53 protein-coding genes (2 of these 53 running past the window's edge) are annotated in these 57,671 nt (G+C 44.2%); 19 read left to right on the top strand and 34 right to left on the bottom strand.

Annotated features, from left to right (window positions below; translation table 11 throughout):
* The 3 genes from KIT51_07060 to fahA all read right to left on the bottom strand — a co-directional run.
* On the bottom strand, window positions 1-374 hold the beginning of the coding sequence (locus KIT51_07060; GenBank protein UYN88005.1) for a hypothetical protein. 1,366 nt of this gene lie to the left of the window's left edge; only the first 374 of its 1,740 coding nucleotides appear in the window; its start codon is at window positions 372-374; its stop codon lies beyond the left edge, outside the window.
* Between the two features lie 252 nt (window positions 375-626).
* Complete coding sequence (locus tag KIT51_07055; GenBank protein UYN88004.1) at window positions 627-1,481, bottom strand: flavin reductase family protein; 855 nt, start codon at window positions 1,479-1,481, stop codon at window positions 627-629.
* 64 nt (window positions 1,482-1,545) lie between these two features.
* Entirely contained in the window at window positions 1,546-2,814 is a 1,269-nt protein-coding gene (gene fahA / locus KIT51_07050; protein UYN88003.1) for a fumarylacetoacetase, read from the bottom strand.
* A gap of 59 nt (window positions 2,815-2,873) precedes the next feature.
* Between fahA and KIT51_07045 the strand changes: the two genes are divergently transcribed.
* Complete coding sequence (locus KIT51_07045) at window positions 2,874-4,244, top strand: rRNA methyltransferase (GenBank protein UYN88002.1); 1,371 nt, start codon at window positions 2,874-2,876, stop codon at window positions 4,242-4,244.
* Between the two features lie 96 nt (window positions 4,245-4,340).
* Complete coding sequence (locus KIT51_07040) at window positions 4,341-6,974, top strand: valine--tRNA ligase (GenBank protein ID UYN88001.1); 2,634 nt, start codon at window positions 4,341-4,343, stop codon at window positions 6,972-6,974.
* A gap of 230 nt (window positions 6,975-7,204) precedes the next feature.
* On the opposite strand, the gene KIT51_07035 is transcribed toward KIT51_07040, so the two are convergent.
* The 3 genes from KIT51_07035 to KIT51_07025 are packed head-to-tail and all read right to left on the bottom strand — an operon-like array spanning window position 7,205 to window position 10,422.
* A complete protein-coding gene (locus tag KIT51_07035) occupies window positions 7,205-8,428 on the bottom strand; it encodes an alanine dehydrogenase (GenBank protein UYN88000.1) in 1,224 nt (407 codons plus the stop codon).
* Window positions 8,421-8,870, bottom strand: coding sequence for a tRNA (adenosine(37)-N6)-threonylcarbamoyltransferase complex ATPase subunit type 1 TsaE (tsaE, locus tag KIT51_07030; protein ID UYN87999.1), 450 nt, complete (start codon window positions 8,868-8,870; stop codon window positions 8,421-8,423). The genes KIT51_07035 and tsaE overlap by 8 nt, the downstream gene beginning before the upstream one ends.
* A complete protein-coding gene (locus KIT51_07025; GenBank protein ID UYN87998.1) occupies window positions 8,860-10,422 on the bottom strand; it encodes a PglZ domain-containing protein in 1,563 nt (520 codons plus the stop codon). The genes tsaE and KIT51_07025 overlap by 11 nt, the downstream gene beginning before the upstream one ends.
* Before the next feature lie 40 nt (window positions 10,423-10,462).
* Between KIT51_07025 and KIT51_07020 the strand changes: the two genes are divergently transcribed.
* From KIT51_07020 to KIT51_06995, 6 genes are all read left to right on the top strand, one after another.
* Window positions 10,463-11,689, top strand: coding sequence for an HD domain-containing protein (locus tag KIT51_07020; GenBank protein UYN87997.1), 1,227 nt, complete (start codon window positions 10,463-10,465; stop codon window positions 11,687-11,689).
* 46 nt (window positions 11,690-11,735) lie between these two features.
* Window positions 11,736-12,812 carry a UDP-3-O-(3-hydroxymyristoyl)glucosamine N-acyltransferase gene (lpxD, locus tag KIT51_07015; GenBank protein ID UYN87996.1) on the top strand — a complete coding sequence of 359 codons (1,077 nt, stop codon included), beginning with the start codon at window positions 11,736-11,738 and terminating at the stop codon, window positions 12,810-12,812.
* Between the two features lie 105 nt (window positions 12,813-12,917).
* On the top strand, window positions 12,918-14,315 hold the full coding sequence (locus KIT51_07010) for a bifunctional UDP-3-O-[3-hydroxymyristoyl] N-acetylglucosamine deacetylase/3-hydroxyacyl-ACP dehydratase (GenBank protein UYN87995.1): 1,398 nt from the start codon (window positions 12,918-12,920) through the stop codon (window positions 14,313-14,315).
* Window positions 14,312-15,100, top strand: a complete 789-nt coding sequence (gene lpxA / locus KIT51_07005) for an acyl-ACP--UDP-N-acetylglucosamine O-acyltransferase (protein UYN87994.1) — start codon at window positions 14,312-14,314, stop codon at window positions 15,098-15,100. The genes KIT51_07010 and lpxA overlap by 4 nt, the downstream gene beginning before the upstream one ends.
* Window positions 15,101-15,111: 11 nt before the next feature.
* Entirely contained in the window at window positions 15,112-15,750 is a 639-nt protein-coding gene (locus tag KIT51_07000) for an ATP-binding cassette domain-containing protein (GenBank protein ID UYN88519.1), read from the top strand.
* Window positions 15,751-15,874: 124 nt separating this feature from the next.
* Window positions 15,875-16,375, top strand: coding sequence for a hypothetical protein (locus KIT51_06995; protein UYN87993.1), 501 nt, complete (start codon window positions 15,875-15,877; stop codon window positions 16,373-16,375).
* Between the two features lie 178 nt (window positions 16,376-16,553).
* Here KIT51_06995 and KIT51_06990 read toward each other — a convergent pair whose 3' ends face one another.
* Entirely contained in the window at window positions 16,554-18,920 is a 2,367-nt protein-coding gene (locus tag KIT51_06990) for a Smr/MutS family protein (protein UYN87992.1), read from the bottom strand.
* The gene (locus KIT51_06985; GenBank protein ID UYN87991.1) at window positions 18,904-19,317 is read right to left on the bottom strand and encodes a DUF4296 domain-containing protein; all 414 of its coding nucleotides are present in this window, start codon (window positions 19,315-19,317) and stop codon (window positions 18,904-18,906) included. The genes KIT51_06990 and KIT51_06985 overlap by 17 nt, the downstream gene beginning before the upstream one ends.
* A gap of 57 nt (window positions 19,318-19,374) precedes the next feature.
* Here KIT51_06985 and KIT51_06980 point away from each other — a divergent pair, with 57 nt between their 5' ends.
* From KIT51_06980 to KIT51_06970, 3 genes are read left to right on the top strand one after another with little or no spacing between them, the layout of a single operon-like run.
* Window positions 19,375-20,253 carry a DUF58 domain-containing protein gene (locus tag KIT51_06980; GenBank protein ID UYN87990.1) on the top strand — a complete coding sequence of 293 codons (879 nt, stop codon included), beginning with the start codon at window positions 19,375-19,377 and terminating at the stop codon, window positions 20,251-20,253.
* Between the two features lie 14 nt (window positions 20,254-20,267).
* Window positions 20,268-21,179, top strand: coding sequence for a hypothetical protein (locus KIT51_06975; protein UYN87989.1), 912 nt, complete (start codon window positions 20,268-20,270; stop codon window positions 21,177-21,179).
* Window positions 21,172-22,224 carry a VWA domain-containing protein gene (locus KIT51_06970; protein UYN87988.1) on the top strand — a complete coding sequence of 351 codons (1,053 nt, stop codon included), beginning with the start codon at window positions 21,172-21,174 and terminating at the stop codon, window positions 22,222-22,224. Before KIT51_06975 ends, KIT51_06970 begins: the two co-directional genes overlap by 8 nt.
* A gap of 10 nt (window positions 22,225-22,234) precedes the next feature.
* Here KIT51_06970 and KIT51_06965 read toward each other — a convergent pair whose 3' ends face one another.
* Window positions 22,235-22,870: a LysE family transporter gene (locus tag KIT51_06965; protein UYN87987.1), complete on the bottom strand. Its 636-nt coding sequence runs from the start codon at window positions 22,868-22,870 to the stop codon at window positions 22,235-22,237.
* Window positions 22,854-24,410 carry a GH3 auxin-responsive promoter family protein gene (locus KIT51_06960; GenBank protein UYN87986.1) on the bottom strand — a complete coding sequence of 519 codons (1,557 nt, stop codon included), beginning with the start codon at window positions 24,408-24,410 and terminating at the stop codon, window positions 22,854-22,856. Before KIT51_06960 ends, KIT51_06965 begins: the two co-directional genes overlap by 17 nt.
* Window positions 24,411-24,462: 52 nt before the next feature.
* Between KIT51_06960 and KIT51_06955 the strand changes: the two genes are divergently transcribed.
* Window positions 24,463-25,140 carry a YggS family pyridoxal phosphate-dependent enzyme gene (locus tag KIT51_06955; GenBank protein UYN87985.1) on the top strand — a complete coding sequence of 226 codons (678 nt, stop codon included), beginning with the start codon at window positions 24,463-24,465 and terminating at the stop codon, window positions 25,138-25,140.
* Between the two features lie 47 nt (window positions 25,141-25,187).
* Here the strand turns inward: KIT51_06955 and KIT51_06950 are convergent, their stop codons facing one another.
* Complete coding sequence (locus KIT51_06950) at window positions 25,188-26,042, bottom strand: universal stress protein (protein UYN87984.1); 855 nt, start codon at window positions 26,040-26,042, stop codon at window positions 25,188-25,190.
* 101 nt (window positions 26,043-26,143) lie between these two features.
* A complete protein-coding gene (locus KIT51_06945; protein UYN87983.1) occupies window positions 26,144-26,572 on the bottom strand; it encodes a universal stress protein in 429 nt (142 codons plus the stop codon).
* 131 nt (window positions 26,573-26,703) lie between these two features.
* Here KIT51_06945 and KIT51_06940 point away from each other — a divergent pair, with 131 nt between their 5' ends.
* Both KIT51_06940 and KIT51_06935 read left to right on the top strand, forming a co-directional pair.
* Entirely contained in the window at window positions 26,704-27,978 is a 1,275-nt protein-coding gene (locus tag KIT51_06940; GenBank protein ID UYN87982.1) for a PAS domain-containing sensor histidine kinase, read from the top strand.
* Window positions 27,975-29,036 carry a response regulator gene (locus tag KIT51_06935; protein ID UYN87981.1) on the top strand — a complete coding sequence of 354 codons (1,062 nt, stop codon included), beginning with the start codon at window positions 27,975-27,977 and terminating at the stop codon, window positions 29,034-29,036. The genes KIT51_06940 and KIT51_06935 overlap by 4 nt, the downstream gene beginning before the upstream one ends.
* A 46-nt stretch (window positions 29,037-29,082) precedes the next feature.
* Here KIT51_06935 and KIT51_06930 read toward each other — a convergent pair whose 3' ends face one another.
* On the bottom strand, window positions 29,083-30,501 hold the full coding sequence (locus KIT51_06930; GenBank protein ID UYN87980.1) for an HmuY family protein: 1,419 nt from the start codon (window positions 30,499-30,501) through the stop codon (window positions 29,083-29,085).
* A gap of 28 nt (window positions 30,502-30,529) precedes the next feature.
* The gene (locus KIT51_06925) at window positions 30,530-32,761 is read right to left on the bottom strand and encodes a TonB-dependent receptor (protein UYN87979.1); all 2,232 of its coding nucleotides are present in this window, start codon (window positions 32,759-32,761) and stop codon (window positions 30,530-30,532) included.
* 193 nt (window positions 32,762-32,954) lie between these two features.
* Between KIT51_06925 and KIT51_06920 the strand changes: the two genes are divergently transcribed.
* Window positions 32,955-33,839, top strand: a complete 885-nt coding sequence (locus tag KIT51_06920) for a helix-turn-helix transcriptional regulator (GenBank protein UYN87978.1) — start codon at window positions 32,955-32,957, stop codon at window positions 33,837-33,839.
* A gap of 3 nt (window positions 33,840-33,842) precedes the next feature.
* On the opposite strand, the gene KIT51_06915 is transcribed toward KIT51_06920, so the two are convergent.
* The 6 genes from KIT51_06915 to ccoN all read right to left on the bottom strand — a co-directional run bounded on the left by KIT51_06915 (window position 33,843) and on the right by ccoN (window position 39,856).
* A complete protein-coding gene (locus KIT51_06915) occupies window positions 33,843-34,514 on the bottom strand; it encodes a sulfite exporter TauE/SafE family protein (protein ID UYN87977.1) in 672 nt (223 codons plus the stop codon).
* 102 nt (window positions 34,515-34,616) lie between these two features.
* On the bottom strand, window positions 34,617-35,048 hold the full coding sequence (locus KIT51_06910; GenBank protein UYN87976.1) for a FixH family protein: 432 nt from the start codon (window positions 35,046-35,048) through the stop codon (window positions 34,617-34,619).
* A gap of 52 nt (window positions 35,049-35,100) precedes the next feature.
* Window positions 35,101-36,531, bottom strand: a complete 1,431-nt coding sequence (ccoG, locus tag KIT51_06905) for a cytochrome c oxidase accessory protein CcoG (protein ID UYN87975.1) — start codon at window positions 36,529-36,531, stop codon at window positions 35,101-35,103.
* A 79-nt stretch (window positions 36,532-36,610) separates the two neighbouring features.
* On the bottom strand, window positions 36,611-37,525 hold the full coding sequence (locus tag KIT51_06900; GenBank protein ID UYN87974.1) for a c-type cytochrome: 915 nt from the start codon (window positions 37,523-37,525) through the stop codon (window positions 36,611-36,613).
* Window positions 37,522-37,716, bottom strand: a complete 195-nt coding sequence (locus KIT51_06895) for a cbb3-type cytochrome c oxidase subunit 3 (GenBank protein ID UYN87973.1) — start codon at window positions 37,714-37,716, stop codon at window positions 37,522-37,524. The genes KIT51_06900 and KIT51_06895 overlap by 4 nt, the downstream gene beginning before the upstream one ends.
* Before the next feature lie 4 nt (window positions 37,717-37,720).
* A complete protein-coding gene (ccoN, locus tag KIT51_06890; protein UYN87972.1) occupies window positions 37,721-39,856 on the bottom strand; it encodes a cytochrome-c oxidase, cbb3-type subunit I in 2,136 nt (711 codons plus the stop codon).
* 213 nt (window positions 39,857-40,069) lie between these two features.
* Here ccoN and KIT51_06885 point away from each other — a divergent pair, with 213 nt between their 5' ends.
* Window positions 40,070-40,312: a hypothetical protein gene (locus KIT51_06885; protein ID UYN87971.1), complete on the top strand. Its 243-nt coding sequence runs from the start codon at window positions 40,070-40,072 to the stop codon at window positions 40,310-40,312.
* Between the two features lie 75 nt (window positions 40,313-40,387).
* Window positions 40,388-40,741, top strand: a complete 354-nt coding sequence (locus KIT51_06880; GenBank protein ID UYN87970.1) for a hypothetical protein — start codon at window positions 40,388-40,390, stop codon at window positions 40,739-40,741.
* Between the two features lie 825 nt (window positions 40,742-41,566).
* On the opposite strand, the gene KIT51_06875 is transcribed toward KIT51_06880, so the two are convergent.
* On the bottom strand, window positions 41,567-42,652 hold the full coding sequence (locus KIT51_06875) for a ketoacyl-ACP synthase III (GenBank protein UYN87969.1): 1,086 nt from the start codon (window positions 42,650-42,652) through the stop codon (window positions 41,567-41,569).
* Window positions 42,653-43,177: 525 nt separating this feature from the next.
* Between KIT51_06875 and KIT51_06870 the strand changes: the two genes are divergently transcribed.
* Window positions 43,178-46,126: a S9 family peptidase gene (locus KIT51_06870; GenBank protein UYN87968.1), complete on the top strand. Its 2,949-nt coding sequence runs from the start codon at window positions 43,178-43,180 to the stop codon at window positions 46,124-46,126.
* Between the two features lie 48 nt (window positions 46,127-46,174).
* Here KIT51_06870 and KIT51_06865 read toward each other — a convergent pair whose 3' ends face one another.
* From KIT51_06865 to KIT51_06855, 3 genes are all read right to left on the bottom strand, one after another.
* Window positions 46,175-47,275, bottom strand: coding sequence for a hypothetical protein (locus tag KIT51_06865; protein UYN87967.1), 1,101 nt, complete (start codon window positions 47,273-47,275; stop codon window positions 46,175-46,177).
* Between the two features lie 11 nt (window positions 47,276-47,286).
* Window positions 47,287-47,769 (bottom strand): nuclear transport factor 2 family protein, encoded by a 483-nt coding sequence (locus KIT51_06860; GenBank protein ID UYN87966.1) that lies wholly within the window; start codon window positions 47,767-47,769, stop codon window positions 47,287-47,289.
* A gap of 238 nt (window positions 47,770-48,007) precedes the next feature.
* Window positions 48,008-48,478, bottom strand: a complete 471-nt coding sequence (locus tag KIT51_06855; GenBank protein ID UYN87965.1) for a DUF456 domain-containing protein — start codon at window positions 48,476-48,478, stop codon at window positions 48,008-48,010.
* Window positions 48,479-48,584: 106 nt separating this feature from the next.
* On the opposite strand from KIT51_06855, the gene KIT51_06850 reads away from it, so the two are divergent.
* Window positions 48,585-50,435, top strand: coding sequence for a hypothetical protein (locus KIT51_06850; protein ID UYN87964.1), 1,851 nt, complete (start codon window positions 48,585-48,587; stop codon window positions 50,433-50,435).
* Between the two features lie 5 nt (window positions 50,436-50,440).
* Here the strand turns inward: KIT51_06850 and rsxA are convergent, their stop codons facing one another.
* The 10 genes from rsxA to KIT51_06800 form a co-directional block, all read right to left on the bottom strand.
* Window positions 50,441-51,013: an electron transport complex subunit RsxA gene (gene rsxA, locus KIT51_06845; protein ID UYN87963.1), complete on the bottom strand. Its 573-nt coding sequence runs from the start codon at window positions 51,011-51,013 to the stop codon at window positions 50,441-50,443.
* Window positions 51,014-51,022: 9 nt separating this feature from the next.
* Window positions 51,023-51,631, bottom strand: a complete 609-nt coding sequence (locus KIT51_06840) for an electron transport complex subunit E (GenBank protein ID UYN87962.1) — start codon at window positions 51,629-51,631, stop codon at window positions 51,023-51,025.
* Window positions 51,621-52,202, bottom strand: a complete 582-nt coding sequence (locus tag KIT51_06835; GenBank protein UYN87961.1) for an RnfABCDGE type electron transport complex subunit G — start codon at window positions 52,200-52,202, stop codon at window positions 51,621-51,623. The genes KIT51_06840 and KIT51_06835 overlap by 11 nt, the downstream gene beginning before the upstream one ends.
* Window positions 52,203-52,204: 2 nt before the next feature.
* Entirely contained in the window at window positions 52,205-53,248 is a 1,044-nt protein-coding gene (locus KIT51_06830; GenBank protein UYN87960.1) for an RnfABCDGE type electron transport complex subunit D, read from the bottom strand.
* Window positions 53,245-54,585: an electron transport complex subunit RsxC gene (gene rsxC / locus KIT51_06825; GenBank protein UYN87959.1), complete on the bottom strand. Its 1,341-nt coding sequence runs from the start codon at window positions 54,583-54,585 to the stop codon at window positions 53,245-53,247. Before rsxC ends, KIT51_06830 begins: the two co-directional genes overlap by 4 nt.
* On the bottom strand, window positions 54,560-55,507 hold the full coding sequence (locus tag KIT51_06820) for an RnfABCDGE type electron transport complex subunit B (GenBank protein UYN87958.1): 948 nt from the start codon (window positions 55,505-55,507) through the stop codon (window positions 54,560-54,562). The genes rsxC and KIT51_06820 overlap by 26 nt, the downstream gene beginning before the upstream one ends.
* Window positions 55,504-55,914 (bottom strand): SoxR reducing system RseC family protein, encoded by a 411-nt coding sequence (locus tag KIT51_06815; protein UYN87957.1) that lies wholly within the window; start codon window positions 55,912-55,914, stop codon window positions 55,504-55,506. The genes KIT51_06820 and KIT51_06815 overlap by 4 nt, the downstream gene beginning before the upstream one ends.
* 4 nt (window positions 55,915-55,918) lie before the next feature.
* Window positions 55,919-56,980, bottom strand: coding sequence for a hypothetical protein (locus KIT51_06810; protein UYN87956.1), 1,062 nt, complete (start codon window positions 56,978-56,980; stop codon window positions 55,919-55,921).
* 6 nt (window positions 56,981-56,986) lie between these two features.
* Window positions 56,987-57,496 (bottom strand): flavodoxin, encoded by a 510-nt coding sequence (locus KIT51_06805; protein ID UYN87955.1) that lies wholly within the window; start codon window positions 57,494-57,496, stop codon window positions 56,987-56,989.
* Between the two features lie 115 nt (window positions 57,497-57,611).
* Window positions 57,612-57,671, bottom strand: partial view of a dihydroorotate dehydrogenase-like protein gene (locus KIT51_06800; protein UYN87954.1) — the end only. 987 nt of this gene lie beyond the right edge of the window; the window shows 60 of its 1,047 coding nt (coding positions 988-1,047); its start codon lies off the right edge, out of view; it ends in the stop codon at window positions 57,612-57,614.

Raw genomic sequence — 57,671 nt, 5'->3', positions numbered from 1 at the left:
AAGGCCTGGCCCCAATAGGCCATCGCACAATCGGGATCTAAACGAGCCACCTCCTTGAAACTGCGGAACGCCTCAAAATGATTGAAGCCATAGTACAGGTTCATACCTTGGTTAAAAAACTTTTGTGCGCGTTCATTTGCGGTGCTCACTCTCATTCCATACTTGCCAAGGTTTTCCAATAAAGGAGCCATCTGTCTTGTGGTGTCCATAAGTGCAAGAATTGTTCTGGCGCCCGGGGTACCACAAAGTGATATGAGAGGTACAATTCCAGCCTTCATTTGCTGCTTTGGTGTAAAAAGAGACGGGTAATGATGTGTAGCGGCTAATACCAAAAGTAATAAAGCCACTCCCAGAACAAACAGGATTTTTTTCATACTAGAGGGATTTGGTTTAACTAGAGAAAGTGATACAAGATCTCATAAGGGCTAAGCCCGCAGATTACCTGCCCACGGCAGATGACGAAAGTAAAATCAATTTAAAGAAAAATATTACTTCGCCAAAACTGATCTTAAGACAACTAAAGACAGTGTTGTATTATGGTTAATTCTGATGGATAATCTTTCGTGAAATTTAGGGTTGAGAAAAATTTTCGCTTTTCATACGTGCAATCACCATCGTTGAAACGGTTAACTTAACAAAACCCTCCATGCATCTGTCACTCTACCAGCCTTCAGATATTGGTGAGCCAGTTGCTCTATAGCTTCCCTTCCTTGTTTGTGAACTTCACGCTCATGCTGGGTGAGGTTGTGAATATCCGGTTCAGGAATCTGTTCCGTATTGGCCAGCATAGCCAAGTCATTACCTGTTAAAATTTTGCTCATGCGAATATTTTCAGGTAGTTGATCAATACCTATTCCAATTTTATTCCCCGGCTGAGGTAAGCGAAATAAGCTATCACCAGTGGCGCGACAATACCAGTCACTTCCCATCCGTGCAACAGCATCTAATTTGAAAGGGTCAATTTTTCCATCTCCATCCAACACCTCGTCTTTGATGTGCATGAGTATTACTTCACATATTACCAGTATACCCGCTGCACCTTGCTCACCAGTAGGAATTACTTGAAGTACCTTACATTCAAACGATACAGGTGATTCCCCTACCCGGGGTGGTTTTACTTTAACCGATGGCACCTGTGTAAATCCGGCTTTAACAAATTCATTAACGCCTTTCGGATATTCTGTACTGGCCAACGAAGTTTGCTGTACCATGGAATAATTGACCATGTTGATAACCACTTCGGGTACGTCTAAAACATTTTCGTAGGTATGCTTGGTAGTGTTATCTCGGCCTCTTCGCGCAGGTGAAAAAACCAATATAGGTGGGTTGGCCCCGAAGCAATTGAAAAAACTAAAAGGGCTGAGGTTTATGTTTCCCGCCTGATCAATAGTACTGGCAAAAGCAATTGGTCGTGGCGCAACAGCACCAAGTAAGTAACCATGCACTTTGGGTACAGAAATTTCTTTAGGATCAATAATCATTGAACTGAGTTTTATGTAAACATCAACTAAATATTAACCATCATTTGACATAACCTATGAATTTTCAAACAGCAGGCAAAATTTTCCCCTTGCATTCCCCAAAGCCAATGCGCACGCCATTTCTTTCGCAATAGCCTTTCAGGATAATGGTATCACCGTCTTCAACAAACCTGCGCTCGGCCCCATCGGCAAGTTTCAATGGCTTTGTGCCGTTCCATGTTAATTCCAACATCGAACCGAATGAACCTGGCGAAGGGCCGCTAATGGTTCCCGAGGCATACATATCGCCTACCTGTAAATTGCATCCGTTAACGGTATGATGTGCCAGTTGCTGGTTCACATTCCAATACATGTATTTAAGGTTCGACTCGCTTATGGTTACCGGCTCTCCTGCTTCGGAATGTAACAATACATCCAACTTTAAGTCGAAATTTTTTGGCCCGTTAAACCTCAGGTAAGGTAGTACCTCCGGAGCTTGTACCGGCCCATCGATTCGAAATGGTTCCAATGCATCAAGGGTAACAATCCACGGAGAAATCGTGGAACCAAAATTCTTACCCAGAAACGGGCCAAGCGGAACATACTCCCACTGCTGAATGTCGCGGGCTGACCAATCATTAAATAAAACAAAACCAAAAATATGATTTTCGGCATCGGTGGTACTAACCGACTGCCCCAGTTTGGTTTCGGAACAGGTTATAAAAGCAACCTCTAATTCAAAATCCATTTTTCTGGATGGGCCAAAAACCGGTTGCTCAACATCGGGAAGTTTTAATTGCCCTTTCGGACGATGGAGAGGTGTACCGGACACTACAATGGAAGAAGCGCGACCGTGATACCCCACCGGTAAATGTTTCCAATTTGGTAACAAGGCATTTTTTGGATCGCGAAACATAGAACCCACATTGGTGGCATGCTCCTCACTGCTGTAAAAATCGGTGTAGTTGGGAACGCGCACCGGCATTTGCATCTGTACTTCGCGCATGGGTATCAAAGCAATTTCGCGTGCCGGGTTTCCTTTGAGTTCATCGTTATCTGCACGCAATAATTCTGAAAGCCTTTCCCGGACTTCCCTTGCCTTTTTCCTACCCATCGCCAGGAAATCATTAAGGTATTTCTGATTAAATATTCCAGGGGGTAGGCCTATCCCATCGAGGTAACCATTTTCGTGAAGATACACCAGGTCTAAAACATACTCGCCAATGGCTACACCGGCTACGGGCGATAAATAACGTGTCTTGAATATTCCGAAGGGAAGGTTTTGGATCGGGAAGTCGGAACCAACCGGTACTTCCACCCACGATTTCAACGAAGGATCATTTGCTTTAATCATCTATAAATCAATCAAAAAGGTTAACAATCATTTACCGTGTAAAGAAAGCTTAATTTAGCATGATGGTCGGCTCGGAAATGAAATTACCGGAAGATTTTTTGAAGCAAATAAAGGGTGTGTTGGGCGATTCGTTTCCGGATTTCCTGAACAGTATTGGCCAAGCCGCACCCACCAGTATAAGGCTAAATCATCACAAGCCCATAAGCAGCATAGCTGGCAAACCGGTGCCGTGGTGCAGTACCGGTTTGTACCTGGGTGATCGCCCCGTGTTCACCTTAGATCCACTCTTTCACGCTGGTGCCTATTACGTTCAGGAAGCGAGCTCAATGTTCCTGGAGCAGGTTTTCCTTCACCTCGGGCTCGCCTCAAAACCTATACGCATTTTAGACGTGAGTGCGGCACCCGGTGGCAAATCAACCCACCTGGCAAGCTTAATGCACCAAGATTCCTTACTGGTAGCCAATGAAGTGATCCGGTCGCGCGCCACCATACTGGAAGAAAATTTAATCAAATGGGGCGTGGGAAATGTTGTTATTACCAACAACGATCCGGAAAGCTTTCAAAAACTTCCTGGCTTTTTCGATGTGATGGTGGTGGACGCGCCTTGTTCAGGTGAAGGATTATTCCGGAAAGATCCGGAATCTAGGAATGAATGGTCTGAAGAGAATGTTCATCTATGCTCGAAGCGACAACGCAGGATACTAAGTGATGTATGGCCTTCATTAAAATCCAATGGCATACTTATATACTGCACATGCACGTACAACCCTCAGGAAAATGAAGAAAACATGCAATGGTTAAGCGAACAGCATGACGCGGAATCGCTATCCATACCGCTACAAAACCATTGGGGCATTGAAAAAATCAGTTATAAAACCATTACAGGCTACAGGTTTTATCCTCACAAAGTAAAGGGTGAGGGTTTTTTTATTTCTGTTATTAAAAAAAACAGTTTTCAGGATGAGGTTCCCATCAGAACCAAACGAAAACCTGTTTTACCCCCTGCTACAATCTTAGATGAACTCAGTCGATGGCTTAACCATTCCGAAAATTTTACTTTTGAACTGATCGATAATTATGTTATTGCATATGCTAACGCGTTAACTGGCGAGATTGACAAACTGAACAATACACTTCGGGTTATACGTTCAGGAACAACACTGGCAAATTTAAAAGGGCACAAACTCATTCCTGAGCATGCACTTGCCTTATCAACTACAATCAACAAACAACATTTTCCTTCCCTCGATCTTTCGTTAAACCAGGCGCTTGCCTTTTTAAGAAAAGAAAGCATCATACTCACCGAATATGTTAAAGGATATACGCTGGTCACCTACCAATCACAACCGATTGGGTGGATGAACATATTGGATAACCGGGTGAACAACCTGTACCCGAAGACCTGGCGCATACGAATGCAAATTGATTGATTTAACAGGGCTAATACACAAGGCTTGGAACCTGCACCCCATAGCCTTATTTTTGCGCCTGCCTTTCGGCATCAAAGTCTTGAATCAAACGTAAGCATGTCTCTGTCAACGAAATACAACCCCAGCGAAGTAGAAGAAAAATGGTATAAGCATTGGATGGCCAATGGTTTTTTCCATGCCGAGCCTAACCCCGGTAAAGAGCCTTTTACGATTGTAATACCACCACCAAACGTAACGGGTGTATTACACATGGGCCACATGCTCAATAATACCATTCAGGATGTACTCATACGCAAGGCACGCATGGAGGGAAAAGAAGCCTGCTGGGTTCCCGGCACCGACCATGCATCCATTGCTACAGAAGCCAAGGTGGTGGCCATGCTCCGGGAGAAGGGAATCAAAAAATCGGACCTTACACGCGATGAGTTTTTGAAGTATGCCTGGGAATGGAAAGAGAAGTATGGCGGCATAATCCTTGAGCAGCTCAAAAAATTGGGAGCTTCCTGCGATTGGGACCGCACAACGTTCACTATGGACCCGGCCTATTACGATGCCGTTATTGATGTATTTGTTGATCTTTTCAGGAAAGGATACATCTACCGTGGAATGCGCATGGTGAACTGGGACCCTGCCGGAAAAACAGCCTTGTCGGATGACGAGGTAATCTATAAAGATGTTCAGTCAAAATTGGTATACATTAAATATTCAATTGAAGGAACACCCGATGAATTTGTGACCATTGCTACCGTTCGGCCGGAAACCATCATGGCCGATACGGCAATCTGTATTAATCCGAACGATGAGCGTTATAAACACCTGAAAGGGAAAAAGGTGTTGATCCCGTTAATCAACCGCGCTATTCCAATTATCGAAGATGAATACGTAACGATGGATTTTGGTACCGGGTGCCTGAAAGTAACACCAGCGCACGACCTTAATGACTATGAACTTGGAAGAAAGCACAACCTGGAAGTTATTGACATTTTGAATGAAGACGGTACGCTCAGCAACAAAGCCAGGATTTTGGTTGGTGAAGACCGGTTTATTGCGCGAAAAAAAATAATTAAACTCCTGGAAGAAAGTGGGAACCTGGCAAAGGTTGAAGAGTACAAAAGCAATGTTGGTTTTTCCGAACGCACCGATGCCGTAATTGAACCACGCTTGTCCATGCAATGGTTTTTAAAGATGGACACCATTACCAAACCAGCGCTGGAACATGTGATGAACGATGACGTTCAACTCATCCCGCCTAAATTCAAAAACACCTATCACCACTGGATGGCCAACGTACGCGATTGGTGCATCTCCCGTCAGCTTTGGTGGGGGCATCGCATACCGGCCTGGTATGCACCCGATGGCAGCTATGCAGTGGCGAAATCTCGCGATGAGGCTTACGAGCAATTAAGTGACAAAAATCCTACATTAAACGAAGATGCAATAAAACAGGATGAAGACGTGCTGGATACGTGGTTCTCCAGCTGGCTTTGGCCGATTGCTGTTTTTGATACCAGCATTTTTAAAGACCCCACCAATAAGGGGAACAAAGATTTAAATTACTTCTACCCCACCAACGATTTGGTAACGGCACCTGAAATACTATTCTTTTGGGTCGCCCGGATGATTATTGCCGGTTATGAATACCGCCAGGAAAAGCCCTTTAAAAACGTTTACCTGACCGGTATTGTGCGTGATAAGCAAGGCCGCAAAATGTCGAAGTCGTTGGGGAATAGTCCCGACCCGCTGGACCTTATTGCAAATTTTGGGGCCGATGCCGTACGTACGGGCATGCTCTTCAGCTCACCGGCAGGCAACGATTTGCTATACGATGAAAAACTTGTTGAACAGGGCCGAAACTTCGCCAACAAAATATGGAATGCTTTCCGGTTAGTGAAAGGTTGGCAGGTTGAAAACCTGCCACAACCCAGCGAAAACCAGGTGGCCATCCAATGGTTTTCCAATACATTAAATTATTCATTGCAGGAACTTAACGATCATTTCGGCAAGTTCCGAATGTCTGACGCCCTGCTTACCATTTACAAGTTAATTTGGGATGACTTCTGCTCATGGTACCTGGAGATGATCAAGCCTGAGTTTGGAAAACCCATTGACTTAAAAACATACGAACAGACTGTTGCCTTTTTTGAAACGTTACTAAAAGCCCTACATCCGTTTATGCCGTTTATTACCGAAGAACTATGGCATGAACTAAAAGAAAGGAAAGAAAAAGATTGCATTATCGTGGCCGCATGGCCTGCTGCATCCTCACATGATCCGCTTATTTTATCCGATGCAGCTTTTGCTTTCGGGATTATTACTGAGATCAGGAATACACGAAATGCAAAAAATATTTCACCGAAAGAAAAATTATCCCTGGTAGTAAAAAGCGATCAATCCCTGATTAAAGATTTCTGGCCGATCATATCCAAGTTGGCTAACCTGGATAGTATCGCTTTTAACGGAACTGCCGGGGAGGGATCTGGATTTATCATCAGGTCAACTGAGTTTTTTATTCCGTTAAGCGGGCAAATTGATGTGGATAAAGAGCGGGAACTAATCCTAAAAGATATTGACTACCAGAAAGGATTTTTGAACTCCGTTACCCGAAAACTGGAAAATGAAAAATTTGTGAACAGTGCGCCACCGGCAGTAGTTGAAGCCGAGCGCAAAAAGAAAGCCGATGCCGAAGCGAAAATAAAGGCACTGGAAGAAAGTTTGAAACGATTAAAATAGAAGCCATCTACAAAATAAGTTTAACCACTAAGGGCACGAAGAAAGCACAGCATTAACAAAGAAGAAGCTGCTGAATTGTAATGCTTTGTGCCCTTAGTGCAGACCTTTGTGTGCTCTGTGGTTTCAATAATTGTATTTTTGAGATGGCTTCTAGAAAAGATTTCAAAATACTTGATTCTTATGTCACTGCGGACATTTCAAGGACAAGAGAAATTTTTTTGAAATGACCCCTAAAATCTTGCTGCAACAATCAACTCAATATTTTTGAACTTCATTCCAAACTTTCGGGCTACAGCCTCATTGGTCAGGTTTCCCTTAAAGGTATAAACCCCTTTCATAAACCAATTTGATGAATAGATCATTTGCTCAACCCCGCCCTCTTCGGCAGCGCGCAAAATAGTTGGTGTAAAAATATTGCTTAACGCAGTAGTAGCCGTGTGGGCAACACGGGAAGCCACATTGGGCACACAGTAATGGATTACATCAAACTTCCTGAACACTGGTTTCTTTAACGTGGTTATCTCGGACGTTTCTGCGCAGCCGCCCTGATCAATACTTAAATCAATTATCAACGAATCGGGGCGCATTTTACTAACCATTTCTTCGGTAATCACAATACGTGCCCTGCCTTTTTCGGCCCGTAAAGCTCCAATTACCACATCAGCTGTTTTCAATGATTCACTTAACGTAAGTGTATCGATGGTGGACGTATAGACCTGGTGGCTTAGCAGGTGCTTGATCCTTCTTAACTTATAAAGGTGATTATCGAATATCTGAACATCAGCACCCATGCCCAGTGCTGCCCGTGCAGAATACTCCGCCACGGTGCCCGCACCTATAATAACAACCTTTGTAGGTGGCACACCGGTGATTCCTCCAAGGATAACACCTTTCCCATTGTTCGCTGTACTCAGGTACTCAGCGGCTATAAGCATAACGCTGCTACCGGCAATTTCACTCATGGCCCGCACAATGGGCATTCCACCCACTTTATCTTCAATAAACTCGTAGGCCAATGCAATAATTTTTTTCTTTACCATAGCCTGGATAAACTCCTGCTGCAAATGCCCGAGTTGAAGGGCAGAGATCAAAGTTTGCCCGGGGTGCATCAATTCAATTTCATCCAGCGTAGGTGGTTCAATTTTCAGGATAACATCTGCTTTATAAACTTCCTGCGGTGAGAATACAATTTTCGCACCCGCTTCACTGTATTGCTGATCGCTGAATTTCGAGCCCACCCCGGCTTTTGTTTCAACCCAAATCTCATGACCGTTGTTTACCAACAAGGCTACGGCATCGGGTGTAAGGGTTATGCGGTTTTCCTGCAATGAAATTTCCCGAGGCAGGCCGATAAAAAAAGAATGCTTTCCTTTTTTAACGGCCATCAGTTGCTCCTGTGGGGCCAGGCTTGCCCGTGCCAGGGTTTCAAATCCACTTTTTTTCTTTTCAGCCATGGATCAACAATTGTATATTCCGATGTTTTTCGTCTTCTACGGCAATCCTTATTTCACCATACACTTCAGGCAATAAGGAATAAATTTTTTCAGGCCACTCCACAAAGCAATACGCACCGGAATAAAAGTATTCTTCCACACCTATATCAACAGCTTCGTGAACAGATTTTAACCGGTACAGATCAAAATGGTAAATTTTCTTACCTGATAGGGTTTGGTACTCGTTTACCAGCGAAAAAGTAGGACTGCCCATGGTATCCTCCACCTGCAGTGCCCTGCCGATGGCCTTTATCAATGTTGTTTTTCCTGAACCCATTTCGCCCTTTAAAACGCAAACTTTTACGTCACCCAACTGCTTCAATAATTCACCGGCCACGGTGTCCAGTTCAGTAAGGGATACCCGGGAAAACTCAACAGGGTGTACGCGCACGTCAGGATACATTTTTCGAATTTAGGAAAATTATAGGGATAATCATTTCTTCCAGGCTTACCCCCCCATGCTGAAAAGTATCTTTATAAAAATTCACGTAGTAATTGTAATTGTTAGGATAGGCGAAGAACTGATCCTCGATGGCAAAAACATACGAGGTGGATACATTCATTTTTGGGAGGAAAAGCCGCTCGGGCTTCGACACTTCCATTACCTTACCCCCTTCAAAATTTAAGTTCTTTCCCTGTTTGTAGCGCAGGTTTGTATTTACGTTCCGGTCGCCTACAATTTTAAAAGGCCGTTTTACGCGTATGGTTCCATGATCGGTAGTAATGATCACTTTTGCTTTTCGTTCGGCAATGGTTTTTAAAATCTCAAATAATGGCGAGTGGATAAACCACGAGCGGGTTATGGACCGATAGGCCGATTCGTCCGGGGCCAGTTCGCGGATCATGGCCATGTCGGTACGGGCATGCGAAAGCATGTCAACAAAGTTGTAAACGATTACATTAAAATTATTCTGAAACAGGTTGGAAACCGTGTCGGCCAGGGCTCGTCCCTGCTCCAGGTTTTTGATTTTATGGTAAGAGAATTTTACGTTGATGTTATTTTTCCGGAGTTGCTTGCCCAGGAACTCATCCTCAAAATTATTTTTCCCCTCGTCCTCATCTTCGCCCACCCAAAGGTCGGGATGGCTTTTGGCCATTTCGCTTGGCAATGACCCTGAAAAAATAGCGTTCCGTGAGTAGGCGGTTGTCGTTGGCAGTATGGAGTAATAAGTCTCTTCTTGTTCAACATTAAAATAATCGTCAATGATCGGTTCGATCATTTTCCACTGATCGAAACGCAGGTTATCAATCACCACCAGAAAGACCGGGCTTTCCTTTCCTAACCATGGAAAAACTTTTCGTTTTAATAGTTGATGGGAAAGCAATGGCTTATCGGCATTGGCATCGTTGAGCCATTTGTCATAATTGCGGATGACAAATTTGGCAAAGTTGGCGTTGGCTTCCGTCTTCTGCGCTTCCAATACCTCGCGCATATCTTCGTTGTCGGATTGATCGAGTTGAAGTTCCCAATGCACCAGTTTTTTATAGATGTCGGCCCATTGTTCGTGGTTCATATCATCCATAAAGGCCATGCTTATCTTGCGAAACTCCTGCTGGTAAGAAAGGTTGGTTTTTTCGATGATGAGCCTTTTGTTATCAAGTATTTTTTTAACCGAAAGTAAAATCTGATTGGGGTTAAGCGGCTTTATCAGGTAGTCGGCTATCTGCGAGCCAATGGCTTCTTCCATGATGTGTTCTTCCTCGTTCTTGGTAATCATCACCACCGGAAGATTAGGCTTATTGCTTTTTATCTGGTCCAGGGCTTCCAACCCCGATAATCCCGGCATGTTCTCATCTAAAAACACAACATCAAAATGTTTGCCCTGGCTAAGCTCCACAGCATCCGAACCGTTATTTACCGGTGTTATATCATACCCACGTTGCTCCAGAAAAAGAATATGAGGCTTGAGCAAGTCTATCTCATCGTCTGCCCACAAAATGCTATATCTTTGCATAACAAAATTTTCACTAAGGTAAAGAATATCAAACGCTCTCTTGAACAAAAAGAAAATAATCAACGATCCGGTATACGGATTTATCAAAATCCCGGGTGAATTAATTTTCGATATTATCCAACACCCCTGGTTTCAGCGGTTGCGCCACATCAAGCAATTGGGCCTTACCGACTTCGTTTATCCATCGGCCCAGCATACCCGATTTCAACATGCGTTGGGCGCCATGCACCTGATGGGAACGGTGTTGGACAGCCTACGTGCAAAAGGTGTACAGATTAGTGAAGATGAGTATGAAGCCTCGCTAATTGCCGTGTTGTTGCACGACATCGGGCATGGACCTTTTTCACATGCACTCGAAGATTCGTTGTTGACGGGAATTAAGCATGAAAGTATTTCTTACCTGTTTATGCAAGCGCTCAACAATGAATTTAATGGCGCGCTAACCCTTGCCTTGAAAATTTTTCAAAATAGTTACAACCGCAAATTCTTCCATCAACTTATCGCCAGCCAGTTGGATATCGACCGCCTGGATTATCTTCTTCGCGATTGTTTTTTTAGTGGCGTGCCTGAAGGTACTATTGGTGTTGACCGTATTGTGGCCATGCTTACCGTGCATAACAACCAACTGGTGGTGGAGGAAAAAGGCATTTACAGCATTGAAAATTTTTTGAATGCCCGAAGGCTCATGTACTGGCAGGTGTACCTGCATAAAACAACCGTAAGTGCCGAACGCATGGTGGTTAACCTGATCAGGCGCGCCCAGCACCTGGTAAAGGCTGGGGAAAATGTTCCGGCCAGTGAAGCCCTCGCCTTTTTTCTCAGGCATAACATCGCGCTTAGTGATTTCAGGGACAACCCGGACACCCTTAAGTTATTCGGACGGCTGGACGATCAGGATATCTGGGGTGCTGTAAAGTTTTGGTTGAACCATGCGGATTTTTTACTGGCCACCTTATCGGCTATGCTGTATGAGCGCAGGTTATTCCAGGTAATGCTGAGCAACGAACCAATTAAAAAAACACAGGTTGAAAAAGTAAGGGCAGGTATTGCCAAAGCATACGGCACCCTACGGATTGAATCCCATTACCTGTTCTCGCACGGGGTAGTGACCAATGAAGCCTATACGGAGGGCCAGAAAATAAACATACTGATGAAAACAGGCGAAGTGTTGGACATCGCGCAGGCATCGGACCTCCCAAGCATAAAGGCCATTAGCAAAATCGTTAAAAAAAACTACCTCTGCTGGCCTAAAAATGTATATTTGTAAACGTCCGGAATTTTAAATGACCATTGACACCTGACCCGATCAATCCATGGAATTTACGATTAGCCAGATAGCCGCCTTGTTGGGTGGCGAGGTAAAGGGCGATGGCCAGGGTAAAATAAATATGTTGGCCAAAATCCAGGACGCCAGGCCGGGCCAGATCGCCTTCTTGTCAAACCCCAAGTACGAACAGTACATCTATACCACACAAGCATCGGCTGTTATTGTTAGCAAAGAGTTTGTTCCCCGTAAGGAGATCAAGTCAACACTTATTTTAGTTGCCGATCCCTATAACAGCTTTACACTTTTACTGGAAGAATACCATAAGATGATGAGCTTTCAGAAAACCGGTATTGAAGAACCCAGTTTTATCGGAAGCAAAAGTGTAGTTGGGAAAAATAGCTACCGCGGTGCCTTCTCGTACATCGGCAACAATGTTAAGGTTGGTGATAATGTGAAGATTTACCCGCATGTTTTTGTGGGCGACAATGTTATAATTGGCGACAATGTCATACTCCACCCAAATGTAAAACTGTATGCCGATACGAAAATCGGTAGCAACTGTGTCATCCATGCCGGTACAGTAATCGGCAGCGATGGTTTTGGCTTTGCCCCGCAGAGTGATGGGACGTATAAATCGATTCCTCAAATGGGCAACGTGGTTATTGAAGACGATGTGGTTATTGGCGCCAACACGGTAATTGATTGCGCCACCATGTATGGCGATTCAACAATCATCCGCAAGGGCGTAAAGCTGGATAACCTTATCCAGATTGCCCATAATGTTGAGGTAGGCAAGAACACAGTTATCGCAGCCCAGACAGGAATTTCCGGCTCCACTAAGTTAGGCGAGCATTGCGTTATAGCCGGGCAGGTGGGCATTGCCGGGCACCTGGTTATTGCCAACAACACCAGCATTGGCGCACAGGGCGGCATCTCCAAATCGATCAAAGAGGAGGGGCAAAAACTGATCGGGTACCCTGTGTTTGACGTAAAAGATTATTTCCGGTCGTATGCGGTGTTTAAACAACTTCCCGACCTGAACGACCGCCTCAGGCAATTGGAGAAAATGGTCCAGCAGTTTCAACAAGAGACCCCTGTTGGCCAAAATCAGGCAAACCTGTAAAGGGTTAGCCCAAATAACTGCAATTAGCCCCAATCAGGCGCCCATTTTAAGCGGTTTGGATTATCCCCCATTTCAGGGTTAAATTTGCCATCTTTTACGCAAAGCATGCAGAATATTAAACAACAAACCATTGAGAAATCAGTGTCGCTTTCGGGCGTGGGGCTCCATACCGGTGCCAAAACCAATGTTACTTTTTTACCGGCCAAACCCAACCATGGAATAAAATTCCAACGTATTGATTTGCCCGGTTCACCGGTTATCGATGCCGACTGTGACAATGTAGTAGACGTTTCCAGGGGAACTACCATCGAACAAAGTGGTGCCCGTGTAAGCACCATTGAGCATACGCTCGCTGCCCTGGTAGGCTTAGAACTCGATAACGTGCTTATCCAGATCGATGGCCCCGAGTGCCCCATTATGGATGGCAGTTCCATCCAGTTTGTTGAAACCTTAAAGACAGCAGGCGCAGAAGAACAAAATGCGTTGCGCGATTTTTTCGAAGTGCAGGAACCCTTATTCTACCGCGAGACTGCACGCAACGTTGAAATTGCAGCCCTTCCCCTCGATGACTACCGTGTTACGGTAATGATCGATTACAACTCACCGGTACTGGGCAGCCAGCATGCTTCCATTACCGACATCCGCCAGTTTGAAAAAGAAATAGCGTCATGCCGCACCTTCTGTTTTTTGCATGAACTGGAGATGCTCTACAAGAACAACCTTATCCGGGGTGGTGATTTGAACAACGCTATTGTTATTGTTGATCGCGTAGTGAAAGAAGATGAGTTGTCCAACATTGCCAAAATGCTTGGTAAACCTAAGGTTTCCGTGAAACACGAAGGCATCCTAAACAATATTGAGCTTCGGTACAAAAACGAACCTGCCCGACACAAACTGCTGGACATTGTTGGGGACTTAGCCCTTGCCGGAAGGCCATTGAAAGCACAAGTGCTGGCAGCCCGCCCCGGCCATGCGGCCAATGTGGCCTTTGCCAAAAAACTGAAAAAGGCAATGGCCGAAGCCGACAAAAAAGGAAGACCAAAATACAACCCCAATCTTCCCCCGGTAATGGACATCAACAAAATCAGGCAAACGCTTCCGCACCGTTACCCATTTCTATTGATTGATAAGATTATTTACCTGGACAACGAGAGTGTAGCCGGGGTAAAAAACGTTACCGCCAACGAACCTTTCTTCCAGGGGCACTTCCCGGGCAACCCGGTAATGCCGGGTGTATTACAGGTGGAGGCCATGGCACAAATTGGTGGTATTCTGGTGATGAACACCGTGCCCGATCCGGAAAATTACTGGACATATTTTTTGGGCATCGAAAATTTCAGGTTTAGGAAAATGGTGTTGCCCGGTGATACCCTGGTTATCCAGTGCGACCTGGTTGTACCGATTAAGCGTGGTATTGCAAAAATGTATGGTCGTGCATTTGTAGGCAATACCCTTGTTTGTGAAGGCACCATGACCGCCAGCATTGTCCGTAAAGACTCATGAGTTACCATCCGCTAGCCAACGTTCACCCTGAAGCCAAAATTGGCGCGAACGTAATTATTGAACCCTTTGCCACCATTGGAAAAAATGTTGTGATTGGCGATGGGTGCTGGATAGGCCCTAACGTGGTCATCTTTGATGGCGCCCGGCTGGGCAAAAATGTAAAAGTTTATCCGGGCGCATCTATTTCTGCTATCCCACAAGATTTGAAATTCGCAGGCGAAGAAACCGAAACCTTCATTGGTGATAACACGGTTATCCGCGAGTTCGTAACCATTAGCCGGGGTACGCACGATAAATTCAAAACCGTTATCGGCAGCAACTGCCTGTTGATGGCTTATGTGCACGTTGCGCACGATTGCATTATCGGCAACAATTGTATTTTAGTAAACACCGTGCAGGTTGCCGGCCACGTCACCATTGATGACTGGGCAATTATTGGCGGTGCCAGTGCATTGCATCAGTTTGTTAAAGTTGGTGCCCATGTTATGATTTCCGGTGGCTCATTGGTGCGTAAAGATGTTCCGCCTTACACCAAAGCGGCACGCGAGCCTTTGGCATATGCCGGCATCAATTCTGTTGGCTTACGCAGGAGGGGATTTAGCTCCGAAAAGATTTCAGAAATACAGGAAATCTACCGCTATATTTTCATGAAGGGCATTAACAATACCAAAGCCCTCGATATTATTGCCGAAACCATTCCGCCCAGTGCCGAACGCGACTACATCATTGATTTCATCAGCAAATCGGAGCGCGGCATTATGAAGGGCTACGGCTTAGGCGACTGACCGGAATGGGCATAACCATTTCCACCGAAAAGCTTGGTAAGCGGTATAACCACGAATGGATTTTCCGCGACCTTACCTATACCTTTCAACAAGGAAAAACTTACGCCATTACCGGACCTAACGGCTCGGGCAAATCAACCCTTTTACAAGTGCTTTGGGGGCAGATGCCGCCAAGCTCAGGAAAACTAACCTACAAGAAAGATCAGACCGCTATTGAAGTGGAAGAGATCTATCCACTGGTTTCGGTAGCCACACCATACATGGACCTGATTGACGAATTCACCTTACGGGAACAGGTAGATTTTCACTTTAAAACCAAACCAATTAAACCGGGCTATGTACCTGAACAGGTACTGGAGGCTATGTACTTAGAACAAGCGCATAAGAAGTTTATAGCCAACTTTTCCTCCGGCATGAAGCAACGTTTGAAACTTGGCCTGGCATTTTATACGGATACCCCGGTGTTGTTTCTGGATGAACCGGGCACCAACCTCGACAAACAGGCATTGGATTGGTACCAAAGCCAACTGAAAATGCAAGCCAGTAACAAACTTGTTTTTATAGCCTCAAACCAGGCCAATGAATATCCCAGGGATGCGGAAATAATCAATGTTATGGACTACAAACACGTACCAACCAAGGCAGGTTGACGTTGTATGGGTTACAACAACCGATTTAAACCGATAAACTCCCGTAAAATTTGCATTTCAGCCGTTAAGGTTTGATTTTGTGCCCCGTAAACCCCAAATTCGTAACATATAACCTATTTATAAGATGATGATGAAAATATTGGCCAGAGCGGTTTCTTTCGTGATTTTGGCAAGTGCCGTTGTTTTGATGAGTAATTGTGGTGGTAAAGATCCGGCCCCTATCCCACAGCAAGTTCAACTCGGTAAGCTTTCAAAAACCTGGAATATTGTAAGTGTAAGCCTGGATGGTGCTAATAGAACCGGTGACTTTACCAACTTCAAGTTGACATTTTCAGGTACGTTTAACGCCAACGCCAACAATGGAAATGGCCCTTATAACTTTTCTGTTACCGGTGCACGACCAACACCCAGTCCCTGGCCGGCAAGCGGAACATGGTCATTCGTTAATATCGGTACAGGCGACAGTGGATCATTGGTAAGAAATGATGGTGTCCCTATGGTTTACACGATCAGTAGCACAGGTCAACTAACTATTTCAGATTTGATTTGTACTTCTTGTGATTATGCTGGTGCAGCCGGGAGAACAGAAGCCGTTAATGGCAACTGGACTTTTGTTTTTAATTAAAAAGTTCTGTAAGATTTTGAAAGGCCTCGGTCGAGGCCTTTTTCATTTCATACAATTGAATCGAAAAGACTGCCGATATTTCGCTAAAAACAAGTCGGATAATTAGGAAAAAGATGATTTAACGGCTAGAAAACTTGCTTTGGAAAACACCTTTACAATTATTACCCAGTACTTAGAGCTATTTTAATACCACCACCGTTATTCCATCTCCTCCACGCTCAACATGTTCATCGGCTACCGAAGCTACCTGTTTGTATTTCTTAAGTTGTTCACGGATAACTTTGCGAAGCACACCTTCACCTTTGCCATGTAAAATTTTTATTTCCCCCTGGCTTAGTAACACAGAAGTATCTATAAACTGATCGAGCAACGGAACCACTTCATCCACCCGCTTACCACGCACATCCAATACGGAACTATATACGGCACGTTTCTCATGCAAACTTAACCCAACCGACCGTAGTTTGGCTTCGGTAACCTTATCAGCTTTGGATTGAGATGCAAGTTCAAGTTGGCTCAAGGCCACCATTGATTTTAATTCACCGAATTGCACCATGGCCTGTTTGCCCTTTACAGACAATACTACACCGCTTCCATCCTGCCCGGTAATGCGTACACGGTCTCCTGGTTTAAGTACAACAGGCGGCTTTGGTTTTTGCACTTCCTGCCGCGATACTTTTTGCGCCATCACCTCCAGGTTCTTTCGCACCTTAGTGGTTTCCTGCTTTTGCGCCTGGTTCTCCCGTATGTGGCGAATGGTTTTTTCAATCTCGCGGTTTGTTTCTGCCAGTAACCTGCTGGCCTCCTCTTTTGCTTTATTCAAAATCTCCTTCTTCTTGGCATCCAGTTCGCTACTTAGCACCTCGTATTTTTTAAGCAGGGCTTTCAAGGTTATATCTTGCTTTCGCAACTGATTGCTCTTTTCGGTCAACATGTTTCGCTCCTGCTCAAGGTCCCGTACCAGTGTTTCAAAACCTACCAGTTCACTTCCTGCAAGCTGGCGTGCTGTTTCCAGTATTTCTTCAGGTAAACCGGTTTTGTGGGCAATCTCCAAAGCAAATGAGCTGCCTGGCTTACCGATATCAAGCAGGTAAAGCGGCACCATGTTTTTTTCATCGAAGCGCATGGCAGCGTTGCGAATACCTTGTTGCTGCCCGGCAAATAATTTCAAATTGTAGTAATGTGTGGTGGCCACGCCCCAAACACGTTTTTTCAGCAAGGCTTGCAAAATAGCCTGTGCTATGGCACCACCAAAATTCGGATCGGTTCCTGATCCTAATTCATCCAGCAGCACCAGGGTTTTACCATGACCATGCTGAACAAAATGCGCCATGTTTTTTAAATGGCTGCTGTACGTGCTCAGGTCATTCTCAATCGACTGCTGATCGCCAATGTCAATAAACAAGTCATCAAAAATTCCAGCTTTGGAGTCAGGTGAAACCGGAATCAACAGTCCGCATTGAAGCATATACTGCAACAAGCCAACCGTTTTAAGGCAAACCGATTTTCCACCAGCATTTGGGCCCGATACCAGCAAGAACCGATCGGCCTCTGTTAAATCTATAGTCAACGGTACAAGCTCACGTTTTCCTTTCAGGCTCATGAATAGCAAAGGGTGTCGTGCGTTCATCCACCGTAAGGTTGGTGTTGGCGCTATTTCGGGAAGTTCTGCCTGCAACTCAACGGCCAGCTTTGCCTTGGCCCTGATGAAATCAATCCAGCCTAAAAACTGATATGCCAACTGTAGTTGCGGAATTTCTTTGCGCAAGTTATCTGTGAGCTGTATGAGTATCCGTATTACCTCGCGCTTTTCAGCATGTTCTAAATCGCGGATTTCATTATTGGCTTCCAGTACCTCTGCAGGTTCCATAAACACCGTTTGGCCCGTAGCCGATTCGTCCTGGATAAAACCTTTCAGCTTTCGCTTGTGCTCAGCCAGCACAGGTATAACCAACCTGCCGCCACGAATGGTGGGCAAGGCACCTTCGGGCACCCATTGTTGCTCAACGGCATGCCGATAAACCTGGTCGATTAATTTCCGCGATCGTCCCTGCTCATCCCGAAGCCTTCTTCGTATCCGGCTCAACTCGGTGCTAGCCGAATCCCTCACCAACCGCGCATCATCAATCACCGCATGAATTTGCTTCACAAAAGCACCAGAAACCTGAATAGGACCGGCAAGCTGAAACAATACCGGGTACTGTTCACGGTTTTTCACCAGGTAATCGCGGCATGCAAGGATGGTTTGTAAGGAGTGAGCGATGTGCAGAAAATCCTGTTCATCCAGGTAGTTTCCCTCCAACGAAGCCCGCTTGAACAAGGCCGCAGGGTCCAGGTAATGATTTGACGGGAAAGCATCCCCGCGCTCAAAAACCTGTTTGAATTCATTAACCTGTTGCAATAGGTGCTTTATCGCATCGGCATCCGTTAAAAAATAAAGCGCATCCACGTGTGCTTTACCCAATGCCGACAGTGTAAAGTTGATCAACCTTGCACGAATGTGGTCAAAGCCAAGCCTGTTTTCTACATCATTGGGGTGGGGCATATTTACTGTACTCGTTGGGCAACACTTGCTCGCGCAAACTTAAGGAATCCACCACTGCCGAATAAATAAAATCAAGCTGCCGGGGGTTGGCCATATAGTACTCCATCGATTTGCGAAAGGTGGAGTCCTGCACACCTGCCTGTGAAAAGACATAGTTTCGGAAATAAGGTATCAACCGGTTCATGGAGTCATAATCGATAGGGATCAGCGCAAGCTTTTCTTCGGCCAGGTACATTTGAATAAGCACGCTAACCATTTCAGGTTCGGTCAAAATGCCCTTCGGGGTTTTGTTGCGTTGGCATCCGCATACCAGTGAACACGTAATCAGAATGATGATAATCCTGTGCATTTTCCCTTTATGGCCAAAATCGACCAACCCGTTAATTGAGGTGAGCAAAGTAGGTACATTTAATTATTTTTGGAACTCAAAAATTGATCCAGCAGCGGTAAATCGGTGAAAGAACTCCTAAAAAAGTTACGCAAATACGAAATACAGATACGCAAGGCCATTAACAGCCAGATGCAGGGCGATTTTCATTCTGTGTTTAAGGGTACAGGATTGGAATTTGACGATGTACGGCCCTATCAATATGGTGACGATATACGCACCATCGACTGGAACGTATCGGCCAAAGGCCATGATACGTATGTAAAAACCTTTCGGGAGGAAAAGGAACAAACCGTATTTTTTATACTGGACGTAAGCGCCTCGCAGGAAATCGGTTCGAGCGGCCAAACCAAGGGCGATATTGGCAAAGAAATTTGTGGGGTATTGGCCCTCTCCGCAGTAAAGGAATCCAGCCATGTTGGGCTTATCTGCTACTCCGATCAACGGGAGTTGTATATCAAACCCAGCAAAGGGGTTTCGCAAGCTTACCAGATCATCCACAGTATTGTTACCCTAAAAGCAAAGTCAAAAAAAACCGACCTGAATAAGGCCATGGCTTTTGCGCTTAACACGATAAAACGCAGAAGCGTGATCATTCTTATTTCAGATTTTATTGATGAGTCGTACCAGCATAACCTGAAAGCTTTAGCCAGGAGGCACGACCTGGTGATTGTGCACATTAGCGACAAGCGGGAAACCCGTTTGCCAAAATTGGGCATTATACCGGTGGAGGATAAAGAGAGCGGAAAAACATTGTGGATCAACACCTCCTTCGGGGATTTCAGAAAAAAAATCAGCGACCGCCTGGAGGACAGGAAAACTCAACTCACCCTGTTCTGTAAAAAGCACCAGATTAATTTTATTTCGTTGGATACAGACGAGGATTATGTTCCGAAATTGCTTCGTTTGTTTAAAGTCAGGAACAGGACTGTAAAAACAACTTAGGAAGAAGCAGAACCATGAGGCGAAAGGGAATTTACAAAACAGGTTTGCAGTTTTTGCTTGTCCTCGCCATGCTTCAGGCTAACGCGCAGGTTAAAGTAAATGGCGGTTTCATTCAGGATAGCGTGCGCATAGGCGACCCTATAACCTATTACCTGACTGCACAATACCCTACCCATTTAACTATCCTTTTCCCCGACTCAACCTTTACATTCTCTCCTTTTGAATTTTTGAAAAAAAATTACATGCCCACACAATCGCACCTGGGCATTAGTTATGATAGTGTAGTGTATCAACTCGCAACTTTTGATGTGAATGCCGTACAATACCTTAGCTTACCGGTATTTGTTGTAGCTGAAAAAGATTGTACACGTTATGTGTCCCAGCCCGACAGTGTGTTGCTGGCCGCCATGGTGAAGACACCAATACCCGACAGTATAAGCGCGGAGAACCTTCCCTTATTGACTAACACTGCTTATCAACGCGTTGCATTTCTGCTGAATTATCCCGTGCTGCTTATTGGTGTCGGGATTTTACTGATCACCGCCCTGGTAGTGTGGATCGCATTTGGAAAAAAGATACGCAAATATTTCCGGCTAAAACGGCTTTACCGCAACCATAAAACGTTTATCCGACTTTTTTCAGACAAACTCATGTTGCTTCAGGCACAGTTTACTACCGAACAAACCGAAGCGGCTTTATCCTTATGGAAAAAATACCTGGAACAGTTGGAAGGAAAACCGTTTACTAAACTTACCACCCGCGAAACCCTGATGCTGGAGAAGGATGAACAATTAGGTACGAGTTTGCAGGCCATTGACCGCGCCATTTACGGAAGTTCAACTACCGTAACAGAACCCCTTGCCCATTTACAGCAAATAGCCGAAAGGCGTTTTACACACCTGATTGAAACGTTGAAAAATGGATAAACAACCAACTTTTTCAAATGCGTGGTATTCGCTGGAGTGGTTCAACCCGTCAACCTTGCAATCATTTACCTGGGAAAGGCCAGAGTTCCTGTATGGAATAATCGCTTTGCCAGTGCTATTTCTCATTCGATGGTTGTGGCGCTACAAGTTCAATCAAAAATTGCCGGTTGCACTAACCCAACGCGACTTAAAAACTTCACCCATAAACCTGGTGCGGTTGCTGCCCGATGTGCTGATGATGCTGGTGCTTACACTGTTGTTTACCAGCCTGGCGCGCCCCCAGAAAACAAATGAAAAAGTTGAACAATGGACAGAAGGTATTGATATCATGATTGCCATTGACATCTCACAGTCCATGCAGATATCGGATTTTCTTCCAAACCGTTTAGAAGCTGCTAAAAATGTTGCAACAGATTTTATAGACGGTAGGATGCAGGACAGGATTGGTCTGGTTGTATTTTCGGGTGATGCTTTTTCACTGGTCCCCTTAACTACCGATTATGATCTTCTAAAATCGTATATCCGTGAAATTGATTTTTCCATGATTGACAATCGTGGTACGGCCATAGGCAGTGCGTTGGGTGTTGTTACCAACCGTATGCGCGAGGCAAACTCAAAATCGAAGGTGTGTATTTTGCTTAGCGATGGTGATAACACCGCAGGCAACATTGATCCGATAACCGCTGCCGAACTGGCGGCTGCCTTTGGTATAAAAATTTATACTATCATAATCGGCAAGGAAGGCATGGTGCCCTATGGAAAAGATTTTTTTGGCAGGCCGAACATGATTGACAACACGGTTGATGAAACCACCATGCGTAAAATTGCGGACATTGGTGGTGGGGAATTTTTCCGCGTAAGCGACAACCGGGCACTGGAACAAGTGTTCGATAAAATCGATCACTATGAAAAGGCCGAAATAAAGGAAACACGTTTTAAGAATACAGCCGATTACTACCAATTTTACCTCACTTGGGCCATTGTTCTGTTGTTGGTCTGGTTATTCACCAAATCAACTTTTATTAGCAATGTTTTACAGGATTAATAGACCCCAATCAATGGGTCGCAAACAAGGAGTCGGAGAATAAGAGCAGCCTGCTTCCAAAAAGTACCATTACCAGGCCTAAGAGAATGTTCATGATACGAACCAGCCGCGGGGTAAGTACTTCGCGCAATTTATCTGCAAGCTTGGCCTTGAGCATATCGGTAGCAAAAACAGTGGCTACAATGGCACCAAAAAAAAGCGCAGCCTGGTAGTGCGTGGTATAACCAAATTCGCCCGTGGCCACACTTACGGTGCCGATCCAGAAAATAAGCACCATCGGGCTTAGGCCATTAATGATAAACCCCTTCGCTGCAAGCCGCAGCGGGCTCCTGGCCTTTATGTTTACACTTTTAAAATCCAATATCCTACGGCTTTTTACAAACAGGTAATACGCACCAAAAGCAAGCAATATTACCCCACCACCATAGGCCATGTAAACCTGCGATTGATGGTTACTAAAAGCCTGTGAAAGGCCAAGGTAGGCGAAAAATATATAGGTGGCATCGCTAAGTGAAACGCCCGCGGCAACCCAAGCACCACTCCAGAAACCGCGTTCAATACTGGTTTGAAGAATGGTGAAAAACACAGGGCCTACAAGCAATGCCAGCACAAGCCCGGAAGCAATACCCTTAAGAACGATTTCCATTTACATGGTTTTCGATGAATGCCCGCCAGTCTTCCAACTGGTTGTTTTTCATAACGCGCGGAAACTTATTCTGCCCGCCAACTTTACCTTTTGATTTCATCCAATCATAAAATATGTGCACCGGTAACACGTCAACGTAAACATCTTTCAGCGCCGCACTTCGTTCAACGGCATAATCATCATTTAATATTTTTAAATGACTGTCAATTTTTTCGCGCAAAATATTTCCGTCAACGGCATCATCTGTGCCCACAAACCAATGGTGTGCAAACAGGGTACCGTGGGGGATGCCCGCTACGGCAAATTCAGGGACTTCAATGTTCAAATCGTTCGAAGCCAGTTCAATGGCCTTGTTCATGTTGTCTACCGAAAGGTGCTCACCGCACAGGCTCAGGAAATGTTTCGTACGGCCGGTAATCACAATCTCTGACTCATCCAGCGAAACAAATTTTATTACATCGCCAATCAGGTAACGCCAGGCGCCCGCACAACTGGACAATAATATGGCATATTCCTTACCCTCCTCCACTTCATCAATCATAAGCGTTTGTGCTTCGGGCTTCACTTCGCCATTTTCATCAAAGTTCTTATCCTCAAAGGGCACAAATTCATAAAACAAACCGTTGTTCAGCACCAATCGCATCGATCGTCTGTTGGGATAGGCCTGGTATGCAATAAAACCTTCAGAAGCAAGGTAAGTTTCGATATAATATATAGGCTTGCCCATCAACTTTTCAAAACCTTTACGGTACGGATCGAGTGATACGCCCCCATGCACATACACTTTAAGGTTAGGCCATATTTCGTGTATGTTTTTTACCTTATGATAATCCAGGATTTTTTCCATTAATATCTGGAGCCAGGCAGGCACGCCAACAATTATCCCAATGTCCCAATCTTTGGCCTTTTTGGTTATCTCCAGCAACTTAGCGTCCCAATTTCGGGTTTTGGCAATGCGCTTACCGGGTTTATAAAAATGCTGAAACCAGAAAGGAAGCTTGGCCGCCTGTATTCCGCTTAAGTCGCCTTCAAAATAATTTCCGATTTTATTCAGGTGAGTGCTGCCGCCCAGCATTAATATACCTGAAGTAAAAAAATCGGAGGGCAGGTCGTATTTCGAAAGCGATAAGATTTGACGGATACTGGTGCGCTGTATGGCCTTGGTCATATCCTTGGTTACCGGTATGTGCTTGGAAGATGCCTCGGATGTTCCGGAACTGAGGGCAAAATATTTTACCCTGCCCGGCCAGCAAATGTTTTTCATACCCTTCAGCGATTGGCCCCACCATTCATTATAAATTTTGTTATAGGTGTGTATGGGTACAGTATTGCGGTATACTTCGTAAAAACTTTTGTTCCCTTTCCTAAACTCATTCAGGATTTTGGCAAAGTCATAGTACTTACCAAACTCGGTCTGGTTAGCTGCCATGAGCAGTTCCTTCAACTCCCTTTTTTGCAAATCAAAAGGTGAGGTATACTCCTGCTCCATCATTTCGCGTAAGCGGATTCCTTTTTTGAGCAAGGTGCCAAGTATCGCCATGTTTATTGATGGTTAGGGTTAAATTTGCCTGTGAAGCCGTCAAAAATACAGAATGAACATCAAAAATAACATAGCGAAATGCAGGCAGAACTTACCTGAAAACGTTACACTTATTGCGGTAAGCAAAACACAACCCGTTACCAGCATACAAGAGGCCTACGATGCCGGGCAGCGGGTATTTGGGGAGAACAAAGCCCAGGAGATGAAGCAGAAATATGATGTCTTGCCGAAAGACATCCAGTGGCATATGATCGGCCACTTGCAAACCAACAAAGTTAAGTACATAGCACCGTTCGTTCACCTAATTCATTCAATCGACAGCCTGAAACTACTGGTAGAGATTAACAAGCAGGCACAAAAAGTTGGCCGTGTTATTCCATGCCTTTTACAGCTTCACATTGCTGAAGAAGATACGAAATTCGGCTTTTCCCGTGATGAGTTACTGAGCTTGCTAAATGATCCTGAATTTACAACCCTGGCCAACATAAAAATTACAGGGCTAATGGGCATGGCTACGTTTACGGATAACACAGAACAGATACGAAAAGAATTCAGGTCGCTAAAACTTTTTTTTGATGAACTAAAAACCAAATCCTTACCACCAACTGTGCAACTGGTTGAGCTCTCCATGGGCATGAGTGGCGACTATCCCATAGCCCTGGAAGAAGGCAGCACTATGATCAGGATTGGTACGGCCATTTTTGGCGAGCGTCAATATAAAAATGCGTAACCCCCGTACGGGGGTTACGCATCTCCATTACTGTTAAATTTTTAGTGTTACTTTCTGTGCTTAACCACAAACGTAAGCACGGGGCGCTTGCTGTGGTTCACCACATCTTCGGCAATGCTGCCGGCCAGCACATGCGCAAACCCCGTGCGGCCGTGGGTGGCCATGGCAATCATATCTGCATTAATGCTTTCCGCAAAGTAAATGATACCTTCCTCTTCGGTTATGTCGTTAAAAACATTGACCGTATAATTTTTCAGTTGGAGTTTCTTCGCAAACTCGTTCATGTACTTTTTCACCACAGCATCGCGTTGAAAATTTCCGGGTGTATTCACACGAACAAGATGTATGGTGGCATCGTACATTTCCTGTGCCCGTTTTACGATGCGTGAGAATACCTCTTCATCCTTGCTCATGGAGGTAGCATAAACAATGTTCTTAAAGTCGGCACGGGTAGGTTTCTTTTGGATGGTCAGTACGGGGCAATGCGAATGGCGCACCACTTTTTCGGTATTCGAGCCAATAATCATTTCTGCCAGGTTGGTTTTTCCGGCTGTTCCCATAACCACCAGGTCTACCTTCTGCTCTGTAATAATGGTGCGCATGCCATGGTAAGGGGAGCCTACGCGTAGCTCCTGGATTACTTTTACCCCTGCAAAGACAGAACTTTCGGCTAACTTGGCCATTTGTTTTTTCGAGCGTTCAATAAGCTTGAGCATGTAGAGCTTATCTTCCATATCGCCTTTAAAAACCTCACCGGTTACTTTAAACGATTCACTTGATCCTTCTTCGATAACATGCAGCAGTATAAGGGAAGCACCTGATTTTTTTGCAATGCCACTGGCTACCTCAGCGGCTGTCTGGGCTTCTTTTGAAAAGTCCGTAGGGACAAGAATTTTTTTCATAAACATTTGGGTTTTGCGGTGATTAAAATTAGAATTTTTATTGCACAAACAAAGACCGCTGCTCAAGTAATTGTGCAAAGTTTTTTATACCCTTGCAGCAATCAGCCAACTTCATGTACTTCCGGGATGATAACAACCGGTATTTTCAGTCCATGGATAAAATCCTCAAGCGAAACATCCTTTTGCTCATTCAGCGTTTCGGCAAGCTTCTCGCACAGTACAATTGCCGCTACATTATTCTTCCCCATATACGATTCAATCCTGTCGGACAGGAAACCGATTTCGGTAATAAAAGCAAAAGGAACATCCATAGTATAACCTATTGTTTTTATAAGTTTTTCAAAATCCTCCTTTGCTTTGGCTTCTACCCCATTTCGATAGGCCGATAAACTTTCGCCCTTGCGCTGCAACAGTCGGTAAGCATACAGAAAAATAAGGCTTGCTCTTTTTTTTGCTGCCAACTTAAATGCCTCCCGGATTACGTTTTCCGTTACTTCCGAAAAGTCCAATGCGCATAAAATCACCTTCATATACGGGTACCCAAAGATTTTCCTGAATACGAACGTAGAAGGATTTTTTCCGGGCAATGAGGACTTGCATCAATAAACAGGCTGATTTTTGTCATGCTTGTATGGATTGCTATCTTGGTGACCTGAAAATCATGCAAAAAACTTTTGAAATAGCCTTTAATTCTTCAGAAACCTTTAGGGAAATTTTCCAGGGATCAGCCGAAGGAATATTGATGGTTGATGAACTGGGGCATATCCAACTCGCCAACCCGGTATCGGAACGCATGTTCGGTTATAAAAGCGGGGAGCTGACCGGAAAAAAACTGGAAATACTCCTCCCCCCTCGTTTTCAATCCAAACACGTAAGCCTTCGCGAACAGTTTCGGAAAAACCCATCGCCCAGGCGCATGGGCATCGGGCGCGATTTGATGGCCATACGAAAAGACGGGCACGAGTTTCCGGTTGAGGTGAGCCTGAGTTATAAGGAGATCAACAACTTGTTTGTGGTGGTGGCCTTTATTATTGATATCACGGAACGAAAAAAAGTTGAGGAGGCCCTTAAGCACAGTGAAGAGCAATTGCTGGTATATGCTGCTGAACTGGAAAAAAAAGTACAAACCCGTACCGATGCCCTGAATAAATTAGTAGAAGACCTGGAAAAGGCCAACCAATTCCTACAGGAGCAAATTGCTGAACGGAAAAAAGCCGAAGAAGAAACAAAAAAAGCGCTGGACAAGGAGCGTGAACTTAATGAACTTAAAACCAAATTCGTTTCCATAGCGTCACACGAGTTTCGCACCCCGTTGAGCACGGTGTTAAGTTCGGCTTCGTTGGTGCAGCAGTACAAAGAAAAAGGCGACCTGGATAAAATTGACAAACATATTCACCGCATCAAATCATCGGTTAATCACCTAACGTCTATCCTAAACGATTTTCTTTCGCTTGGAAAACTGGAAGAAGGCCGCATAGAAGTTGAAAAGGAACTGGTATGTGTACGCGATTTTTTTGAAGAAGTGAACGAGGAGATCAAGCCTTTACTCAAAGAAGGCCAACGGATAGCGTTAACCTGTGAACTGGAGCAAAAAGAAATACCGCTCGACAAACGGGTAATGCGCAACATTTTGTTTAACCTGCTCTCTAACGCCAGTAAATACTCAGCGCCCGGTAAAACTATTCATATTGATTGCCGAAGCATTGAAAAAAAACTGGCCATTACCATCAGGGATGAAGGTATAGGCATACCCGAATCGGAAGTAAAGCACCTTTTCGAGCGCTTTTTCAGGGCCAGCAATGTTACCAATATACAAGGCACTGGGCTGGGCTTGAACATTGTAAAACGCTATGTAGATTTACTGAAAGGAACGATTGATTTTACCAGTGTTGAAGGGAAAGGCAGTACCTTTACGATAACAATACCATTGATATGAAGAAAATCCTATTGATTGAAGACAATCCTGATGTTCGGGAAAATACGGCCGAAATCTTAACGCTGGCCAGTTATGATGTTCGAACGGCAGAAAACGGAAAACTTGGCGTTGAACTGGCCAACAAAGAACGACCAGACCTGATTATCTGCGACATTATGATGCCCGAGCTTGACGGTTATGGCGTTTTGCATATCCTAAGCAAAAAACCAGAAACGGCCAGTATACCTTTTATATTCCTTACGGCTAAAACAGAAAAGAGCGATATCCGCAAAGGCATGACGCTGGGCGCAGATGATTACCTGACCAAGCCGTTTGACGATACCGACTTGCTCAACGCAGTAGAAGCCCGGCTGAATAAAATAAGCATACTGCGGAAACAATACGCTTCAGATGCTACCGGTCTCGATCAGTTTATTGCCGATGCACAAAAGATCTTAAACCTCACCGACCTATGCAAAGACAGGAAAGTGAAAACCTATAAAAAGAAAGCCGGCATTTACATGGAAGGTGAAATGCCCAATGCGTTTTTCTTTGTTAAATCCGGAAACGTAAAATGCTTTCGCACGAATGCCGATGGAAAAGAACTGATTATAAGCCTGTACAAAGAAGGTGACTTTTTCGGATATGAAGGCATATTGGAAAACAGCAACTATGGCGAATCGGCTGTTGCGTTGGAAGACAGCGAACTTACCGTAATACCCCGCCACGACTTTCTCACCCTATTGCATAGCCACCCTGAAATATCAGGGGCATTTGTTACCCTGCTCTGTAAAAAAATAGCAGAGAAGGAAGCACAATTACTAAACCTGGCATACAACTCCGTACGCCAACGTACAGCAGAGGCTTTGTTAAAAATTCACAACCTTAAGGAACAGGATTTGGTCTCCATATCGCGTGATGATCTGGCCAAAATGGTAGGTACCGCTTCCGAATCTGTTATTCGAGTTCTTTCTGATTTTCGTGAAGAAGGAATCATTTCCATTGAAGGTGGGAAAATCCATGTACTTCACCCTAATAAACTTGAGCAGGTAGTAAAGTGGAACGTTGCGAGGAATTAAGAGTAAAAACCTCCAAGGTTTTCAAAACCTTGGAGGTTTTTACATTCTAAGTTCCCTTTTTAACCAATGCAAACTCAATTTGCGGCCTTCCACGCTGGCCATCCTGTGTTAATGCCGTAAAGCGAAGTTTGTAAATGTTCCCATCAACATCCTTAACCAGGTAAAATCTATCCGACCGAACGGCAGGCGCAGTACCGGGTCCGCCACCCGAGCGCCACTTGGCCCCAATACCGATTTGACTGGTTAGCCAGGTAACGCCTGCCAGGTTTGTCTCACCAAAAGCTTCGTAACTTCCGGCAGCAGAAGTTAACTGCTCTGCCGTTTCTACACCATTCCTGCTTTGAAGCACGATATCCTGGAAATAATATGGAATAAACCCACCTCCTAAATTGGTTGAGTTTGTAAAACCTGTCCATGCAATATCCCAACGGTCCTTTCGTGGCTCAACCGTAACCAACCCGTTTTGAAAACTGATGTACCTGAAGTTGAATTGATCGTCTTTGGCAACCTGTATTTCCTGAAATGTTGCAGAAGAGATATCAGCATGTTGGATGGTGTAGCCATTGCCATTGCGCAACACACGAACCTTCTTCCAGCCGCGTGATGGTATTGGTTCAGAAGGATCGCTGGGTGGATTGGCTGCCCCACGGTTAATGATGTACACCTTGTTTTCAGAAGCTGTAGCCGACACCGGGGCTAAAGCGGTCTTAGTCAGATCGCCCGTAGGGTCATCGATCCAGGCCATGGCAGCATTGGTGGCATTGGCCCCTACAATCATTACACTGGCAAAGCCAAGCGTATCGGCAGCGGTAACGGAAGTTAAATCGGTTTTGTCAATGGCGCGCGCCATCATGGTAACGGAAGAATTTAATATCACCCTGAAATCATCGCCCATAAAAAATCCAAGGTCCCACGTGGCACGTTCAACTGCGGTTTGACGGTTAGCGCTTAAATCAATAAACACTTTGTTCGGATAGGTTGGGCCACCGCCATTAATGTCCATAAGGGCTTGTTGTGCCAGAATTTCTGTGAAACTGAGTTCCAATTGGTTGGATGTTCCCAACACCAGGCCATCACTAACCGAGGTAATGGTGAAGGTTATGGTCTCGTCACCATCCAACAAAATCCCGGAAGCCTTTTGTACGCTAAACGATACCTGCGATGCACCGTTTGAAACAGGCAACAATAAGGTATTTGCTGCAGCAGCCGGATTGGTTGTAAAGTCGGTTCCATAGCTCACACCATTCGGAACAAATGAAACCGTTACGGATCCTGCTTGTGATGCTGACCGGGAGAAATTTATATTAACCGTTAAGGCATCTTCATCGGATGCAAATCCTAATTGTGCCGATTCAAATGCAACAAGGTTATCGGGTAATTGCGGGTCATCTTCACAGGAAGAAAATGAAATTAACAGGCCTATACTCAACGCAACAATCCAGGCACTTTTTACTTTATTGTTCATTATTGTTTTCGATTTAGATTAGAAAAATTTAAAAGTTGTAAGAAAGATTTATAAAGTACGATCGGCCATAGCCTACAGGGCGGGTTAATCCACCACCATGCACCGGCCCACCATTGGCAGCCATATTGTTGATGCGGGTTACATCAAAGAGATTTCGTACACCTGCTGACAGGTTGAATTTCTTATTGAGGGATTTTTTTATACTGAGATCAGCCCAATGAAAGCCTTCCGTTTCATTAAGCTCAATTAATCCGGTAACATCAGTCGCCAGGAAAGGTGTGCGCCCGGTGTATTTGTAGAAAAGGGACACAGAAGCACCAATAGCAGGAATGGCATACGATGCCGATCCGTTAATTTCGGGCGACCATAAAAATTCATCTGGCACTTCACCGGTTTCAATAAGTTGATTGTACCTGCCCGTATAGCCAATGCCTGCACCTAGTTCAAACTGCTTATACATGAATGTATTTGTCCAGGTGAAACCTGTAGTCTTAAATTTCTCGATGTTCAGGTAGGTTGTGATGTTGGCATTGCCGGGCTTCACACCAAAACCTATCATGTTGTCAACCGTATTATAAAAACCGGTTAGGGCTGTGTTAAATTTCACATCACTGCTCGTAAACCATTTGGCATTCCACGATGCATTGAAACTGTGCGACAACTCAGCTTTTAAATCAGGGTTTCCTTCAATGGAGTGGCTGGCATCAAAGAAATAGAAATACAATTCGCGGAGTGAAGGTGCGCGGAATCCCCTTCCATAAGACAGGCGCAAGTCATGCTTAACGGTTAGTTGAAATTTTGCATTTACCGATGGGATGAACGGTGGGGCATCATAAGCGGTATTTTTTACCATGCGCACACCCGGACGAAAACTCAGCCAGTGGTTAGGCTTGATTTCGGACGACACAAAGAAAGCATAGTCGCCTATTGAAGATATACCCTCAGCTAATCGTCCACCACTGCCGGATTCAACATTGAAATCGTAACCGGGTTGCACGGATAATTGTTCTGAAACTTTGTACAGGAAAGTTCCCCGAAAGGTCAGGCCATCAAATTGTGTTAAATCCTGAAGCGAAGGATCAAGCGCCAGCCGTACATCACCTGTGTTTTTATTTACTGTAACGGTTTGGATCTGCCGGCTGTAATCTGTGTATGAAAGCGCACCATTGTATTTTAGTCTATCAGAAAATAAATATGTGCCCTGCACCTGGTGCATGAAACGGTTGGTAATGTAGCGTTGATCGATCGCTTCAATGCCGCTGAAAAGCCCGGGGTTGTAGATATTTTCATTCAGGTAATCCAGCCGGTAGTAAACATCAAGGTTATCCGTTTTGAAGCCGGCCAAACTACTGGCCAGCCATTGGGTTTTGGGGTGCCATTCCTTATCGCGATCCTCTGCACTACCTTGCCACCCACCAAAATAGTTGTGCGTAAAATCAGTTAGCGTGTAAAATGAATGTTTGCTGTAGCCCAACGAAACGCTTTGGTTGTGGATACCTTGCTTCAGGCCATACTCAGTTCCAACGGTCTCCTCATGCAACTTAGCCGATCCACTCCATCGCCCCGATTCAGGTTTTTTGGTAATGATATTAATAACACCAGCCAAAGCATCAGCACCGTAAATAACGGCCATGGGGCCTTCTACGATCTCAATTCGTTCTATCGAGTTTACATTAACCTGGTTAATGTTAATTTCATTGCCGGTGCCTTGCCGTCCGATCATGGGTACCCCATCCATGAGTACCTTAACATTTTGTCCGCTCAGGCCCTGTAAAGACAAGTTTGATCCGCCCAAGGAGAGATCCTGGGAAAAGCGAATATTCAATTCGGTGTTCAGTACATCTTGTAAACGGGTTGCACCCGCGGCCTGAATACGCTCCATGGAAATGGTTCGTACCCGGTACACCGATTGCCTGGCCGATTGCGGTTCAAATTGACCGGTCACCACTACTTCATCAAGTTGTTTTTGGGCTGGGTCCAGCGCCAATGCGTATTCACCAGCCACCCCTATAGTTGTGCGCAGCGGCTCGTACCCCAGGTGAGATGTCAATAGCTGAACCGGGAAATCCTTAATAGAAATGGAGGTTAGGCCTGCTTCATTTGTCACGGCTTGGGCAACAATTTGCCCGTTCTGGCCCTGCGCATATATAACTGCACCTTCAACAACCTGTCCGCTGGCCTTATCAATAAGGGTAAGCTTAACCTGTGCCGCTAAAAAAGCTGGTAATAAAAAAAACATTAAACCAAGTAGCCTGCCCATGGGTTCAATTAAAATGCAAGTGCAAATATTTACTTTGTTTGTCGATGAAAATGCCCCAAAAAGTATAATTTATAACGATTCTAAATAAAGTTAAAACCTATTTCAAAAATTGGCACTTTACGGGAAATACCTGTTATTTTTGGTCATTATTGGCTATGATAAATGTCATTTTTTATTTCAATTGAATCTCGAAATGATTGACTACATAAAAGAAAATACCCAAAATGGTAATCTTCGTATTGCATTTGAATCGGGGGACATAAAACTGGCTTTAGCAGAGAATAAAGCGGAGCAGGAGCTTTCACTTCCCGGTACGGTTCGTCAAAAAATTGTTCAGTTCTACTTCTGCCTTGACGGCAGTGCCCGTTTTGAGTTTGGCCCGCATTACAGCCGTGAAATACAGAGGCTGAAGAATTATTTCTTCTATAATCCTGAAGGTGATTTGGATTTTACCCTGAAACTATCTGCAGGATCGCGAATGGTTTTCCTGTTCATTTCGCTCGAAAACCTTCATGAGCTTTTTACCCATGAACCACTTCCATTTTTAAAAGCTGAAAACATAAACAGAAAGTTTTACGATGAACGGGACGTGCCTTCATCCTTGGTCGTTGTGCTCAATCAGTTGTTCACCATTCAGCTAAGCGATAGTGCAAAAAACCTTTATTATCACGGCAAAGTATTCGAATTGTTGAGTTTGTACTTTTCAGAAAAGAAACCCAATACAGAGAACTGCCCCTTTCTAAACGATGAAGAAACGGTTCGGAAAATTAAAAATGCTAAAGAGCACCTGCTGAAAAATATTGACGCTCCACCCGGGCTAAAAGCCTTGGCAAAACTTTCAGGCCTGAATGAATTTCAATTAAAGGTCGGATTCAAAGAAATTTATGGTAACACTGTATTTGGGTATTTACTGGACCATAAGCTTGATCATGCCCGTATCCTTCTGGATACGCATAAACTAAAAGTAAATGAAGTGGCTTTTCAAATCGGATATTCAAACCCAAGTCATTTTATTGCAGCCTTCCGGAAAAAATTTGGGGTAACACCCAAAAAATATTTGATGGAACATAAGCCGTAAGCATTACGGGTGGCAAACAACTTCAGTAGAGTTACCCCCAAAGAAGTTTGTTTCAACCGATAACCCACGCCAGATCATCACTACAGCCACAACGATAAGCATCGCGGTTTGGATGCGCTGAAAGGACCAGGGAATAATACGCCTTAAGGCTTGCCATGAAAATGCTGCAACAAGTAAGGCAGGCATGGTTCCCAGGCCAAACAGCAACATAACCCATGCACTTTGCAAAGGTGTTTGCTGGATTAATGCAATGGCCAAAGCCGCATAAACAAGTCCGCATGGAAGAAATCCATTGAATATCCCCGTAAGCCAGGAGGATACTGCACGTTTTGAATTAATGTGTACAGCAAATGCACCTTTTAATTTTAAAACGATCCGCGATAGTGAAGGAAGATAAACAGACTGTACTTTAGGTATAAATAGCGAAAGGATGATGGCTGCGCCAACCGCAATCGAAACTTTTCCTTGTACGCCACCCCACTGAACGATTTTGCCCAACAAGCCCACTACAACACCCATGAGAACATACGTTGTTGTTCGGCCAATATTATAGAGCAACCGGTTGATCAGGATTTTTTTTCCAGCCGCACCCTGTACCATAGATGCAATAGGACCGCACATGCCCACACAGTGCAGGCTTCCGGTTAATCCTAAAAGAAAAGCGGCTATATACATGTACAATTAAGTAAACTTAGTGACTGTCAGCCTGAACGCCTCGAAAGCTACTTCGGAGTCGAACAGGTTTCGACAAGCCCAATCTGACAAATAATTAATATTCTAAATAAAAATAACCTTCTCCAGGTAATAATCCTTTCCTTCCATTGTCCATTTCATTTTCACCCGATACGCTCCGGGCTCAAGTGGCTTTATCGGAAATACCTGAACCGAGTCGGCCGAGGCACTCAATTGCATCTGCTGATCAAGTTTATCAGAAGAAGGACGTACTAATTTTATCTCACCCTTCTCCACGTAACTCACCGAAGGGAAATACACTTTTAATATTTGATTTTGTACAATTGTGATTTCCGGCTTTAAATCAAGCTGTTCCGTATTTTGTTTCCGCTCATATTGTTCCTGAAAGGCCAGGTCTTCTGCGTAATAATTTTTCGTAACCAGGCCAATATCCTGCCGCATCATTATGGTGATCATAACACCGATGAATGTGGCAAACAAAACAAATGCAACCACAATACCTTTTCCCCAATTCATTATTTACGATTTACAGTTAATAATTTGCAAGCAGTAATTACAATAATCCTGACTATTCACGGATTGATTTCACCGGCCCGATAAACTTAACTTTTACCCTTTCAATTCGCTTACCATCGTTGTAAACACCTACCATTACCACAGTTTTTGCTGCTTTCACTTTATCAGCCGGGATTTTGATAAAATAAACTCCCTTCAGCATCTCACCGGCTGGAACTACAACTTTCTGTTCACCTACTTTGCTCAGCATAGCCTCCTGCGGAGAGTCGGCTTTAACTTCCAGTGTAATGTCTTCAAATGTTTTGTTTACAAATTCAACATTGTACAGGTTGGTAATGGTTCCATCGTCAGCCCGTTGATAAAGGGTACCCGGTACTTTCAAAATAGTTGTTTCAATATCCGACCGGGTGGCCACCATAAATGAAAGAAAACTCACCAGCGCAAGCAGCACAAACGAATAGCCAATAACGCGCGGAGTTATTAACTTCTGTATTCCATTTTTAATGGAGTTGTACGATGCATATCGAATCAATCCTTTTGGCTTACCCACTTTATCCATCACTTCATCGCAGGCATCGATACAAGCAGTGCAATTAACACACTCCAACTGAGTGCCGTTGCGTATGTCAATACCTGTAGGGCAAACATGCACGCAAAGTTTACACTCTATACAATCACCTTTTGTGGTATCAACTTCTCTCTTTTTAAGTTTACCGCGAGGCTCGCCCCGCAGCCAGTCATAAGCAACAACTATCGAGTCCTTTACCAACAATACGCCTTGCAGCCGGCCGTACGGACAAACCGCAATGCAAGCTTGTTCGCGAAAGCGGGCAAACACACCGTAAAAAATTCCCGTGAAGGCTACCAGTCCAATAAAACCAGCCAGGTTTTCGGTGGGTGGTTGCGTAACAATTTCCTTAACCTTGTCAATACCAATAAGGTAGGCCATTGCCGTATGCGATATAAGGACTGATACGGAAATGAAAATAAAATGCTTCAATCCTTTTTTGACTATTTTATCGCCTGTCCATGGTGCATGGTTTAGCTTACGTTGTTGGTTGGCATCACCTTCAATAAGGTATTCGATTTTCCGGAATACCATCTCCATAAAAAGTGTTTGCGGGCACGCCCATCCACACCAAACACGGCCAAATACTACTGTGAACAAAATCACAAAAACAAAAAAGGAAATCAGCGTAAGTGCCAGCAGGAAAAAATCCTGAGGCCAAAATGCCTGTCCAAAAATGACAAACCTGCGTTCAAAGAAATTGAGCATCAACAGCGGCTGGCCCCCAACCTGGATAAAAGGTCCGGTAAAGAAGATTGTTAGCAGTACTACCGTAACGGCAATACGTGCACGATGAAACCTGCCGGAAGGCTTTTTGGGGTACACCCAAATGCGCTTCCCCTTTTCATCTACCGTGGCGAGTGTATTGCGAAACTCTTCATCGTATTGATAAAGATTTTCAGTTGTTGTGTTCAAAACTACTGTGTTTAAAATCTAATGCTTGTTGTTCAAACAATCAGGCATCGGATAGAACCCGATGCCTGGTGTTATTCCTTCATAAAGAAGAACCCTGCGGTGTGGCTTCACTCTCCTCCTCAACGTATTTAGTTCCTTGCGGTGCTTTTGGATTTGGCGGATTTGTTCCGTGTATACTCTTGATATAAAATGCCACATCACGAATTTGCTCCGGTGATAATACTGGAGCCCACGAAATCATTCCCTTTTCCGGAACACCATTCTTGATCACCGCATAAATATCTTTAATGCTTCCGCCATGCAACCAGTAATCATCCGTTAAATTCGGACCAATACTTCCCTGTCCATCTGCCAGGTGGCACGATGCACAATTGGTAACATATATCTGCCGACCCTTTTTAAGTATAGCCTCATCCGGTGAATACGCCAGTGTGCTTTCATCAATTGAAACAGGAGGATTTAACGCCAGAAGTTTCGCACGTTGTTCTTCTGCTTTGGTTACCTCTGCCTGATACTCACCTTCCATTAGTGGTAAACTTCCCGTAACGTGGTACACCACCAGATAAACGACCGCCCAGATAATCGAACCGTACAACAGCCATTTCCACCAGGGTGGTAAATGGTTATCCAGTTCGCGTATGCCATCATAATTATGATCCAGCATGATATCAGCTTCTTTCTCGGCTGGCCTGAAAGCGTTGATCTGATCCCAGAACTTCGACCAGTAAGAAGGTGGTGCCACATATTTTACTCCCAACTTCTCGGCACGTTCTTCTGCTGCCTTGCGGATAAAAACATTCAGCACTTTAAGCATGTACACTGCAACCATGATAACGAGGAAGGCCGTGAGAAACACAAAACCTATAACTACATAAAATGGAAACAGTGGATCACTAAGCGGATCACTCCAAAAACTGGTTTTTGGAGCAGCATCCTGCGCCATGGCCGATGCACTTATCAATATGAAAAGGAATGTTGATGCTATCGTTCTCATAGGTTTGTGTTTGTAGTTGTTGATGGTTCATCTGCATGATCGAAAGGCATGTTCTCCATTTGGCGTATATATTTCTTATCCACCGTAAATACCCACCACAACAGCATAATGAAGAAGATGAAAAATATTGAAAGCGATATGATCGGCCATATGGCGATGTTATCGATACTTTGTAATACATTTTTATACATGGCCTTACTTATTTTCTGCTGTTTTTGATGCCTTTATATCTTTACCCAACCGTTGCAGGTAGGCAATCATGGCGATGATCTCCGTTTCCGGTGCCACTTCAATACCTTCCAGTTGTAAGTTCTCGGCAATGCGCCTGGCTTGAATATTCAGGTGCTCATTGGCAATCGCTTCATAACCTTCTTCATACGGTACGCCAATTTTTCGCAACGCCCTGATCTTCGGTGCCGTTTGACTTAAGTCAATAGTTTGTTCAAACAACCAGGGATAAGCCGGCATGATCGAACCTGTAGAAACGGCATCCGGGGCCAGCATGTGGTTATAGTGCCATACATCCGAATATTTTCCGCCCAGGCGGTGTAAATCCGGTCCGGTGCGTTTCGATCCCCAAAGGAATGGATGATCGTAAACATACTCGCCCGACTTACTGTATTCGCCACCTTGTGGGTCGTAACGTTCTACTTCCGAACGAAAAGGACGAACTAACTGCGAATGGCAACCTACACAACCTTCGCGGATGTAAATATCACGACCGTGAAGTTCAAGTGGAGTATACGGTTTTACACTCGCAATAGTAGGCACGTTGGATTTAATCAAGAAGGTAGGTACCATCTCAACAATACCACCAATCAAAATTGCAATCAGCGTAAGTACGCTAAACATGATCGGCTTGCTTTCCAACACATGGTGCCAGCCTCCTCCGGTTGCTCCTGTTTTCGCTATTGGGGCTGCTTCTGCAGGTTCATTGGCAACAAAGCTGCCGGCATAAGCGGTTTTAATGAGGTTGTACGTCATTATGATGGCACCGGTGAGGTACAAACCACCACCGATTGCACGCAACATATGCATGGGAAGAATCTGCACTGTGGTTTCCAGAAAGTTTTTGTAAACCAGAAATCCTTCTGCATTAAATTCTTTCCACATTAAACTTTGTACCACACCGGAGATATACATCGGTAAGGCATAGAAAATAATACCCAGGGTACCAATCCAGAAATGCACATTAGCCAGTTTGGTAGAATACAGGTTTGTGCCCCACATGCGCGGAACAACCCAATACAAAATTCCAAAGATTAAGAAACCATTCCAGCCCAAGCCACCCACGTGCACGTGTGCTACAATCCAATCGGTAAAGTGCGCAATGGCATTAACATTTTTTAACGACAAAAGCGGGCCTTCCAGCGTGGCCATACCATATGCGGTAACAGCCACCACCATAAATTTTAAAACAGCATCTTCACGCACCCTGTCCCAGGCACCACGCAACGTAAACAAACCATTAAGCATACCGCCCCAGGATGGCGCGATGAGCATGATGGAGAAAACCGTACCCAGCGATTGTGCCCAGTCGGGTAACGTAGAATACAATAAGTGGTGTGGACCTGCCCATATATACAAGAATATCAATGACCAGAAGTGTACGATGGAAAGACGATAAGAGTACACCGGCCGGTTAGCCGCTTTCGGAAGGAAATAGTACATCAACCCCAGGTAAGGTGTTGTAAGGAAAAACGCCACCGCGTTATGTCCATACCACCATTGCACCAGCGCATCCTGCACACCGGCATACCAGGAATAACTCTTGAAGAAATTCACCGGCATTTCAAACGAGTTTACAATATGCAGTACAGCCACCGTTACAAACGTGGCGATGTAAAACCAGATAGCCACATACATGTGTTTTTCCCTGCGCTTGATAATGGTGCCGATCATGTTCCAGCCAAATACAACCCAAATAAGCGTGATGGCAATGTCAATAGGCCACTCCAGTTCAGCATATTCCTTAGAGGTGGTGATGCCCAGCGGCAGTGTTATGGCTGCTGCCAAAATGATTAATTGCCAACCCCAGAAGTGGATCCAACTGAGTGTGTCACTGAACATGCGGGTTTTTAACAGCCGCTGCATGGAATAGTACACCCCGGCAAACATAGCGTTGCCCACAAACGCAAAAATAATGGCGTTAGTGTGCAGTGGCCTGATGCGACCAAACGTGGTGTACTGCAAATCGAAATTGAATACCGGGTAAAAAAGCTGGATGGCAGCAGTAAGGCCTACCAGCATACCCACCAGGCCGAAGATCACTGTGGCAATGATAAAGGCCTTCACGATTTTGTTGTCGTAACTGAATTTTTCGAGTTCCATAGGCTAGGGATGAAATGCTTTATTTAGAAATAATGCCTTAAAAGTAGATTTTCACTGAAATTGGCTACCTGATTTCAGTTATCCTGATGACTGATTTTTGTCAGGAATTCAGGATTTTAAGGTATTTTGAAGATTGCATTGTCATCCTAAAAAGGATAAACACGTAACATAACCACTACAGCTATGGGTATGCTTGGGGGCTTTTTAAAACAGATGAACGACTCCATCAAGTACAACCGTGCACTGGTGAAGAAAACAGACAAGTCGAAATCGAAGCAGATCCGGGAAGCCTTTAAAGATGAAGTCCGCAACCGAAGTTCAAGCTATGAAAATGTAAATCTTGACGAACTCAAAAAAAGAGTTAGGAGAAAACTACAGCGCAATAAAACCCAGGAGATACTTGCACGTGCATTGGCATTGTCTCTTTTCATAGCCCTGGTAATTGGATTATGCTGATTGTTCATCAATATTGATTTTACAATTGAAAAACCAGCCCCGTACTCAAACAAATCAACGCTATTCAAGACACTTGTGTATCCGGATGCTCGCGAAGGGTATAAACTAAAGATTGATTTTTACCATGACGGCCCCAAGGCTGCGGAAACGCTTCTGAAAGATGGATTAAAGCACCAGAGCTCAGAAAGCTATTACTTGAGTGGTGAGCAGTTCCGGTCGGCCTTGTATTACAGAGATACATTGATCCGTGAGCTTTATTTTTTTAAAAACGGGGACACGATTAAAAATTTCCCTTCTGTGAATGAAAAAGAAATTTTTCACATTAAGTTGTATAACACTACTAAAAATAAGGTAATTGAATTCGACCTATACGATGGAAAAATAATTTCAGGAAGCTACCACGAAAAGAATAATGATAATGAGAACTAAGCATTCCAAATTATTTCAAACATTATTAGGGAGTGTACTATTAGTCATCTCCACTTATCTGCCTGCGCAAATCCCACAAGGCATCCCGAATCAAAGCCAACCGATCGATCTTTCCTCAACTACTGAAGTTATACTGTATACAGTGCTACCCGTGCTTATGATTATTGTCTATCTCATTTGGAGAAAAAAGCGAAACAATAAACAATACTAAAGAGTCTTTATTTTTGGCCTGTGTCCTTGTCCCTTGGTCTGTGTCCTCACAGACCATGAAATCAAATTAATTCTTTAAGATGTTTAAAAATGTGGATAACCCGGTTGATAAGTTGTTGACTACTTTTTGGTTAATTTTTTTGTCAGGACATAACAAGCAAGTACTTTCATATCACTAAGTCGAACCTTGACAAGGTGATCAGACAGCATCGGAAAAACAAAAGCTTTTTTTCTACGGAAAAAGAGAAACAAAAATGCCGGTGAGGTAGGATTGTGTTCACGGGAAGGCGTCCGCAAGGAAAACCTGACGGGAGCATAAAACCGAGGGTGGCTTTCACAGGAAAGCTAAGGCAGGTTTTACAGCGGCAGGATAAGCTTAGCGGTATACATGGGCTACGGTTTATGTATAACGAAGACGGGAAAATCAAGCAATTGACTTTCCCGTTTTTTTTATGCCCTCTGCAAAAAATCAATCTATTAACAGCTCAAAACATCAGTTTCAATTGTCAGCCTGAGCCTGCCTGCGACAAGCAGGCTTGTCGAAGGGCTCAATTTCTAATAGCATCAGGTTTCGACAAGCGTAAGCTGAAAGTCTCATAATTTTGCGATGACTATTTAATCAGGAATGCGGTACACAGCAGCGTTGATGTTAACACCGGCACCAACAGCAGCAAAAACAATAATACTCCCTTTGATTAACCGATGTTCGGGCATATCACCTTTGCTTACCAAATCATATAACGTGGGCACTGTAGCCACTGAACTATTGCCCAACCAGGAAATGCTCATGGGCATAATGCCTTCGGGAATGTTGGTAATACCGTATTCTTCAAAAAGTCTTTTCAGGATGGCCTCGTCCATTTTATTATTGGCCTGATGGATAAAAACCTTGGTTACTTCCGTAAGGGGAATATCCGCCTTCACCAAACTTGCTTTAACCACTGCGGGCACGGCTTTCAGGGCGTGTTCATACAACACACGGCCACGCATTTTTAAAAACAAATCATCACCCGGATAATCCGGATTATACGAAGGCTGCATTTTAAGCACATAGGTATAATCACCGGCATTGGTTTGTGATTGATGTGCCAATATGCCTACAGGTTTGTCACTCAGTCGCGCTTCCAGAATTGTTGCTCCAGCCCCATCGGCATAAATCATGCTGTCACGATCATGCGGATCGCAAATACGCGACAAGGTTTCCGTACCAATAACCATTACACGTTTGGCCATACCAGCCTTGATATAAAAATCTGCCTGGATAACTCCCTGTAACCAACCGGCACATCCAAAAGGCAAATCATAACAAACCGTATCCGGATTTTTTATTCCAAGCTTCGCCTTTACACGCGAGGCTAACGCAGGCACCAGGTCACTCCTGCGGTTATCGTAGGCAACATCTCCAAAATTATGTGCTACAATAATATAGTCGAGTGTTTCACCATCTATACCGGAAGATGCAAGTGCATCTTGAGCTGACAGGTACCCGATATCGGAAGCAACCAAATCATCTGTAACATACCTGCGTTCCAGTATTCCGGTAATGTCGCTGAACTTACGGATCACCTCTTCAATGGGTCGCTTGATGGGGTTACCATCGGCTTCATAAAATGTGTTGGTTAGAAAATCGTTGTTGGTAATGCGTTGTGTAGGAATGTACCGCCCGGATCCGGTGATGATCGAATAAATCTTTTCTTGCATAGGTTTAAGTCGGGCAAAGGTAGCGTAAATGGCTTCGATTACTAATGAAGTCAATCAACAATGCAATAAAACCAAAGAACAAACAGTTGTTAGTGGTGGAATCTGAAACCCAATCGAACAATAGCTGAAATTGACTTAACTATTTTTTTCATCAAAGTTTTAAAACAGCTATAATAATCCTGTGGAATAAACCGGTGAGCTATCCTGAAAGCTCCCGATAGGGTGAATAAAATCCGATTGATTTTGCAGAAATTGAATGCACCAAAAACAATCTCCTGCTACAGGCAAGGCAAATATGTCCGCCCTACGGGAAGGCTAACGGCATTTATTTTCCAACAACCAAATACCATTAACGCGTTTAAGACCTTCACCTTTTCCAAGGCCTTCCATGATGAGTACGGTAGTCAGGCCTTTCATTAAAGGCCATAAATACCTACTCAGCAACCATTCATGTATGAAATGCTTTTTTCGGTCACGATTATAAATAATATTACAAACCGAAATTTATTAAAACCTATTCATCACATGAAACTATCTTCGTCAAGAGTCCTTTATTTAATACTGCTTTTTTTAATCTGTACTAATAGCATAGCACAGGAAGCAAAGCCCATCACCTGGAAAGATGTTCCGGCATGGAAATCTATTTCACCCTTTAGTGTAACCGTTTCACCCGATGGACAGTGGGTTGCTTATGCGCTGCTTCCCGTAGATGGTGATGGGGAACTCATTGTTCAGAAAGTAAGAGGAACGGATAAAAAAACGTATGCTATAGGAAGCGCAACCTTTCCATCGGTTGCCTTCTCGGAAGATGGCCGATGGGTTGCCTTCAAGGAATTTCCCAAAAATTCGGAGAGGAAAGCTAATGTTAAAACGCCCAGCAAACAACTCTTCGACAAGCTTCATGTGGTGGAGTTGGCAACCGATAAGAAAACAGAATACGAAAAAGTAAATTCATTTGCCTTCAACGGAGAACTGGGCAATCACCTCGCTATTCATATTGCCAAAGAACGCAGCCCGGGAAGCAAACCCGATGATCCGAAAGGTTCAGACTTATTACTTATTGAACTTTCCACTGGAAAAAGTCAAAACATCGGTAATGTTTCGGAATATGCTTTCAATAAAAAAGGAACGCACTTAGTTTATGCGATTGATGCCGCCAACCAAAGCGGCAATGGTTTGCATCTGTACACCGTTGCAGCAAAACAAACCCGTGTGCTCGACAGTGATAAAGCAAGGTATCAATCCATTAACTGGACCGAGGAAGGCGATGGACTAGCAGCATTGAAGCTGGTGAAGGACAAAAAATTCAAACAGGATAAAGGAAGTGTTTTAGGTGTAAAAAACTTTTCAACACCTACACCTCTAGTTGTAACCTACGAACCCGCAAAAGATTCTGTACGATTCCCGAAAGGAATGACCATCAGCCCGAACCGTAAACCCATGTGGACGGAAGACCTGACCCGCCTATTGTTTGGTATCCATGATTTAGAGTTAGCAAAGAAAGAAGACAAGGCCGCTGATAAAGTAGCACCAAAAGAATCGGATGCCGATAAGCTGGCTAAAATAAAAACAGACACTACCATTAAGTCAATTGCCGATTTACAAAAAGCCATCGCCAAACTAGATAGCAAAAAACCTGAAACAAAAGGTGATACACTAAAACCTGATATGACCATCTGGCATTGGCAGGATACGCGTTTACAATCACGCCAGCAACGGCAAGAAACACAGGATAAAAATTTCAGTTATTGGGGCATGTATGATATTAGTGCCTCATCCTTCATCCGCCTGAGCGATGGAACGTTGAAAGACCTGAACATAATGCCGAAGCATCGGTATGCGATTGGTCAGGATAACAGCGCGTATGAATTAGACAATGCCCTGGATGGACAATCCTACACCGATGTATATGTAATCGATTTAAAAACCGGAACGAAAACAAAAGTATTTGAGAAGCACTACCTGCCTTCGTTTTGGTCGAGCCCCAGACCATCACCGGATGGAACAAAATTTCTGTACGGAAAAGACGGTCATTATTATGTGTATGACATTCCAACCAAAAGTCATGTAAACATTACCGAAAAAGTAAAAACCTCTTTTATCAATACAGAAGATGATCACAATGTTATAAAACCACTTACACCAGTTATAGGCTGGAGCAGCGACAGCAAAATTGTTCTGCTTCGCGATTTGTGGAATATCTGGCAAGTTCCGGTGAACGGAAAAGATGCAGCAACAAATCTTACCGTGAACGGACGCAAAGAAAAAATCCGTTACCAAAACCGTTTTCAGCTTGATCCGGATGAAAAAGGAATTGATCTTAAAAAGCCTCAGTATGTGCGTACCTATGGTGAATGGAACAAGAAAAGCGGTATTGCCCGACTTGAACCCGGCAAAACCGGACTTACACCAGGCACAAAATCATTGTTATGGGAAGATGCAAACATCACCCGCCTGTTGAAAGCAAAGAAGGCAGAGGTATATGTTTTCAGTCGGGAGAAATTCAACCAGCCAACAGAATTTTTTGCTGCCGATGCTCAATTAAAAAATGAAAATCAGGTTTCAAAAAATGCTCCCGATGCAGCTAAATATGCATGGTCACCGGGCGTTCAATTGGTTGATTATGTTTCCGACAAAGGCGACACGCTGCAAGGTGCATTGTTCTTGCCTGCCGGATATGAAAAGGGTAAAAAATATCCAACCGTAGTGTATTACTATGAGAAACTTTCTCAGACACTGCATAGCTATAGCAGTCCTGGCTTCTCCGGCACAGGCTGGAATCCCAGCGTTTACACCAGCAACGGGTACGCGGTGTTTATTCCAGACATTGTATATAAAATGGATGACCCGGGTATGTCGGCCGTATGGTGTGTGATACCGGGAGTTAAGGCTGCTTTGAAAACCGGTGTGATTGATGAAACTAAAATTGGAATTCACGGACATTCGTGGGGTGGTTACCAAACCTGTTTTCTGATCACTCAAACCAATATGTTTAAAGCCGCTGCCGCGGGAGCACCATTAACCAACATGGTGTCGATGTATGATTTGATTTACTGGAATACCGGTGGCGGAAATATGTCGATCTTTGAAGCCTCACAAGGACGGTTTAAGGGGGCTCCATGGGACAACTGGGAGGCCTACCTTCGCAATTCACCTGTTTATCATGTGAAAAATGTTAGCACCCCCCTGCTTATGCTGCACAACGATAAAGATGGTGCAGTTGATTTCACACAAGGTATTGAGTACTACAATGCTTTGCGCAGATTAAAAAAACCAGTGGTGATGATGCAATACAAAGGCGAAAATCATGGCTTGGCTAAACTTGAAAACCGAAAGGATTATTCCGCACGGATGATGGAGTTTTTTGATTATCACCTGAAAGGTGCCACCATTCCCGATTGGTTGAAGGATGGTGTTGATCATTTAAAACTAAATGATCATTTGACGGAACGCGTATTTCAGGGACAGGATTAGATTCAAATAGTAGATACTAAAAGAGGTAGGCGGAAACGCTTGCCTCTTTTAGTTTATAGGGAGACTGTACACCAATCGTAACGAAGTAATGAACCCATTATCAAAGTTTACATTTTTCGGTGTGCGGTCATCACCAAAGCGAACAATGCTTAAGCGAAAATCCATTTTCTCGCTCTCATCGTATTGTTCATAAACACGACTAAGCGAATAACCAACTCTAACCTCAATAAAAAAGTTACCCGTGGTATTCCATCGTGCGAATAACGTTTCATCAATGCTGTTGCGTTCGATATAGTCGCCTTTGAATTCTTCCTGTCCTAATCGGTAGGTGGTGATAAATCCGAAATGATTAAGTCCGGTTGTTAGTTTCTCATTTACTTTATAACTAATTCTCAGATTAATTGGCATTAAGCCCACCATGCTCCATTTATCATTGATCTGCCAATCCAAATAAACCAAGGGCACAAGCAAAGGACCAAATAACTCCTGGTTGTATAAAGCACCATACCGCATCAGTAAACGATCGTGATAACGATGTTCATACAAACCGATACCTCCCAACTGCCAGCTCTTGCTGTCACTGCCTTTAAAATCAGACATGTACCGGGGCACAGCCAACAATTGAAAGCCATTGCGATCATTTATTTTTTGCACAATACCCGTTTGTAAAATAATACCGTGCATACGCATGGCAGTAAGATATTCTGTTGGCCTGACTTCCAGATCATTTGCAACATTAAACCCGGAGTAGGTGAAATCATGGTACCAAATTGTGTTCTCATTGAATTTTATGGGGAGCTTCAGGTTGATCAACAAGTTACTCTCGGTTGCTTTTCCGTCAAGTGGTTGCTGATAAGCAGATGGCATACCAACCGCTCCACTTATAGTGAGTATATCGATACGCGATTGCGCGGATAGCGCTGTAGTTAACAAAGTGCAAAAAACGACTAACGGTAAACATAATAAGCTTACCGTCATTGCGAGGAATGAAGGGATGGAATGCGCTGGGAATGACGAAGCAATCCCACAAGATGCGGTAAGGGCTAATTGTATAACTTTGGGATTGCTTCTCCCCATCACGCCTACTACGCTTCCGCTCGCAATGATGTGGTTATGATTTTTTGATTTTCCTAATGATATATTTTTCATTGGAATAGTTTTTATTCTGTTCGTTTCAGAAAACCATCTAATCGTTTTTTTGTAGTAGCCTGCACTTTCTTCCTGAAGAAGGGAGTCCAGCCCAATAAAACACCAGTAAGGCCAAACGCCATTCGTGCCCAGCGGTAAAAATCAAATGAATCTTTATGTGCTATGATCTTCCCATCCTTAAAATCAAATTTTGCATCAATAATGTTGTACACTTTTCTTCCTGTAAGCGAAAATGTATAATGTGCCTCCCATCGGCCAGAGCCTGTTTTATCATCAGCCTGAATGTTACTGAACTCCAACTTCCATTCGCCCGGATTTTTTTTCAGTGTATCAATTAACATCTTCCACATAGCGCCCACTTCTTTTCTTTTCAGATCAGGAAAAGCAGGATCGGAAAATTTTACTTCCGGATGATAGCAGGCTTTCATGCCCTCCGCATCAAGCTGTTGGAAACTGGTGTAGAATTTCCGGATCAGTTCTTCGTTTCTATGCATACAGTAAAATTATTGATTATTACAGGTCAGTGTTAACACAAATCAACCAGAAATTACAATGTTTTGATAAAATATCAGTCAATAATCTCGTGGTCTGTGTCGACACAGACCACTAAGAAGCCTGTCGAAGGCTGACAACAAAATATCATACCATGCTTCGACAGGCCTGTCTGCCGACAGGCAGGATCAGCATAACAACCAAAAGAGGATCTGTATCACCACAGACCTTTGGACTCACCTACAATGCCTTAATAAAATACCAGCCCATCACAAAACATGCGATCAGCTTAATCAAGGTACTGAAAACAAAACCAATAAACGAACCAATGGCTGCTTTCAATGCTTTGTCTGATTGCTCGGTAGCAATCATCTCACCCACAAATGCGCCTATGAATGGCCCCGTAATAATACCTAATGGTCCAAACCATAAACCGGCAATCAGGCCAATCGCACAACCCCACATACCATATTTACTACCACCAAATTTTTTTGTTCCATAAATCGGAACAACATAATCGAGTATGGCGATGATAATCACGATCACTAACCAGATCAGTAAAAACTTAAGTGTAAAAGCCGATTGTTCCCGCAATTGAAGAATAAGTAATCCTACAAAACTAAGTGGCGGGCCAGGCAACAACGGAACCACACTGCCCACTATTCCGGCAATCATAAATCCACAGGCAACAACCGTCCAGAGTAAATCCATAGCAGCATTGAAAATACGGAAAATTTTTCTGGATTATGATTTAAGTCATAGCATTCACGTACCAAGCCAACTACATTTCATAATCATTTTTTAACCGCTCTACATTATGGAACTCAATCAACAAATACTCAGCGATTTAATTATTTATATGAAATATGTACGTTACCTGCCCGAACTTAAGCGCAGGGAAACATGGGATGAAATTTGTGACCGCTACCAGCATATGATGGTCGAAAAATATCCTTTTCAATACCATGAAATTATTGGCGTGATGAAATGGGTGCGGCAGAAAAAGGTATTGCCTTCCATGCGCGCCATGCAGTTTGCCGGCACCGCTATCGCACGAAACAACTCACGCATTTACAATTGCGCCTATCTTCCTGTTGATGACATCCGTGCATTCTCGGAAACCATGTTTTTATTGTTGGGCGGCACAGGTGTTGGGTATTCTGTTCAATACCATCATGTGGAAAAATTACCGCCTGTTCAAAAAGCAGAGAAATACAGAAGATTTTTAGTGGGCGATAGCCTGGAAGGCTGGGCGGATGCTGTGAAGGTTTTATTAAAGGGATATTTCGGTATCAGTGAATACATTCCGGAGTTTGATTATTCCGACATCCGTCCGAAAGGCGCGCGCCTGGTAACAGCCGGTGGTAAAGCACCCGGACCTGAGCCGCTTAAAATTTGTATCGCGCACGTTCAGGCGTTGCTCGATCGAAAAGAGAACGGTGAAAAACTCACTCCCCTTGAATGTCACGACCTGATGTGTCACCTGGCCAATGCCGTATTAGCCGGTGGTATACGAAGGTCAGCTATGATTTCACTTTTTTCTCATGGTGATGAAGAAATGCTCACCTGCAAATACGGCAACTGGTGGGAGTTGAATGAACAACGCGGGCGTGCCAATAACTCGGTAGTGTTGAAACGTGACACCATCACACAAGGAGAATTTCTTGATCTATGGAAAAAAATTGAACTCTCCGGCTCTGGTGAACCGGGATTTTATTTCACCAACGATACCGACTGGGGTACAAACCCCTGTTGTGAAATTGCCCTTCGGCCGTTTCAATTTTGTAACCTGTGCGAGGTAAATGTATCGGATGTATATACACAAGATGAACTCAATGCACGTGCCCGTGCAGCCTCCTACCTTGGTACACTACAGGCCGGGTTTACCAATTTTCACTACCTGCGTGAAGTGTGGAAAACCACCACCGAACAAGATGCACTTATTGGCGTGGGCATGACCGGCATTGCCAGTGGTACGGTTCAAAAACTCGACTTAAATGAAGCCGCACAGGAAGTTAAAAAAGTAAACCTTGAAGTTTCCGCAAAAATCGGGATACAATTTGCCGCACGTACCACTACCATTAAACCTTCAGGCACATCATCATTGGTGCTGGGAACTTCCTCCGGTATCCATGCCTGGCATAACGATTACTACATCAGGCGCATACGCATCGGAAAAAATGAAGCCTTATACGAATACCTGCGCAGCGCCCATCCCGAATTGCTGGAAGACGATCAGCTAAACAGCAAACAGGCCATTATCTGCATTCCGCAAAAAGCACCAGAAGGAAGTATCCTTCGAACAGAGGATGTGATGCAACTGCTGGAACGGATTAGAAAATTCAATGAAGACTGGGTGCGTAAAGGATTCAGAAGAGGAAGTAACGCCAACAATGTTTCGGCCACAGTTTCCATTGAAGATGGAGATTGGCAAAAGGTGGGCGAATGGATGTGGGCGAACAAAGCATCCTATAACGGCTTAAGTGTTTTGCCTTTTGATACCGGCAACTACAAACAAGCACCCTTTGAAGATATTACCCGGGAGAAATTTATTGAATTGGAAAAAAGCCTCAAAGCCATCGACCTAACCCATGTTTATGAAACGGATGACGAAACCGATCACAAAGCAGAGGCTGCATGTGCCGGTGGCGCTTGCCAGGTGGTTTAGAAAGATTAAACCAAGCCGGCAAATCCCATAAACGCCATGGAAAGAATACTGGCGGTGATCAACGCTGCCGGCACACCTTGCATGTACTCCGGTAAGTCGGCTGTATCCAACTGCTCGCGTAAGCTTGAAAAAATGATGATCGCCAACATAAAACCTAATCCGTTCGCCACCGCAAACACCACACTTTTAATCAGGTTGAAATCCTGTTGGATCACCAGAATGGCAACACCCAGTATCGCACAGTTGGTAGTAATCAAGGGAAGGTAAACACCCAAAGCCTGGTATAACTCCGGGCTCACTTTTTTCATGATGATCTCCACTACCTGCACCAGAAAAGCGATTACTAAAATATAGGTTACGGTTTGCATGTAGCCGATGTTGAAAGGCATCAACAAATAATGCTGCACCAGGTAGGTAATAATGGTGGCGATGGTCATGACAAAAATTACCGCTGCGCCCATGCCCACAGCAATAGATGTATTTTTTGAAACACCTAAAAATGGACAGATGCCCAAAAATTTAGCCAACACTATATTATTAATGAATATGGCTGATATGATGATAATGAGATAATCCATACTAAAGCATTATTTAGTCGTAGCGCCTCTGTTCTTTAACCAGTTCATCAGCGCAATCAAAAAACCAAGCGTAATAAAAGCCCCGGGAGCCAGAATAAATACCAACATGCCGTCACCTTCTATCAACTGAAAACCAAAAATGGAAAGGCTGCCTAAAAGTTCGCGGATTGCGCCTAACAGCGTAAGTGCCATCGTAAATCCAACACCCATACCCAAGCCGTCAATCAAACTGGAAACAACACTGTTGCGTGCTGCAAAAGCCTCGGCACGTCCCAACACAATACAGTTCACAACAATCAACGGAATAAATAAACCGAGTTGATCGTACAAGGCAGGTGTGTACGCCTCCATTAAAAGCTGAACAACCGTTACAAAGGAAGCGATGATAACGATGAAAGCTGGAATTCGAACCTTATCCGGGATAAGATTTTTGATGAGGGAAACCACCAGGTTTGACATTACCAAAACAAATACCGTAGCCACGCCCATGCCTAACCCGTTGAATGCTGAAGAAGTGACACCCAAAGTGGGGCACAACCCTAACAGCAATACAAACACGGGATTCTCCCGTACTATACCCTTCAAAAAATTTTCTTTATGATTGATATTAGTTGCCATGGTTTACCGATTGAAATGTTTCGTATGCCAACTGTACCGCTTCCGAGAATGCGCGTGAACTTATCGTAGCCCCTGTTATCGCATCTACCTCACCACCATCCTTCTTAACTTTCAAATTATTTCTTCCCGGGTTTTTTCCGAAAAATTGATTTAAAAAATTCGGTTGCGACATCTTTGATCCCAGGCCGGGTGTTTCCTTGTGCTCTAATACCTGGATGCGCAAAACATCACCCGCTTCGTTAAAGCCGACCATCAACAAGATGTCACCGCTATAGCCTTTCGCTGATTTTGTTTTTACAGCTGTACCGATTCGCTTTCCATTAAGTGTAGCAGGAAAAAATTCCAGACTGTCTTTCCCATTGGGTGTAGCAACCTTATATTTTTCCATTACCGGATTATTGTCATACCCGTCAAGCACAGCCTCAATAGCTTTAAGTTGTTTTGCCATTTGTGCTTTCGCAATAGGTTCTTGTGTCCAGTCGAAAACAAAACCTAATGATAATGAACCAACAAACGTGATCGCTGCAAGTGTAATGATCAGACTGCCAAAGGTTGATTTAACTTTTGCCATGGCTACGGTGTTGCCTTTACTTCTTTTTCCAGTTTTTCCTGATAGGCCTTATGCCGTTGCGATTTTGATCCGTACCGGGGCTGTTTCGCGTAGGAATTAATCAGGGGCACAAAAGCATTCATAATTAATATGGCGAATGAAACACCTTCAGGATAACTGCCAAACAAACGGATTACTACGGTAAGCACACCGATGCCTACTCCAAAAATTATCATGCCCCGATGTGTAAACGGTGAGGTAACATAATCGGTAGCCATAAATACAGCACCCAGCATAATACCACCCGTTAATAAGTGGAACACTGGATTAGCAAAGCGGGTTGGATCGATTAACCAAAATATGCCGGTCATTAACAGTATCGTAGCCAACATGGAAACCGGAATGTGCCAGGTAATAATCTTACGATAGAGCATGTAAATCAATCCCAACAAAATCGCGAAGGCCGACATCTCACCAAGACTTCCACCCTGCAAACCAAAAAAGAAATCGGTGTAGGAAGGCATTTGATTCATTAATTCAGGAACGGTATCACCCGCACGAAGTCCATCTTTTAAAATACCCAGTGGTGTGGCGCTGGTCACAGCATCTAACGACCAGGTAGCACCAGCTTTCGGCCACGAGGTCATCTCTACCGGAAACGATAACAACAAAAACACACGCCCGACAAGAGCCGGGTTAAATGGATTATTTCCCAGGCCACCAAAACTCATTTTACCAATGCCAATGGCTACAGCACTACCGATGAGAATAATATGCCATGGTAAATTGGTGGGCACGTTGAAGGCGAGCAACATCCCAGTGATGATCGCTGACCCATCGTAAATAGAAGCTGGTCGTTTTAATAAGTAGCGTGCAATTGCATATTCAATCACCACACAGAAAAGTATGGCCAACAGCGTAACATACACTGCGCCTAAACCAAAATTGTAAACAGAAAATAACAAAGCCGGAATCATGGCGATGATTACCCCGCGCATAATCTGTGGCACCGTTAAGTCCGTATGAATGTGCGGTGATGGTGAAACGGTAAGCAGGTCTGCACTCATACGCTTTTCTGTTTTTTAAGTTGAGTTTTTCCAAGCCGGATGTAGTCGAGTATCGGACGGTTAGAAGGACACACAAACGAACAAGAGCCGCACTCAATACAATCGAGAATATGTTCTTCCTTCGCGCGTTGTGAATTTCCTTTCTTCGACATGATTAACAACCGGTATGGTTCAAGGCCCATGGGGCAGGCTTCAATACACTTGCCACAGTGTACACAGTTATAAGTCTCCGACCGGCTGGCTTCATCTTTAGGAATAAGCAAAATACCGGAGGTGCCCTTGGCTACCGGCACATCCAAATCGGCAATGGCTTTGCCCATCATGGGGCCTCCGCTAACAATCTTACCGGTATCTTCCGGTACACCGCCTGCCGCAATCAATAGATCAATTACCGGTGTACCGATGCGTACTAAAAAATTTGAAGGTTGTTTTACAGACTTTCCGGTAACAGTGACTACCCGTTCCAGCAAGGGCTTATTCTTTTGAACTGCTTCATACACCGCAAAAGTGGTTCCCACATTGTGAACGATAACCCCAACATCTGCTGGTAAACCACCGGAAGGTACTTCACGGTTCAGCAAGGCTTGTATCAATTGTTTCTCGCCCCCTTGCGGATATTGTACTTCAAGCGCTTCTACGCCTATATGCTTTTCATTTTTCAATAGTTGCTGAAAAATTTCAATGGCATCAGCCTTATTGTATTCAATACCAATAATGGTTTTCTGAACACCCAAAGCCTTCATTAGAATTTTTATACCAACAATTATTTCCTTTGGCTTCTCCAGCATCACACGATGATCAGCCGTGAGATAGGGCTCACATTCAACACCATTAATCAGCAGGTGATCAACATGTTTACCTTCAGGCACACTTAACTTCACGTGCGAAGGAAAAGCCGCCCCCCCCATACCCACTACACCCGCTTCCATAATGCGGCTTACAATTTCTTTTGGTGTAAGTTTTATTTCTTCAATAAGTGTATCGCTTCGATCAATGGTTTCTTCCCAGTCATCACCTTTCACTCTTATAGTAATGGCCATGTGCTTAAACCCGGTGCTGTCCATCACTTCTTCAATCACCCCCACCCTACCCGAAACGGAAGCATGGATATTGGAGGAAACAAAACCTTCATGCGTGGCGATGATCTGCCCGGTTTTTACCATGTCTCCACGGTTCACCACAATTTTTGCTGGTGCACCAATGTGCTGAATGATGGGTATGGTAACCATCTTCGGTAAAGGCAAAGGCGTAATGGCCACCTGTGCAGAAAGCTTATTGTCGTGAGGATGGATGCCTCCGGTTTTAAAGGTTTTATGCTTGTGCAGTCGCATCGCCATTTTGTTGTTGGGCAGCCTGGGCTGCTAATTTTTCTTCTTCTTTTTTCTTACGCGCACGCTCTTCTAGTCTTATCCGGTGCTCTGTAGCATGCTTTATTTTTTCATCCGGAATGTTGGCTGTTATAATGTTGCGTACATCGCAGGTTTCAACACATTCCAGGCAAAGCGTACACTTTTCAGGATCGATAGCTGCCAGGTTATTGGTTACCGTAATGGCATCATACCGGCACGCCTCAAAACATTTGGCACAGCCCGAACAGGCCACAGCACATTCCTTACGTGCAGTGCTTCCCTTCTCTTCATTCAGGCAGGCTACATAAATGCGTTTATTCTTTTTGCCCTTCGGCCAGAGTTCAAGAATGTCTTTTGGACATTCCTTTACGCAAGCGTTGCAGGCTGTACACTTATCTTCAATAATTACCGGCAGGCCGGTCTTTTCGTCCATGTACATGGCCTCAAAATCACACACGTCTACACAATCGCCCATGCCAAGGCACCCGTACGCACAACCTGTATCACCACTGTATAGTGTGGCCGCAATCTTACACGAGCTTGCACCATCATAGATGTTTGTCTTCTTCCGGTATTCGAACGAACCGGAACAACGAACCACGGCAATGTATGGATCGCGTTCGACCGCATTAATACCCAGTATGGCGGCAACTTGTTTCATCACAGCATTGCCACCCACCGGGCAATGAAGTTCTTCCAGCGTTCCGGCCTCTACAACAGCTTTGGCAAAAGCCCTGCACCCCGGCTGGCCACAACCACCACAATTGGTAGCGGGCAAAACTTCTTCAAGCTTATCGATGCGCTCATCCTCCTGAACGGCAAATTTTTTAGATACCCAATAAATAATGGCTGCGGCCAGAACTCCCAATCCGGTTAAACTGAGGACAGTATAAAGGATAACTTCGTTCATTGTTTTACCACTTCAAACTGACATTGCTTTTGAAAATACTTGCGCCCCAGGAGGAGAAAGCCATAGTAAGGAACAAGCGACAACAGGGCACTCAACCCGGCAATACCCTCACCGCGATCGAACATCAGCATCATAATCATAACCAGTACCATCAACACAAAAGGGATTACATATAACCACAGCACAGCTGCATAACCCGTGGATGGTCTCATCCGAATCAAAACTTCATCGCCTACCTGAAGTGCCTGTTGGGTAAAAGGCACTACCACTTCGCGCTGACTGGTGTCGCGCAACATGCATAAACTTTTATGACAGGATGAGCAACCACCCGAACCCACCAATGAAATCTTCATCACTCCGTGTTGGAGCGAACTGATAAAACCGGGCTGTTCGATATATGCTGCCATACCATCAGGCCATAGCCTTTACTTTTATTCGTTTACGAACCGGATATTTTTCAAGCATTTGCAAACTGGTACGAACGATTTGTCCCATGGTGTTGCACGACAGGAAAGTATCATCGCCATAGAGTTCGGCCAATTCATGGCTGAGCTGATTTACATTATCCGAAGTAGATAGTTCATCCAGCGCCATGGCATCCAGCAACTTTGTTAATTGATCGCCTGCAGCCTGAACACGGTTTAACAACCTCATACGCTCTTCTTTCTGGTATTGCAGTTCCAGCACAACCGACATGGTTTTAAACCCAAGATTGATGATGGGATTATTTTCTTTGAAGAACTGCGGCATATAGATGGTGTGATTTCCCTCATAGCACTGCTGATCAAAGTCGATAGCACGCAAGCGGAAATACAGCTCGTCAAAATCAGGAATAATCTCTACCACAAAATTATCCTTGCGCATATCGCCCAGTAGCTGCACCAGGCTCCGTTCATTAAACTTTACAAATTCTTTAGCAATGCGCAATGGATTAAACGTATGATCTTCTTTCAGGTATCGATGAATAAAAGCATCTCCTGGAACGCCTTGTATATGTTCTTCAATAAACGTATCGCCCTTGGTCATGTAATTGATTTTGTTGGGCGACAGTAAATGTTCAAGCTCCATACCGTATACCCGTGAGGCATCCGAACGCTTGATGTAGAAATAATCAAACAAGTCGTTCAGCTTATTCACAATCCGCACGCGGAACGGATGCGTGTTGGCATACAAACAATAATCCACCCGATCGATGTACAAGTGGTCGATTACCGCAGTATCACCGCCAACTTTTAACTGGGCGTAAACTTTTCGCAGGGCTTTATGAATAAAGCTGCGGTCCGACTCGGAATAAATCATCGTTTCCCACAGCGTATCCTTGCCTTGCTTGTCGAACAAGGTTATGGCTCCGCTGGAGCGCAGCAAATCCTGGTAACGGATGGGCGCGTCAATCTCGCGGTGCGTATCGATAAGATACTGACGCAAGCGATCGCTCACCGGAAAGACAGGCTTTTTAAACCGGATTGCTGCCATGACAGTTTATTGAAATTCGGGTTTGATGCTGGCCACCCACTTTTCAATTCGGCCGGCTGTCAGGTCTTTCTGATTGTCTTCGTCAATCACCAGTCCTAAAAACTTTCCATCGTATACACTTTTGGAAGCTTCAAAGTTGTAGCCTTCGGTTGGCCACCAGCCCACTACGGTTACTCCTTTATCCTTTATGCGTTCATGAATAATGCCCGGGGCATCAATAAACGTATCCGGGTATCCATCGGCATCGCCCAAACCGACATACGCTATTTTTTTGCCTGCAAAGTCAACATCAGCAAGTTCATCTACAAAACTTTCCCAGTCTTCCTGCAACTGGCCAATCTCCCAGGTAGGACATGCCAATATAAGATTGTTATACGGCTGCATATCATCTGCCGTGGCAGAGTTTACATTATGCAATGCAGCTACGGCATCACCGCCAAGTTGCTTTTGTATTTCTGTTACTACGCGCTCTGTGTTTCCTTCCGTAGAGCCATAAAAAATTCCAATTTTTGCCATGGTTAGTTTGCTTTAGTTAGTTTTCAGTTGTCAGGTTGAGCTTGTCGAAACCTGACGTAATTCAATTTGCCTTCGACAGTCCTGTCTGCCGACAGGCAGGCTCAAGGCTTACATTTCATTCCACATGCTCATTTGGGTCATGCAATTCACCGTGTTTTGGATGGTATTGCATAAA

It is taken from the genome of Cyclobacteriaceae bacterium (assembly GCA_025808415.1).
GTDB lineage: Bacteria > Bacteroidota > Bacteroidia > Cytophagales > Cyclobacteriaceae > UBA2336.
Note: the sequence above shows the minus strand (reverse complement) of the source record. Positions and strands in the feature narration are given on the sequence as shown.

Excerpts from the sequence above, each read along its gene's own strand:
- KIT51_07035 (UYN88000.1), bottom strand. The coding sequence starts at position 8,428 with ATGGCTGAAAAGAAAAAAAGTGGATTTGAAACCCTGGCACGGGCAAGC.
- KIT51_06850 (UYN87964.1), top strand. The coding sequence starts at position 48,585 with ATGGAACTCAATCAACAAATACTCAGCGATTTAATTATTTATATGAAA.
- ccoN (UYN87972.1), bottom strand. The coding sequence starts at position 39,856 with ATGGAACTCGAAAAATTCAGTTACGACAACAAAATCGTGAAGGCCTTT.
- KIT51_06870 (UYN87968.1), top strand. The coding sequence starts at position 43,178 with ATGAAACTATCTTCGTCAAGAGTCCTTTATTTAATACTGCTTTTTTTA.
- KIT51_06855 (UYN87965.1), bottom strand. The coding sequence starts at position 48,478 with ATGGATTTACTCTGGACGGTTGTTGCCTGTGGATTTATGATTGCCGGA.
- KIT51_06990 (UYN87992.1), bottom strand. The coding sequence starts at position 18,920 with ATGCCCCACCCCAATGATGTAGAAAACAGGCTTGGCTTTGACCACATT.
- KIT51_06895 (UYN87973.1), bottom strand. The coding sequence starts at position 37,716 with ATGTATAAAAATGTATTACAAAGTATCGATAACATCGCCATATGGCCG.
- KIT51_07045 (UYN88002.1), top strand. The coding sequence starts at position 2,874 with ATGATGGTCGGCTCGGAAATGAAATTACCGGAAGATTTTTTGAAGCAA.
- rsxC (UYN87959.1), bottom strand. The coding sequence starts at position 54,585 with ATGGCGATGCGACTGCACAAGCATAAAACCTTTAAAACCGGAGGCATC.
- KIT51_06975 (UYN87989.1), top strand. The coding sequence starts at position 20,268 with ATGAGGCGAAAGGGAATTTACAAAACAGGTTTGCAGTTTTTGCTTGTC.
- KIT51_06940 (UYN87982.1), top strand. The coding sequence starts at position 26,704 with ATGCAAAAAACTTTTGAAATAGCCTTTAATTCTTCAGAAACCTTTAGG.
- KIT51_06930 (UYN87980.1), bottom strand. The coding sequence starts at position 30,501 with ATGAACAATAAAGTAAAAAGTGCCTGGATTGTTGCGTTGAGTATAGGC.
- KIT51_06955 (UYN87985.1), top strand. The coding sequence starts at position 24,463 with ATGAACATCAAAAATAACATAGCGAAATGCAGGCAGAACTTACCTGAA.
- KIT51_06925 (UYN87979.1), bottom strand. The coding sequence starts at position 32,761 with ATGGGCAGGCTACTTGGTTTAATGTTTTTTTTATTACCAGCTTTTTTA.
- fahA (UYN88003.1), bottom strand. The coding sequence starts at position 2,814 with ATGATTAAAGCAAATGATCCTTCGTTGAAATCGTGGGTGGAAGTACCG.
- KIT51_06835 (UYN87961.1), bottom strand. The coding sequence starts at position 52,202 with ATGGCAAAAGTTAAATCAACCTTTGGCAGTCTGATCATTACACTTGCA.
- KIT51_06935 (UYN87981.1), top strand. The coding sequence starts at position 27,975 with ATGAAGAAAATCCTATTGATTGAAGACAATCCTGATGTTCGGGAAAAT.
- KIT51_06915 (UYN87977.1), bottom strand. The coding sequence starts at position 34,514 with ATGTATATAGCCGCTTTTCTTTTAGGATTAACCGGAAGCCTGCACTGT.
- KIT51_06965 (UYN87987.1), bottom strand. The coding sequence starts at position 22,870 with ATGGAAATCGTTCTTAAGGGTATTGCTTCCGGGCTTGTGCTGGCATTG.
- KIT51_06820 (UYN87958.1), bottom strand. The coding sequence starts at position 55,507 with ATGAACGAAGTTATCCTTTATACTGTCCTCAGTTTAACCGGATTGGGA.
- KIT51_06920 (UYN87978.1), top strand. The coding sequence starts at position 32,955 with ATGATTGACTACATAAAAGAAAATACCCAAAATGGTAATCTTCGTATT.
- KIT51_06995 (UYN87993.1), top strand. The coding sequence starts at position 15,875 with ATGATGATGAAAATATTGGCCAGAGCGGTTTCTTTCGTGATTTTGGCA.
- KIT51_07040 (UYN88001.1), top strand. The coding sequence starts at position 4,341 with ATGTCTCTGTCAACGAAATACAACCCCAGCGAAGTAGAAGAAAAATGG.
- rsxA (UYN87963.1), bottom strand. The coding sequence starts at position 51,013 with ATGGATTATCTCATTATCATCATATCAGCCATATTCATTAATAATATA.
- KIT51_06815 (UYN87957.1), bottom strand. The coding sequence starts at position 55,914 with ATGGCAGCATATATCGAACAGCCCGGTTTTATCAGTTCGCTCCAACAC.
- KIT51_06900 (UYN87974.1), bottom strand. The coding sequence starts at position 37,525 with ATGAGAACGATAGCATCAACATTCCTTTTCATATTGATAAGTGCATCG.
- KIT51_07055 (UYN88004.1), bottom strand. The coding sequence starts at position 1,481 with ATGATTATTGATCCTAAAGAAATTTCTGTACCCAAAGTGCATGGTTAC.
- KIT51_06865 (UYN87967.1), bottom strand. The coding sequence starts at position 47,275 with ATGAAAAATATATCATTAGGAAAATCAAAAAATCATAACCACATCATT.
- lpxA (UYN87994.1), top strand. The coding sequence starts at position 14,312 with ATGAGTTACCATCCGCTAGCCAACGTTCACCCTGAAGCCAAAATTGGC.
- KIT51_06910 (UYN87976.1), bottom strand. The coding sequence starts at position 35,048 with ATGAATTGGGGAAAAGGTATTGTGGTTGCATTTGTTTTGTTTGCCACA.
- KIT51_06810 (UYN87956.1), bottom strand. The coding sequence starts at position 56,980 with ATGGCAGCAATCCGGTTTAAAAAGCCTGTCTTTCCGGTGAGCGATCGC.
- KIT51_06960 (UYN87986.1), bottom strand. The coding sequence starts at position 24,410 with ATGGCGATACTTGGCACCTTGCTCAAAAAAGGAATCCGCTTACGCGAA.
- lpxD (UYN87996.1), top strand. The coding sequence starts at position 11,736 with ATGGAATTTACGATTAGCCAGATAGCCGCCTTGTTGGGTGGCGAGGTA.
- KIT51_06875 (UYN87969.1), bottom strand. The coding sequence starts at position 42,652 with ATGCAAGAAAAGATTTATTCGATCATCACCGGATCCGGGCGGTACATT.
- KIT51_06970 (UYN87988.1), top strand. The coding sequence starts at position 21,172 with ATGGATAAACAACCAACTTTTTCAAATGCGTGGTATTCGCTGGAGTGG.
- KIT51_06840 (UYN87962.1), bottom strand. The coding sequence starts at position 51,631 with ATGGCAACTAATATCAATCATAAAGAAAATTTTTTGAAGGGTATAGTA.
- KIT51_06885 (UYN87971.1), top strand. The coding sequence starts at position 40,070 with ATGAACGACTCCATCAAGTACAACCGTGCACTGGTGAAGAAAACAGAC.
- KIT51_06830 (UYN87960.1), bottom strand. The coding sequence starts at position 53,248 with ATGAGTGCAGACCTGCTTACCGTTTCACCATCACCGCACATTCATACG.
- KIT51_06945 (UYN87983.1), bottom strand. The coding sequence starts at position 26,572 with ATGAAGGTGATTTTATGCGCATTGGACTTTTCGGAAGTAACGGAAAAC.
- KIT51_07025 (UYN87998.1), bottom strand. The coding sequence starts at position 10,422 with ATGCAAAGATATAGCATTTTGTGGGCAGACGATGAGATAGACTTGCTC.
- KIT51_06860 (UYN87966.1), bottom strand. The coding sequence starts at position 47,769 with ATGCATAGAAACGAAGAACTGATCCGGAAATTCTACACCAGTTTCCAA.
- KIT51_06805 (UYN87955.1), bottom strand. The coding sequence starts at position 57,496 with ATGGCAAAAATTGGAATTTTTTATGGCTCTACGGAAGGAAACACAGAG.
- tsaE (UYN87999.1), bottom strand. The coding sequence starts at position 8,870 with ATGTATCCTGACGTGCGCGTACACCCTGTTGAGTTTTCCCGGGTATCC.
- KIT51_06950 (UYN87984.1), bottom strand. The coding sequence starts at position 26,042 with ATGAAAAAAATTCTTGTCCCTACGGACTTTTCAAAAGAAGCCCAGACA.
- KIT51_07010 (UYN87995.1), top strand. The coding sequence starts at position 12,918 with ATGCAGAATATTAAACAACAAACCATTGAGAAATCAGTGTCGCTTTCG.